We start from the raw sequence: 57,671 nt of genomic DNA, 5'->3' as shown, positions 1-57,671 counted from the left end.
CTTACCGCCAACAAAAGCTTCGTCCTTGCCCTTCATATAGGCTTTCATAATCTTACTTGCACAGACTTCGGGAGGCATGCCTTCTTTCTGTGCACGATCCATTGTGTTCTGCTCCGTACCATCTCCCAAAAGTGCTTTATATGTGAGGTTCGTATGTATGAACCCTGGATAGATGGTTGTGAACTGTAAGCCTGTGTCATGTAACTCAGCACGCAGACTATCCATATAAGCAGTAATCGCATGCTTTGATGCAGCATAGGCCGAACGTAATGGCGTAGTAAATTTGCCGACTAGAGAGCTAACTGTAATAACACCACCCGCTCCCCGTTCTAACATCAGTGGAAGTATGGCTTGTGTTAATGCCACCGTACCAAAATAATTTATCTCCATAATTGTCCTATGTACATCCAGAGAGGTATCCATCACTAGCGCCCGCTGACTCAAGCCGGCATTATTAATTAATAAATCAACACCATTTGTCTGCTGCCAGACTTTGTCAGCTAAATCAGTAAAGCCGTTACTATCAGCTAAGTCCATGCCAACAATAATATGCTTGTCTCTACCTTCACAATGGGCTACCACTCGCTCTAACTCATCCTTTCGACGAGCGGACAAAACGAGCCTAGCACCATGACGCGCGCACTCATATGCAAGAGCCTCACCAATACCGGAAGAGGCTCCCGTTATCCAAATTGTTTTATTCTTAAGAGTACTCATAAATGGTCAATTTAGTTTACTAATGCCTACTGTTATATCGAAAATTATAAACTCCGACCAGCTCTAAATTCAGACTCCATATTTTGATTTCTTAAAGGCACATGTTATAACCATCGCCTATATTTCATAGATCTCTTAAAAACTAGGGAGAGATTATGTCCGAAAAAATTTATCAGGACGCTTTATCACGAGTTCGCGAAATTGGCGAAAACGCCGGAGTTAACCCTGAGGTTATTGACAGCCTGATGCAGCCAATGCGCACACTGACGGCCTCACTTCCCGTCCGCATGGATGATGGCTCAACTCAATATTTTACGGCCTATCGCTGCCGCTACAATAACGCACTAGGACCAACAAAGGGCGGTATCCGTTATCACCCTGATGTTAATCAGCCCGAAGTACAGGCCTTAGCCCTTTGGATGACAATTAAATGTGCTATTGTCGGTTTACCCTATGGTGGTGGTAAAGGCGGTGTCACGGTTGATCCTAAACAGTTATCGCGCATGGAATTAGAACGACTATCCCGTTCATACGTCCGCCAAATGGCTGATATTATCAGTCCTGACCGCGATATTCCGGCACCAGACGTTTACACCAATGAACGTATCATGGGCTGGATGATGGATGAATATGAACACATTACTCGCCAAAAAGCTCCTGGTGTTATCACCGGTAAGCCTATCAGTTTAGGCGGAAGTCTAGGGCGTGATGATGCCACTGGCCGAGGTGCTTACCTATGCATTCTTGAATTAGAAAAGAAACACAACTGGAAACCAGAAAACATTACCGTTGCGGTTCAGGGCTTCGGTAATGGGGGTTACCATGCAGCTCGATTGCTACATGAGAGAGGTTACAAAATTGTTGCTATAAGTGACTCTCGTGGTGGTATCCACTCAGATAAAGGCTTTGATGTCCCAAGTATCTATAAGGAAAAGCAGCGCACTCGTCAGGTTAAGGCGGTCTATTGCACACACTCCGTTTGTGAGCAGGTCGAGCATTCCCCAATCAGTAATGAGGAATTATTGGAGCTGGATGTGGATATACTGATCCCTGCGGCTCTGGATGGTGTTATCGGAAAACATAACGTCGATAACATCAAAGCTAACTACATTGTTGAAGTTGCCAACGGCCCTGTATTAAGTGACGTCGATCATATACTTCATGAAAGAGAAATACATGTGGTACCTGATGTTCTCGCCAATGCTGGGGGTGTTACAGTATCTTATTTTGAATGGGTACAAAATCGCTCCGGCTACGCTTGGGATCTTGATACTGTCCACGAAAGACTGGGCAAAATCATGGGTAAAAGCTTTAATGAAGTCTGGGATTTGGCAAAATCAGAAAACCGTAGTATGAGAAATGCAGCCTATACTCTAGCTTTCCGAAGAATTGGGGAAGCCGTGGAGGCTCACGGTACTCGTGACTACTTCAATTCCAGCGAGGCCTAATCAAGTCGGTATAAAAAAAGGCGCTAACCAGCGCCTTTTTTTTGATCAATATAAAACTTCGTCATCAACGTCTTCGTTAACTTTCGATAGTAACCACTCACGGAAAGCTACAATTTTAGGACGATCGTGCGAGTTTTCCGGACAGACCAAGTCATAAGAGTAACCACTGTCGACCACAATATCGAATGGTGCAACCAGACGAGCTGAATCCAAATCCATCTGGGACAAGACACTATGCCCCATGGCAACGCCCTGACCATGTCGAGCTGCCTGAAGTACCATCCCGGAATGACTGAAAACAGGGCCCTGATCTGGATTTACCCCCTTAACGTCGGCATGTTTAATCCAGGTCCGCCATTCTTCTGTAGTCGCATCATGTAGCAATGTATGATTAGCCAGATCCTGCGGGGTGTTAAGCGTGCCTGACTCAGCCAGTCCGGGTGAGCAAACAGGTGTAAGGTGCTCCTGGAATAGTTGATCACAATGTAAGCCCTGGTACTCACCCTTGCCATAATATACCGCGATGTCCACGTCTTCGCGTACAAAATCAACTTCTGTATCTGACGCTTTGATTCGAACATCAATTTCAGGATAAAGCTGGCTAAACTCCGCAAGGCGGGGAACCAACCATAAAGTCGCAAAGGTTGGAATAACACTTACCGTTAGAGAGCCGGTAGCACCCTGTGCTTTAACCTGCTCAGTGGCATTAACTAATTTTTCAAAAATATCACGGATCTTTGGCCAATAAAGCTGGCCTTCATCTGTCAACAATAACTTCCGGTTCCTTCGGATGAATAACTCAACGCCAAGATAGTCTTCTAATGCTTTGATTTGATGGCTGATTGCAGCCTGTGTAACAAATAGTTCTTCAGCCGCTTTAGTAAAACTCAAGTGGCGCGCAGCAGCCTCAAAAGCTCTCAGGCTATTTAGTGGGGGCAACCTTCTAGGCATTACCGCTCCTTACATTAATTTTTTTAATCTGAATCATGAAAAAATATCGTTTGAATCTGGTCATACAACTGTATATTATTTGACCTGCCTTGAGGGGCAACGCCAAACCAGCTCTTAAGCAGGACTTGGCTTAGACAAATATTTGCCAGACGCTTCTATTTTGTCAAATACCCTTATGAAAAGGCAAACACTTTGTTAATTTTTTTAATGATTAAAAAAATTAACACTGTTGGTTTAAGCGAATGAGCTTTGCTTATTCCGACCAGAAGGATACTTCTGGTAAGTTGGTAATTTAAGTTTCATAGACTGACTCCTTTGGTTAGCGAGCGGGCATGTTTTATATACCTACCCCCATTTGGTCCTTATGACCCGCAGATTGCTAATATACGGCTTGCACATTGCAAGCCTTTTTTTTATCTTACGAAAATGACTCTTTAATTCTCCTACCTATGTCGCATACCACTCATTCAATTATCATGGTTCCGCCAACCGATTTTCATTTTAATGAAGAAACGGCGCAGGATAATGAATTTCAAAATAAAGTAGAGCAGCCTCACTACCTGGTTAAAGAAAGCGCTCTCGAAGAATTTAATGTCATGGTCAATCAGCTACGCGACCACCATTTAGAAGTATTATTATTGAATAAAAGGCAGGGCGATCCCGAAATGCCTGATGCCGTCTTTCCAAATAATTGGTTTTGCACCAGAGCGGATGGAAGTATTGATATCTTTCCTATGAAGGCAGCCAATCGCAAGCAAGAGGCCCGTCTGGATGCACTAACACGCCTGCTGGAGTACAATGGCTATAATCCTAGAGTGACTCATGACCTGAGACAAGGTAACCAGGTCCTCGAAGGAACTGGCGCCATGGTTTTTGACCATCTTAAGGGTAAAGCCTATGCCACCCTATCTGAGCGATGCGAACAGGATCTTTTCGAGCAATACTGTAGAGATAGAGGCTACCACCCAATATCCTTTCATAGTACGAGTAGCAAGGGCACTCCCTTCTATCATACCAACGTCATGATGAGTGTGGGTGAACAGTTCGCGGTGATATGCCTGGAATCCATTGCCGATGCGGAAGAGCGAGAATCTCTTCTCAGCAGCTTACACGATGACAATAAGCAAATTATTAATATCGACCACCAGCAGGCAGAACAGGCTTTTTGCGCCAATATACTGCAGCTCCGTAATCAGCAGAATGAGCCCGTCATTGTCATGTCACAGACAGCTTTTCAGGGCTTTGACAAAAAGCAGAAACAACAGCTTGAAGCCCACGGTAGACTTATTTGCTGCGACATAAAAACCATTGAAACAATAGGTGGTGGCAGTGCCCGCTGCATGGTCGCTGAAAACTTCTTACCAAAAAGCTAAGTGCCAAAAAAAGCGGCTTTAAAGCCGCTTTTTTTATAAGGTCTAGAATTAACCCGTGACAATCATGCGCATCATTTCTGCGGTTAGATAAGCACCAAAAGTACCTACTGCATAACCCAGAATAGCCAGCAGTACACCGACTGGTGCAAGTGACGGGTGGAAAGCAGCCGCTACTACCGGAGCGGAAGCAGCACCACCGACGTTAGCCTTACTACCGACCGCAATAAAGAATGCCGGTGCTTTAATCGCTTTAGCAACGATAAATAGCAATATGATGTGTATCATCATCCAAACTGCGCCTACCAAGAATAACTGCCACTCTTCAAAGATCTTAAACAGATCCATTTTCATACCAATGCTTGCAACAAGGACATAAATAAATACTGAGCCAATCTTAGAGGCTCCAGCATGTTCGTACTCACGGGTACGGGTAAAGGATAAACCGATGCCTGCAAAGGTAGCGGTTAAAATTAACCATAAAAAGTTACTGTCCAAGCTGTATTCTTTCGCCCACTCAAACTGTCCAAAGAAAGGACTCAACCATCCACCAATTGCATGACCAAGTGCAACAACACCAAAAGCAACACCCAAGATGATCATATAATCATTTAGGTGAGATACACGCTCATTTTCACGAGTGTACTTTTCAACCGTATGCTTCAGATCTTCGATACTGGAGTTATCAGCGCCCAGCTTTTTATCCAGGGAGTCTGACTTTTTAGCCATAATAAGTAGACCAATCATCCAAATTTCAGCGACCAGCACATCAACTACAGCCATAGTACCGAATAGAGTATCGTTCACATTGTACAGTGCCTGCATGGATGCCTGGTTTGCACCACCGCCAATCCAGCTACCGGCTACCGTAGACATACCTTTCCATATATCGCCCGCAACCCATTCCGGAGATATAACGTGGAATAACCAGATAGCCAGAGGACCACCTATAATAATACCCACCGTGGCAGTAAAGAACATGGCCAAAGCGCGCCAGCCTAAACCAAAAATCTTCTTAAGATCGATGCTTAAAGTCAGAAGGAATAAGCTCGCAGGCAACAAGTAACGGGAGGCAATGTGGTAAATATTCTTAGCCGACTCTACCTCAAAAATACCAAAAGTATTTAAGGCCCCGGGGACAAAGTAGCACAACAACAAAGCCGGAATATGTTTATAGAATTTATGCCAGAAGCCATGCTGACGACTGGAGGTATAAAAAATAAGTCCTAACACCGCCATAATCACGCCAAAGGCCACGGCATCAGACTGAATCAGTGCTACATTCTCTGTAGTATCAGGATTCTGCATCAGTTATCCCCAATGTTAAAAACTGGATTTAAAGTATGAAATATTATGAAATTACACGGATCTTACGCAAGAAATAATTCATTTCCCACGCAGGCCCCACAAGCAAAAACAATAAGTCTTTGAAAAAAGAAGGCTTTTTACCTTCAATATGATGCCCAACAAACTGCCCTATCCAGGCGAGAATGAACACCACCAAAGCGATTTGCCATAAAGCAAAGGGCGCTGCCTGCTCAAGCCAGGCGGTAAATAATAGCATGCCTACACTGACCAGCAACATCCCAATAAATATGGCTGCGCCAAAGCTGAGGTAAAATAACTGAGCCAATAGTACGAAAACTGTGGCCCAATTAAGCCATGGGTGAAATTGTAGCGCTTCAGGAACCGGTATTGACCATAAAAAAGCTAACACAGTCCACATAATCGGCGGCACACAAATCCAATGTAATAGCTTATTTTTCGGGTTTCGATGGCTTTCGCTATACTCCGCAATCCATTCTTGACCTGTTTTCATAAGGTACCTCGCTTTTGACGAGAAAATATCATATCACAACTTCTTCGGCAATTTGCCACAATTGGTGTGCTGTTATCTCCCCCTTTTTTATGTAAACTAGCCTCAAAAAACTGGATGTGGACTTGTATGGATTATTTAGAAGAAAAAAATTATCTATGGGAACACTTCAAATTCAACGCAGAGCAGCGCTTAAAAGCATTCCATTTCTTTATCACTCTAACCATGTTTGTCAATGGCGGGGCTTTTGCTGCCTTTGAAAAAGAAGCGCACCCTTTGGTTATACTACTGATAGGAGGTTTAATTTGTATTCTGGCCTTAGCATTTACTGTTCTGGATATGAGAAGTCAGGTCCTGCTTAAACTCACTATCCCCGGCCTGATACGCTGCGAAGAAACCTTTTCAGAGAGTTCACGTTTATTTGCTTTGGACGAAGCCAACTTGAGCAGATACTTGCGTTATACCTTCATATTTAGGGCACTGTTTACCCTGCAAGGGCTCTTCGGACTTGCTGTGATTGGTTACTCTATTTATCAGTGGGTGTAACACGTTCACCCTGTAGTCCCCCCGTATGAATAACCAGCACTTTGTTGCTCTTAGTTATATAGCCTTCTTCTATCCAACTATTTAAGGCCAGAAATGTTTTTGTGTTATAGACAGTATCAAGTCGAAACTCGTTCTTACTCTCCAGTTCTGACTGAAGTTTTAAAAGCAGTTCTGAGCTTTTGGCAAAGCCACCGCAGTGATGCTTAGTATCCAGAAACCAGTTTGTCAGCTTTCCCAGATAGGCTTGAATCTCGCTCTTTAGGTACTCCGCACCAGAAAATGCAGCGACACCTACGATCCTAGTTTCAGGAAAAGCTCTGGCTAATCCACACAGCGTTGCTCCAGAACCACAACCAGTAAATATATAATCGTAAGCTTCCTGTACTTCTCTAGACATATCACTCACACCCTGTATCGCCAGCTCACTAAAGCCACCCTCGCCTATCCAGTAACTGTCTGGAAACCTGTTTTGCCACCTCGCCCAATGGCTGTCTTTGCGCAATAATTCATAATCACTTCGAGTACAAAATTGAAGGGTCATTCCCCATCGTTGGCAATCTCTCAGCGTAGGCGTTAAGGCCTGATTTTGATGGGCTCGCACAAAAGCTCGTGTTTTGATACCCAGGGAGTTTCCCGCAAAGGCTAAAGCATGTAGATGATTAGACCAATTACCACCCATGCTGACAATTTGTCGGCACTTTTTATTCTGAGCATCCATTAGCAGATATTTAAGTTTTCTCCACTTATTACCAGTAACGATCGGGTGAATTAAGTCATCTCGCTTAATATCTATGGTAACTCCATACTTTTCTGCCTGACTCCAGGTAACCGGCTGAATAGGGCTGTCTGATAACCTGACCATAGACTCTCTTGAACCTTTTTATATGCCTCTCTAAGGCGATAAATATAGCAAAAAACCACTATTAACCGACGATTATTTAAAATTTCACTTCAAAATTACGTCGCAAATGGCTAAGTTATAACCAGATACAAAATACAAGGAGTTAAGTATCATCTATATATTAGCAACGGATCTTAGTGTGAAAGTAGCTTTACACGCTGAAAATCACACATGGCTTAATATGAGCCAGATTACTTAGGAGCAAGGGGATGAGACAGTTTCCATTACTTAGCTCTATGTCGATCCGTGACAAGATTGTATTAGGTACAATTCTTGTTGCCTTTGTATTTGCTGCATTTATTATCACTTACAGTCAGAGCATTTCAAACGTTTTACTAAACGAAACGGCTAAAAGGATTTTTGAGTCTTCCAGCAATGAAATCAACCTAGAGTTGCAGAGAAGTTATGCTCCCGTAGACCGTGCGACTACCCTCCTGGCCTCCAGCCAGTTTAATGAGATGGATAACATTGATGATCCATTATTATTAGTGCCTAGTTTCTCTCAAATGCTTGAAAAGCTCCCCTCAGCAACAGGAATTCAGGTTGGGTCTCACCAAGGTGATTATTTTATATTAAGGTACATTCCTGAAAAGTTTTTAAGAGATAAATTTAATGCGCCCGATGATGCGTACTTTGTTGCCGACTATCTTCAAAAGGAAATGAAAAAGCATATCCGTTATTTCTTCAATAATAATGTTGAAATTATTGGTACAGAAGCGTTAGAAGATACCGGTTATGATCCAAGAATTAGGCCTTGGTATCTGGATGCTATGGCGAGTGATGACTCCATAACCACATCTCCCTATGTTTTTTATTTTATGAAAGAAATAGGCATCACTATTGCAAAAGCCAATCAGAATAAAACCTTAGTCATTGCTACTGACATCACTTTAAGCAACATCGCTAAAAAGTTAAAAGAGAATCCAATCACTCACTCTTCAGCATCTTTGATTCACAATAACCAAGAGATCCTTGCATGGAGTGGAGATATATCCCCTTTAGTTCAAACGCCAGACAAAGGGCTCAGGCAACGCACAATTTCTGAGCTAGAGCACCCCATCTTCAGTCATATTGGCCGTTCAGAAGATAAGGATGGGTGGTTAGTACACCGTTCAAGGCTAGATTTCTCAGGTACGATTACACCTGAATTAATCGTTGCCATCCCCAAGGACGATCTGCTGGCTAATTACCTGAGTCTTAAAAATCAAATGTATATCATTTCAGTGATGCTATTGATTATGCTTATCGCTGTTACCTGGTATCTTGCCAAACGCATTTCCGATCCTCTGAGTCAACTTCACAAATCCATTGAGGATGTCAGTAACGGTAACTTCAATTTCACATTACCCGATATTAACAGTAACGATGAGGTAGGAGATCTGGTCGTTGCTTTACACACAATGAAGAACTCCATCAAGCAACACATTAATGATCTTGCCAATGCAAAGGTGGCAAAAAAGAAGCTCGAAAGCGAATTAGAAATTGCGCGGAAGATTCAGATGAGTATGGTACCAGGAGCTGGGAATTTAAACTTAGCACTTCCTGAATACAATATTGATGCAAGGTTATTGCCTGCCAAAGCCGTGGGGGGTGATTTATATATTGCGATAGCACTACCAAATGGCAAATACTTTATTGCAGTCGGGGATGTTTCTGATAAGGGTGTTCCAGCCGCCTTATTTATGTCCAGAGCTGTTAGCCTTGCAAAACTTCTGGTCCCTAAATCGATATCACTCAGTGACATCGTTTCAGAGCTCAATGATGAACTGGCAGAAGACAACGACGAATGTATGTTTATTACATTCTTCTGTGCCGTACTCGACCCCAGTGATAGTCGTTTAACTGTGGCCTGTGCAGGACATAACCCCCCAGTACTCATAAAATCTTCTGGCGATGTTTCTTTCATTGAAGTTGAAGCTGGGTCACCTTTGGGCCTGTTTGAAAATGGAGAGTACAAAGAAACTCAGGTAGACTTTTATGTAGGAGATAAACTGGTTATATACACTGACGGAATCACAGAAGCCTTCAATGAGGAACATGAAGAATTCTCAGACGAGAAATTATTGGAAACTTTGGAAGAGTCTAAATCCGTTCAACCCATTAACTTAATTTCCGAGCATGTTCTGGAACAGGTTTCTAAATTTGCAGGAAACGAGCCTCAATCCGATGATATAACACTCTTCATTCTAGAAAAGATACAAAATGGATAAATATAGTTTCTTATCAAAATCAAATTCACTAATCAGCTCAGTCTCAGAGTGTATAGAGCGATTTTGTCAATCTCACAATATCGATTCAGACATTTTGAATAATGCGTTACTAGTAGCAGATGAAGTTGTAAGCAATATAAAAAAGTACTCAGAGGGACATTCGGATGCAATTAAAATTACTTGCTCTATGCAAAGCAACTCACCTAAGGAATTAGTGATTGAGATTGCAGATGATGGGAATCAGTTTAACCCCTTAGCCGAGGAGAACCCGGACTTAGAATCTCCAGTTGAGAATAGAGATATAGGCGGGCTTGGGATCTATTTAATTAAATCTCTAACTGCGGAACAACATTATAAATGGTTAGAGGGTAGTAATTATTTATTGTTAACGTTTAAGTCTTAATAGGTTTATATAAAAGGAGCATCATATGCCATTAGATATTGAAGTTGGTGAGAACGGTGAAGAAGCAGCAAGGTTATCTCTTGACGGTTCGCTTGATAGTGATACAGCACCTAAACTAGAACAATATATCGGTAATCTGAATGATTCAGTAAAAGCGATAGTCTTCGATATGAAGGAACTTAAGTTCATCAGTTCAGCTGGATTGCGCGTAATATTTTCTACTCTAAAAAAACAAAAAGCTAAAGGCGGAAAAGTTGCCGTTAGTAATATGAGCCCTGGCGTCAAGAAAGTCTTCGAAATCGTTAAGGCACTACCTGACTTTACTGTTTTTGCTAATACTGAAGAAATGGATAATTATTTAGCTCAATTCCAAAAGTAAAAAAACCGGCTAGTGAGACACTAGCCGGTAAAGCCTTACTATGAGTTAGAAAGATATTACTTAGTTAACTTTTTTAACTGCATTTCAGCAATTTTTGCTGGAAGTGGGATATAACCGTCTTTCACAACAACTTCCTGACCTACTTTAGAAAGAACCATTTTCAAGAACTCAAGCTCGATTGGAGAAAGAGGCTTGTTAGGGTGCTTGTTTACGTATACGAACAGTTGGCGACCTAGCGGGTAATCACCAGAGATTGCATTCTCAGGCGTAGCTTCAACATAGTTCGTGTCGTTCTTTTTAGTTAGTGGTAAAGCTCTAACACCCGATGTTTTGTAACCAATACCAGAGTAACCAATACCGTTCTTAGATAGGCTTACTGATTGAACAACAGAAGCAGAACCTGGCTGCTCGTTTACAGTGTTCTTGTAGTCACCTTTACAAAGTGCTTTCTTTTTGAAGTAACCGTAAGTACCAGATACTGAGTTACGACCATATAGCTGGATATCACCCAAGTCTTTAAGACCTAGCGCACTCCAGTCAGCGATGTCAGCTTCGCCATCACATTTGCGAGTTGAAGAAAAGATAGAGTCAACCTGTGAAATAGTTAAGCCTTCGATTGGGTTATCTTTATGCACATAAACGGCCAATGCATCAATTGCTACAGCGATTGGCGTTGGCTTGTAACCGTGCTTTTTCTCAAAGGCTTCAAGCTCTTTATCTTTCATCATGCGGCTCATAGGACCGAAGTTTGAAGTACCCTCAGTTAGTGCTGGAGGCGCAGTAGAAGAACCCGCTGCTTGAATCTGAATGTTTACGTTAGGATATTGACGCTTGAACTCTTCAGCCCAAAGTGTCATTAAGTTAGCCAAAGTATCAGAACCAACGCTTGAAAGGTTGCCAGAGATACCGCTTGTTTTCTTATAAGTAGGTAATTTTTCATCAACTTTAGCTTCAGCCAATGCGCCTAATGACAAAGTTGAAACTGCTGCCGCTAGAGCGACTTTTTTGAATAAGTTCATTATAACTCTCCAACTGAGTATGTATGATTAACAGACGCTGTCATTATGGGTAAGTTATGTTAAGGCCTTGTGACTGCAATATGACGCTTTTATTACAAGTCAGATTTGAATTTTACAGAAAGAACAGCCTGGCTTAGATGACACTAATACTGTTTTTTACAATGGATTATATTGGGCTGAATCAATCAGAAACTGTTAAACACAATCTTGCGCTTTATTGAATAGTAACAACAGATGAAACAGTGTTAACGTTTAAGGCTATTTACTCAAGATTGATGACAGGATTAACTCTTTGGTAGATAACAGCTAAACTCACTACCCTTGCCAACAGTACTTTGAATGTTCAGATAACCACCATGCATCTCCAGAACGTGTTTTACAATAGCTAAACCCAGCCCTGTACCACCCTGAGAACGGTTCCTGCCAGTATCAACGCGGTAAAACCTTTCAGTCAATCGAGGTATATGCTCCTCTTCAATCCCCGGACCATTATCACAGACACTCATAACCAGATTTTCATCGGTTTCTTTCCAGTAGATATCTATCTTCCCGCCCTTTTGGGTGTACCGGACGGCATTGAATACCAGGTTGGAAAATGCACTCCGTAATTGTTTTTCAGAGCCACAAAAAGTTTTGTTCGAGTACGAATGGAATAAAATTGTTTGATTCTTTTCTCCGCTTAACACCCTCGCTTCAGCGCAAATACTGTCCAGCATGATATTGATATCTATGTCTTTTTTGTTGCCGTTATGGGCAGGATCTTTGGCGTCCAATCTGGAGAGGAGCAATAGATCATCTACTAAGTGCCCCATATTCAATGCCTGCTGCCGCATCATCTGTAGTGGCTTTTCCACTTTCGACAACTCCGGGTATACCTCTGGGTCCAGCATTTCAAGATAACCGTGTATCACCGTTAAAGGCGTCCTCAACTCGTGAGATACATTAGCCACAAAATCCTGCCGTACCCTTTCCAGATGATGTTTTTCTGTGACATCACGTATCATGACTAATCGTTGATCGTTGTTGTAGGGCGTAATATGTATATTAAGCATGAGCTTTTCATCCGCTGGGGACGGGATAGTCAAAGGCTTCTCATAGTCACGCACTTGCTCATACTCTATAAAGCTAGGGTGTCGCAACAGGTTAAATAAGCGCTGACCGATATCGGTGCTGGCTTTTAAGCCCAGTAACTTCTCAGATGCTTTATTAAACCAGCGGATTTCGCCTTGATTACTGATAATCAGAGCCCCTTCCTTCAATGCCGAAGTTGAGGCCCTAAACTCAGAAATAATCCCTTTAAGCTTTTTTAACTCTTTCCGGTTCTTCCGCTGTAGAACATAAAGGTGATTAAAAATATCACCCCAGAGGCCTGGAGCTGACGGAGGGTATAACGACTTTGATTTAACCAACCATTTATAAAGCCTGGATAGCTGGATCAAATTCCATAGTAGATATCCAAAAATGATAACCGCAATACTGGCAGCAGCTCTATCAAAAAGTGAACCGATTAGCCCTACTACAAAAATGATAAAAGCTAAAGTCCAGAACTCTGCCTGCCAGAAACGGTTAGTCCACATGGCTTCCTGCCTTATTTACTGGAGAAACGATAACCTGAACCACGCACCGTCTGAACATAATTTTCAACATTATATTCAGCCAATACTTTACGTAAGCGACGAATATGAACGTCAACGGTTCTTTCTTCAACAACAACCTGTTGTCCCCATACTGAATCCAGTAGCTGGCCTCGGGAATAGACCCTCTCTGGATTACTCATAAAGAAATGCAGAATTTTATACTCTGTCGGGCCAAGGTGCACTTCTTTGCCGTTAATGATAATTCGGTGACTGGCAGTATCAATCTGGATAGCACCATGAGTTAACTGTTCGCTTGCCTGCGCAGCCAGACCACTGCGACGAAGGACAGCCTGTACTCTTGCTAATAGTTCACGAGGCGAAAAGGGTTTCACTACATAATCGTCAGCACCAACCTCCAATCCCTGTACGCGATCGTCTTCTTCACCTCTGGCAGTCAACATAATGACAGGTATGGACTGCATATCAGGATCTTTTTTCAACTTTTTGGTCAGCTCAATCCCAGAGGCACCCGGTAACATCCAGTCGACTAAAAACAGATCCGGTTTGTAGCCATCCTTAATTAACCCAAAGACACGTTCAGCGGTCGCTGCCTGCTCTACTTCGTATCCAGCCTGCGTCATACAAAACGCTAGCATTTCTCGGATATCACGTTCATCTTCTAAGATGAGAATGTTGGCACTCATTGAATTATTCAACTCCTTTTTACCCGAATAATAGCCTTAGTTACGGTTCTTTACCAGCCTATGGATCTCATCCCAGGACAAGTGACGAACGTCTTGGCCTCTCACTAAATAAACAATATATTCACAAATATTATGGGCATGATCTCCAATGCGCTCTAATGAACGTGCCGCCCACATAAAGTCTAGAACCTGAGAAATGTTACGTGGTTCTTCCATCATATAGGTCATGAGTTCACGTGAAATGGCATCATACTCTTTATCTGCGTCCTTATCCTTCTTAGCAACTTTGACAGCAGACTCAGTGTCCATTCTTGCGAATGAATCCAGAGCATCATGCAACATGCTTTTGACTAATCCACCCAAATGTTGCAGTGACCCAAAATGCAATTTACCAGATAGTGGCGACTCCTCTTTTGCTTCAGCAATTTCAACTGCCATCCGAGCAATTTTCTCTGCTTCGTCACCAACACGCTCCAAGTCTGTAATGGTTTTTAACACCGTAGAAACCAGTCGCAAGTCACTGGCAGCAGGTTGACGTTTAGCAAGAATTTTTACGCAAGCTTCATCAATATTAATTTCAAAGTCATTTACGCGATCATCGGTTTCGATTACTTCCTTGGCTAATTTAATATCCTGCGAACTTAGCGCTTCTAAAGCCTTGGTCAACTGCTCTTCAACCAAACCGCCCATCGCTAAAACTTCTTCACGAACATTTTCCAAGTCCTGGTTAAACTGCTTAGAAATATGTTGGCTCAAATTTTCATTATCCATTTCAAATACCTCTTTCAGTAGCGTCTATTATCCGTAACGACCAGTAATATAGTCTTCTGTTTTCTTTTGTGACGGGTTAGTAAAGATTGTATCGGTCTGATCAAACTCCACCATATCGCCCATATACATAAACGCAGTATAATCAGATACACGAGCGGCCTGTTGCATGTTATGAGTAACAATAACGATCGTGTAGTCATTTTTAAGTTCGTGGATCAGCTCTTCGATTTTCAGTGTTGAAATCGGGTCCAGTGCCGATGCAGGCTCATCCAACAGTAGAACTTCAGGCTGAACGGCAATAGCTCGGGCAATACACAGACGCTGCTGCTGACCACCCGACAGACCAAGTGCATTTTCATGCAAACGATCTTTAACTTCGTCCCATAAAGCCGCGCCTTTTAGTGCCCACTCTACTACTTCATCCAAAACGCGTCTTTTGTTAATGCCCTGTAATCGCAGTCCATAAGCAATATTCTCATAAATTGACTTAGGAAAAGGGTTTGGCTTCTGGAATACCATACCAACGTTACGACGAAGCTCAGCAACGTCAACACCCGGTTTATTGATATTGTCACCATGAATATTAATATCACCCTGAACTCGAGCGATATCAACCAAATCATTCATGCGATTAAAGCAACGCAATAATGTCGATTTACCACAACCTGAAGGACCGATAAAAGCAGTTACCTTCTTCTCAGGTATTTTCATGTCGATGTCATAAAGCGCTTGGTTTTGACCATAGAACAAGTTTAACTTTTCAACTTCTATAGCAATCTTTTCATCCGCCAAGTGCTGCTCAATTGTCTTCTCTTCCAATACTTGTGTCATTTCAATTACCTCGATGGAATTCTTTACTGCTCAAGCGATTTATATTTTTCGCGCAGGTTATTACGGATCTTAATAGCCGCAATATTTAATAAGATGATGATTAATACCAACAATAGAGCTGTGGCATAAACTAAAGGACGCGCAGCTTCAACGTTAGGACTTTGGAAACCGACATCGTAAATGTGGAAACCCAGGTGCATGAACTTACGCTCCAGGTGTAAAAAAGGTGCGTTTCCGTCCAGCGGTAATGTCGGGGCCAGTTTAACTACACCAACCAGCATCAATGGCGCTACCTCACCCGCTGCTCGTGCTACCGCTAGAATTAAGCCTGTCATCATTGCAGGGCTAGCCATTGGTAGTACGGTTTTACGTAGGGTTTCAAACTTTGTTGCGCCTAAAGCCAAACTACCTTCACGAATTGATTTCGGAATTCGTGCCAAGCCTTCTTCTGTTGAAACAATGACTACTGGCAAGGTTAGTAACGCCAAAGTCAAAGATGCCCACATTAATCCTGGAGTACCGAACATCGGAGAAGGACTGACTTCTGGATAAAACAGCTCATCAATTGAGCCTCCCAGAAAGTACACAAAGAAACCGAGGCCAAACACACCGTATACGATAGAAGGTACACCAGCCAGGTTATTTACAGCGATGCGAATAGTGCGAGTTAACGGGCCCTGCTTGGCATATTCACGCATATAAACTGCAGCGATTACACCCAGAGGCGTTACAATTACCGACATCAACAGTACCATCATTACGGTACCGAATATTGCCGGGAAAACCCCACCTTCGGTATTAGCTTCCCTCGGCTCATCTAATATAAACTCACCGATCTTGGAGAAGTAATGGCCCAGTTTTTCGAAGAAGCCCATATTGTTTGGCTGGAATGCACGAACAATATTACCTGCCGTTAATGAGATCGTTTCTCCACCAACTAATTTAAACTCTGCAGTGTCTCGCTTAATATCGGCATACAGTTTGTTCAACTCTTCCTGATAACTTAAAAACTGCTGCTGAAGCTCGGCTTCACGGTTTTCGATGTCGGACCTGGCTTCTGCAGTGAACTCACCCTCTAGTTCAAGTCGTCGCTTCTCAAGACGTAACTGCTCGATTTCATAGTTAATACTTCCAATATCGTCTTTTTCGATACTTCTGATTTCTTCGTGTAAATCATTCGCTCGATCAACGATATCTTCTAGTGCAGTCACATCATTTTTGATAACAGAGCCATCTTTGGTAACGCTATCCAGGAAACCATAGAGATTGCCCCATTCACGACGCTCGACCACGATAACGTCTTCATCGATAGTGGTTTCTTCAATGTTTTTGACATTAATCCATTTAAAATCAAGCCCATAAACATCGCGGTTACCCATCTTTAAAAGGTACTGTTCACGGTCAAGGCCATCTTGAACATCATGTTCAATATTATGAACTTCGCCCATCAGTGTTGTTTTTTGGTCGCCTTCGGCCATTTCAAAAGTTTTTACTTCCGCAGGCCAGAAGTGCCCCAGCCCTCGAACAGCTATCAACAACAGCAGTCCGACAACCATAACCAACGAAATACTGATCGCTCCAGCATTTAGCCAAACCCAGTGTTGCCCACTGTTAAAGAATTTTTTACTCATCAGTTATCCTCCTACAGTGAACCGTACTTATTACGTAGACGTTGACGCACCACCTCTGCAATCGTATTGAATGCGAAGGTGAATAAGAATAAAACAAATGCCGCCAGGAACAGTACTCGATAGTGAGAACTACCCACTTCAGACTCTGGCATCTCAACCGCAATATTGGCCGAAAGCGTACGCATACCCTCAAAAATATTCATGTCCATAATCGGCGTATTACCCGTTGCCATCAGTACAATCATGGTTTCACCCACGGCTCTTCCGAGGCCAATCATAAGAGCCGAGAAAATACCCGGGCTCGCTGTAGGTAAAACCACTCGAGTTAAGGTTTGCCATTGGCTGGCGCCAAGTGCCAGTGAGCCGTTTGTCAGGTGTTTAGGTACGCTGAAAATAGCATCTTCTGTAATTGAGAAAATAGTTGGAATTACCGCAAACCCCATAGCCAGACCAACAACTAACGAGTTACGTTGATCATAGTTGAGGCCATGATCGTCCAGCCAGCCTGGCATATTGCCATCAAACAACCACTGTTCTACCGGCTCGCCCAACCAGAAAGCAAACATAGTACCTACTATCACCACCGGTAATAACAAAGCTGCCTGCCAACCATCAGGAATCTTATGCCTGATAACTTCAGGTGATCTTGACCATAAAAAGCCAAACAGAACCGTAAATATCGGCAGTAGAATAATGGTCAACAGGAAGCCAACCAGTGTTTCCTCGATCAGGGGAGCTAACCATAAACCAGCAAGGAAACCTAGAATAACCGTCGGCAACGCCTCCATGATTTCAACAGTAGGTTTTACCATTGAACGCATTTTTGGAGCCATGAAGTAAGCTGTAAATATCGCGCCAAAGATTGCTAGAGGTACGGCGAAAAGCATGGCATAAAATGCTGCTTTCAAGGTGCCAAAGCTTAGCGGAACCAAGGAAAACTTTGACTCATAATCATTAGAAGACGAAGAAGACTGCCAGGTAAAGGTAGGTTCTGTGTAACCTTCGTAAAAGACCTGGTTCCAGATAGCAGACCATGAAATCTCAGGATGTTCGTTTTCCACCATAAAAGTTGTCGCTTGTGCATCTTCGCCAATAACCAACAACTTGTTACTACGGGAGTTGATAGATAAAGCCTGAATCGGCTGACCAAACTCAAACTGTTCCAGTAAACGCTCTGATGTGGTGTAGAAAACACCAACCTTTCCCTCTGTATCTGTTGCAATAAAGCCTTTTCGACGTGCTTCAGGCTTTATAGTCACGATAGGCTGATTACCTAACTTAAAGTCTCGAATCTTTGTTAACGAAGAAACGTTATTCTCGTTCTTTACCTGGAACCATTGACTGATGGTACCGTTCGAGTCGCCAATCATAAGAGAGACATTGCCTAATAAAAAGCTGGCATTAGAGACGTTTATGCCACTTTCTGTTAGCTGTTTCGTTTCTCTGAGCTGCCACTCACCGCCCTCATATTGGTAAGAACTCATCTCACCATGTTCACCGATAGCGTAGATCCAGTCTGGACCTGGAGTCGCAAGCACAAATTTCGGTTCAAATCCTAATTGGATGATGGATGATGTATTTTCATCAAGCTCCAGACCTTCACCTAGAAATGATTGCTCAACATAAAAATGCTTGGTTAACAGTTCGTTATCTTCATTCGTACCCACCAGAATCATGCCATCGTCCCATAACTTACCGTTCAGCAGCCTAACAGGCTTATCGCTGAACTCTATAGACTCTTCGCCGAAAGGGTGTTGAATTGATGGGGTTAACTTACGCTTATTATCCGGGTAACTGATAGCGTAATCTTGCTGTAATAATTGTATCGAACCATTATCCAGAGCTACGGCCATCATCCCCTTTAGATCCAGCTGAGCAAATGCTGAAACTGTATGCTCTTCAGACACTTTATAATTAGCTAGCGCCTTGTTAGCCTCAATATCGGTAAACTGCATATGTCCCGATGGCTCCAGACCAAATGCAATTTCCCCGTATTCTTCGACTTCAAGGTGCAATAATTGCTTTTGTGACCAGGGAAAATCCTTTTCCATTTCTACTGCTGCTGGCTTAAATATTGGTAATACAACCCATAACAGGTAGAAACAGATAAGAACAACGGCCACAATAACGGACATACCGCCCACAGCAATGCCATAGCGTGCAAGCATGTCATTCAGCTTTCGTCTTTTATGCTTTCCACTTTGCGTCTGCTGGTCTAATAGCTTTCGCGTGGTATCTTTAATCGAAGTGTTCATGTCAGACCAATTCTAGAATCATGCTTGGATTATAGGTCTGGAATATGACAGTAATGTTAAAGTCTTGTAATATTCAGGTTGTTTTATGACATCCCGGTAACATGGACGGATAGAGTAAGTAATCAGCTTAAAGTTTCTGTAACAAGTGCTGTTTCACAAAGCCTTAGCGTTTCTGTCATGTAACTGTCATATAATAGCCGTAAAATCCACACCGACTTTTAATGAAATACTCTTTTTTGGAGATGACAATGAAATTAAAATTATTAGCAGTAGCTATAGCAGCTGTAATTTCTACACCGGCTTTCGCAGAAACAGAAGCAAAATCAAAAGCTGGCGGTGGTATGAGCATTAAAACTGACGAAGTTAACATCAAAGTTGGCGGCCGTTTAATGTATGACATCGATATGTGGGATGGTGATGCTTTTTCTGACACAGATACCTCTGGTTCAGATTCAGAACTTCGTCGCGCACGTATCTACGTTAGCGGTGAGTTTGGTGAATGGGAAGCTAAAGTACAGGGCGACTTCGATGACGAAGGTGATACGGGTCTGAGCGATGCTTTCATCCAATACAATGGCTGGGATAACTTAGAGCTTGTTCTTGGTAAACACAAAGAGCCATTTGGCCTTGAAGAGAATACTTCATCGAAAGATATCACTGCGATCGAACGTACTATGGTTACTAACGCTTTGGCTCCAGGTAAAAACTATGGCGCGTCTTTAGGTTCTTATAACAATGACTACACCTGGATGGTCGGCCTTTATGATCAAGGTGAAGAAGGCAACAATATCGCTACGGGTGTTACGGGTCGCATGACGTTTGCACCAGTGAATACTGATAACCAGACTTTCCATTTAGGTTTTGGTTTCCGTCAAAGTCGATTGGCTGGTAATGAGTACGGCGCTGATCAGCGTGTAGAAATCCACACAGCTGATTATAAAGTTGGTGGTGACATTAATGGTGAAAGCATTTCTGCTTATAACCTTGAATTTGCATACGCTGCAGGTCCTTTCCACGCTCAAGCTGAATACTTCGACGCTGAGGTAGACGGCGGTAACTTCGCTGATACTGACATTGAAGGCTACTACGCTCAGTTCGGCTATGTATTGACTGGCGAAGCACGTCCATACAGCAAAGGTAAATTCAAGCGTGTATCTCCGAAAGGTAAAGATGGCGCCTGGGAAGTATTTGGTCGCTTCAGTAACTATGAGCCAGGTACAGAAGAAGCCGAAGCCTTCACTTTAGGCTTGAACTATTACGCAAGCAAAGCAGTACGTGTTGGCCTTAACTACGTCAACGGTGACATTACTGAAGCTGCTGGTAACACTAGAGATGGCGATGCTATAGCGGTTCGTTTCCAGTACGTATTCTAAGCAAGACTTCTTGTTAACATACTAAAATATAATTCTAGATTTAGGGGCGCCAATGGCGCCCTTTTTTGTGCCGTCCTTGCCTAAGAGAAAATTAAAATATTCTCTTCCTCAGTCTCTTAAGCCTGATTATTGAATATCTTGCATAAGAGTTATAAACAATTATGATAAGAATAAATAACAAGGAGCACACGTTATGTCAGACTTTTTCGGTTTTGATTTAACCAGCCTTTTCTGGCCGGTTGCGACTCTGGTTATCGGCTTCTTCGCCTATCAGCTTCTGCAAAAATTCTTTACTCTCAGTAAAAACAAAAACACTAATGTAGTGCTTCAGAGACAGCTTACGAATATTGTTTTTATGTTATTGCTGATCATTGTATTCGTACTGGTGCTACCTATAAAAGATAGTTTAAAGAACCAAATTATCGGTCTTATTGGTATCGTTTTATCAGCTTCGATAGCTTTAAGCTCAGCTACATTCTTAGGTAATATCATGGCTGGGATTTGGCTTCGTTCAGTTCGTAACTTCCGTCTAGGAGACTTTATTGAAGTCAAGGATATGTTTGGTCGAGTATCGGGGCGTGGTTTACTCCATACCGAATTACAGGACCGCGAAAGGGATTTAATTACCCTGCCTAACCTGTTTTTGGCAACCAACCCGGTTACAGTAATGCACAGTGATGGAACAATTATATCCACCGAAGTATCTTTGGGCTATGACAATGAACATCAAACCATTGAGCCTTTACTTCTTGAAGCCGCAAAGAATGCCGAGCTAGAGAAACCTTTTGTATACATCGAAAAATTGCTGGATCATGCCATCGTCTATAAGATTCACGGGCTGGCTACAGATATCAATACTCTCCTATCAAGTCGCTCAAAACTAAACGCCTGTGTTCTAGACAGTCTACATCAGGCTGGAATAGAAATAGTTTCTCCCATTTTTAGAAATCAACGGATGGTTGACGAGAAGACTTTTATTCCAGAAGCAGGAAAATCTAAAAAATCCCGGTCAAAAAAGGCTAAAAAGGAAGAACCAGAGTCCGTAATTTTTGATAAGGCCAACAAAGCTGAACAGGTTGATCAAACCCGTCAACAGGTCGAAAAGCTTGAGGAAGCCGTCGAGGAGATGGCAGAGCAAATAAAAGAAACATCCGATAGCGAGCAAAAGGATAAACTTAAAGTGAAGCAAGACAAGGCTAAAGAAAAAATCGAGCTATTAAAAGAGAAGCTGGTCATTGAAGAGTCGGAGCTTAATAAGGAAGGCAAGGGCGAAGACTAGTTTAGCTCGTTAATTGCGCATAAAAAAAGCGGCTAAACGCCGCTTTTTTTTCGGATATCCGATTAATCTTCACTCGCCATAAAGAGACGAAGAACATACCAGAACATCATGGCGACACTGGCAAATAACTGCAGTGCAGCACCAACATAACGATCTTCTGGGTAATGGTGAAGAACGTTTGAAGTATCATACAAAATTGCTGCGCCAGCCAAACCAATCATGCCGACACTGAACCAGGTCCCAAGCTGGAAGCCAAAAATGAATGCAGCACCAATGGCCAATAGCGCTAGACCACCCGCCCACATAAGAATACCGCGTAAGAACGAGAAGTCCTTGCGAGTGTAGAAAACAATTGCGGTTAATATTGCGAAGCCCACCAAGGTTACCGTAGCCGCACTCTTAATGACTCCATTGGCATAATTCGCTGCAATCAACAGCATAGGAGCAAAGATGATAGCTTCAGCAATAATAAAGCCTATCAGGCTCGAGTACTGAGTAACCTTTGACTGAGAAGTATGAGCTAAATGAGTAGCAGCCCAACTTGCGGCAATAAAGCCCCCTAGAAGAACCATCCAGCCAGCACCAAATGAGAACACCCACTCGGCAATCGCCATTGAGATTCCTGACTGGTAGAAGTAAACACTGATCAATACAAAAGCAAAAATCGCGCCAAGCAAATGATTGTAGGTTTTCGTAATAAATTTTGCGCGGTCACCTAAACCACCACGGCTAACGGCAACATCTTGTTGCTCAATATCTTGATAGCTCATTATTGTCTCCTTGGTTAAGCTAATTTATTGTATTTAATAATTATATAAGGCGTTTATGACATTAGAACGGAATGTCATCATCAAAGTCGTCATCCATTGCTGGTGCTGGTTGTGGCGACTGTTGATTCTGTGGCTTCTGTTGCTGACCACCAAATGAACTGTTATCACCAAACGATGTATCACCACCACCGCCACTACGACCGCCAAGCATCTGCATTTGCCCGTTAATATCGACCACGACCTCTGTTGTGTAGCGGTCTTGACCTGACTGGTCCTGCCATTTACGCGTTTGCAGCTTACCTTCGAAGTAAACCTGAGAACCTTTACGTAAGTACTCTCCAGCAATTTCAGCCAATTTACCGAAAATTACCACTCGGTGCCATTCGGTTTTTTCTTGCTGCTGCCCTGAACTCTTATCTCTCCATGACTCGGAGGTCGCTACCGTGATATTCGCAATAGCACGACCATCCGCTGTGTAGCGGATCTCAGGATCTTTACCAAGATTACCAACTAATATAACTTTATTAACGCCACGACTGGCCATGTAGTACTCCTATTCTTTATAAATTCTGTCTTGTGTCTAGCCTTCAATTTGGCCTAGAGCCATCAAGTCCTTTTGATTTATACGTGATTTATCAACTTGTAAATATACCTTGCCCTCTGTGCCACTAGCAACCGCTTCCATCACTCCGGGCATTTTTAATGCAGAAATCTGTGCTTTTTGCCCAGACTTTTCATCAGTATCGCTTAGCTGAATCACAATTTTTTCAATTTCAGGCAGTTTGCCCAGTGCCGATAAAGCCAATCCAGCAATAACAGCCAAACCTATATTGAGGTACAAGATACCATCAACACCCAGTTTTGGCAGTAAATAACCCGTTAAGCTACCTCCGAGAAAAGCCCCGAGAAACTGGCTTGTACTAAAAACACCAAGAGCAGTACCCCGATATTGAGACCCAAACAAGTTTGAAACGGTAGATGGCAGTTTAGCCTCTAGCAGGTTAAATCCTGCGAAGAATAACGTCAGCACCACCAGCCAGAATACAATATGGGTAAACCCGGTAAATAAACTGGCCAAAGCTAATACAATAACAAAGAAAGCCAGCTGCATGATTTGACGGTGCTTTTTCTTTCTTTCGGCTCTCAGCATCATCGGAACCATTAAGGCTATCGATAAGACTAATACAGTTAAATAAATCCATGAGTGCTGGCTTAGCTCGAAGCCGCTAATCTCTAGTTTTTCAGGAACTATCATAAAGACAGCGACTAATGACCAGTGAATAACAAACACAGCAAGCGCCAACACAAATATACGCCCCTTGGCCGTAACATGTTGCCAACGCTCAGCAAAACTCAAGTTTAAACTGACTTTGCTGGCTTGCTCCCCGTTTGGAACCAGGGTCATGGCAACGACCAGGGCCACAAAGGCCAGTGTTGCGATAACAAAGAACAGTCCTTGTAGTGACAGCCAGTTAGCCAGCAAAGGGCCTAAAATCAGTGAGATAGCAAATGCCAATCCGATACTGGCACCAATCATAGCCATCATTTTTGAGCGCTGCTGTGGTCGGCTTAGATCCGCCGCTAAGGCCATTACGGCACTGGCAATTGCACCTGCACCTTGAAGTGCACGCCCGGCAATCAGCCCCCAGATCGACTCAGAAAACCCTGCGACTAAACTACCTGCAATGAATATCAGCAAACCACCATAAATCACTGGCTTACGGCCAATCTTGTCGGATAACACACCCAACGGAAGCTGCAGAATAGCCTGAGACAGACCATAAATACCCAAGGCTAATCCTAATAGCGGTAACGTTGCTCCTTCCAGATCCTCGCCTAATATCCGAATGACAGGCAATAGCATAAAGAGCCCTAGCATGCGCAAAGCAAAAATACTGGCGAGAGAAACCGCAGATCGACGTTCTGTACTAGTCAAGGAAGAGGACTTCATAAATGAATACGCTAATAATCAGTAAAAGGCTTTTCGGAACGCCTCATTTCACGCTATAGTTAACGGTTTGTGATTCTCGCATTTTATCGCGCAAAGACCAAATTTATTTTCTAAATCACTATATTAACGGCAGCCAATGACAGGCTGACGCCTAATTCACATTTAATTGGTCATAATTGGCGCAATTGATACAACATACAGTGGCAGGAGCTAGATGGATAATATCGACATCCGCGGTGCTAAGACCCATAACTTAAAGAACGTAGACCTCGTATTACCTCGAGATAAATTAATTGTAATTACTGGCTTATCAGGCTCTGGTAAGTCCTCACTCGCCTTTGATACTTTATATGCCGAAGGCCAACGTCGTTATGTTGAGTCTTTGTCTGCTTATGCTCGTCAGTTTTTGTCGTTAATGGAAAAGCCCGATGTGGAGCACATCGAAGGGTTATCTCCAGCAATATCAATAGAGCAGAAGTCGACCTCACATAACCCTCGATCAACGGTAGGTACCATAACAGAAATTTATGACTATCTGCGCCTGTTGTTTGCCCGTGTCGGTACACCACACTGTCCCGAGCACCAGTTACCACTGGAAGCACAGACCATCAGTCAGATGGTGGATGCCGTCCTGGAAAGAGAAGCTGGCGAGAAATTGATGCTATTGGCACCTGTCGTGAAAAACCGTAAAGGTGAGCACATCCAGCTGATGCAGGAGCTACAGGCCAAAGGTTTCGTCCGTGCCCGAATTAATGGTGAGGTGCATGAGCTAGCCAACCCTCCAGAATTGGAGTTACGCAAAAAGCACACCATTGAAGTCATCGTGGATCGCTTTAAGGTTAAGCCTGATCTACAGCAACGCCTGGCAGAATCTTTTGAGACAGCGCTTGAACTGGCTGACGGTATTGCTCGCGTGGCGGCAATGGATGATCCAAAGGCACCCGAAATGGTGTTCTCAGCAAAATACGCCTGTCCTACCTGCGGTCACTCGATTCAGGAGCTGGAACCTCGTATTTTCTCCTTCAACAATCCAGCAGGGGCCTGCCCTACCTGTGATGGTTTGGGTGTCGATCAGTTCTTTGATCCTGAGAAGATCATAACCAATGAAGATATTTCGTTGGCTGGCGGTGCGATTCGTGGCTGGGATCGCCGTAACGTCTACTACTTCCATATGCTGAAATCGCTATCAAAACATTATGAATTCGATATCGAAGCACCCTGGAGCAGCCTGCCGAAGAAAATCCAGGATGTCATCTTACATGGCAGTGGCTCGACGCAGGTTAACTTCGAATACAGCAATGACAGGGGTGACAGCTATCATCGCAAACACCGTTTTGAGGGGATAATTCCCAACATGCAGCGTCGCTATCATGAGACCGAGTCTGGCGCTGTTCGTGAAGAACTTCAGAAGTACATGACAACCCAGAGTTGCTCCAGCTGTGATGGCACTCGCCTCAATGAAAACTCGCGTAATGTGTTTATTGAAGGGACAGCGCTTCCAGAAATCACACGTTGGTCGATTGAAGACAGCCACTCCTACTTCAATAAACTAGACCTTCCGGGACAAAAGGGTGAAATTGCAGCCAAAGTTCTGAAAGAGATTTGCGAACGATTAGGCTTCCTGGTTAATGTTGGTCTCGACTACCTTACTCTGGAGCGTAGCGCCGATACATTATCGGGCGGTGAAGCTCAGCGTATTCGCCTCGCCAGCCAGATCGGTGCAGGACTGGTAGGCGTGATGTACATTCTGGATGAACCATCCATTGGCTTGCATCAGCGAGATAATGACCGCTTGTTGAAAACACTGGAACATCTTCGCGATCTGGGTAACACCGTTATCGTGGTTGAGCATGATGAGGATGCTATTCGCGCTGCTGATTACGTCGTGGATATTGGCCCAGGTGCCGGTGTTCATGGCGGTGAAGTCGTCGCTGCGGGTGAGCTGAAAGATATTCTAAAAAAGAAAGATTCTCTTACCGCTAAGTACTTAACTGGCGAGTTAAAAATTGAAGTGCCTGTCGAGCGCACTAAAGCCGATAACAAAAAGTTTATTTCCGTTAAAGGTGCTACCGGCAACAACCTGAATCAAGTGAATCTGGATTTACCGGTTGGATTACTAACCTGTATCACAGGTGTTTCCGGCTCAGGTAAATCGACCTTAATTAACGATACGCTGTATCCGATCGTTGCACGTAAGATCAATAAATCGAGTCTACAGCCAAAGGCTTACGACTCTATCGATGGCTTAGAACACATCGATAAAGTGGTCGATATCGACCAGAGCCCCATAGGTAGAACGCCGCGTTCAAACCCAGCGACTTACACCGGTATCTTTACGCCGATTCGTGAGCTGTTCTCCGGTACGCAGGAGTCGCGAGCACGGGGTTACAAACCGGGACGTTTCAGTTTTAACGTTAAGGGCGGACGCTGCGAAGCCTGCCAGGGTGATGGTGTAATCAAAGTAGAAATGCACTTCCTGCCTGACGTCTATGTTGCCTGTGATGTGTGTAAAGGCAAACGCTATAACCGCGAAACATTAGAAGTCCTATACAAAGGCAAAAACATTCACCAAGTGTTAGAGCTAACGGTTGAAGACGCGCGTGAGTTCTTTGACGCGATTCCAGCGGTTGCTCGAAAACTTCAAACCCTGATGGATGTTGGACTGTCGTATATTAAACTCGGTCAGGCCGCTACTACGTTATCAGGCGGTGAGGCACAACGGGTTAAACTATCACGTGAATTATCGAAACGTGATACAGGGCAGACGCTATATATCCTGGATGAGCCAACGACGGGTCTACACTTCCACGACGTCAATCAGCTTCTGAAAGTGCTGCATCGTCTACGCGATCACGGTAATACAGTGGTGGTCATCGAACACAACCTTGATGTAATTAAAACCGCAGACTGGATCGTCGATCTTGGCCCAGAGGGTGGTAGCAAAGGTGGTAAGATTATCGCAACAGGAACGCCAGAAGATGTCGCAAAAGAAAAAGGCAGTTATACCGGGAAATATTTAAAGCCGATGCTTTAAACTCCATATCCCTCTAAATATAAAAGCCCGCCAGTTGGCGGGCTTTTTTCTCTCAAAGAATTTCTTCCTGAGCCTCCTGCTCTAACTTGGCTCGGGCAGCAGCTTCTTTCTTCTTCATCAGAATCTTCTGATACTTCGACTGTACAATATCACTCAATACCATCACCGCGATAACGAAATAGAAAGTTGCCTTGTTCATAGGCTCGATTGGATAGCCGAAGAAGTGTAACTCAGACTTATGTCCGCCATCGGCCAGCAGCATGATGCCAACCACCAACAAAATAAATAAACCCAACACTTCGAACATGCGATTCTTTTGCAGGAATGCTGAGACCGTATCAGCTAACCAGATCATCGCAATACCACTTAAAATGATAGCGATGGCCATAATCCAGAAATTATCGGTCAGGGCCATGGCACTTAGAATCGAATCAAACGAGAAAACCAGGTTCATTAATACAATCAGGAATATAATTTTCCCAGCTGACTGCGGCTTTCGATCTTTGCCATCTCCTACCTCCAGCGCCATCATGTGCCAAATCTCTTTTACCGCGGTGTACATGATAAAAATACCACCAAACAGGACAATGATGCTTTCTAAATTAAAAGTCCCCGTTATGACGCCTTCCCATTGAATAGTAAATAGCGTGTCTTTGACATAACCAATCAATTTAACGATGAGGAACAATAAAATAATTCTGAGTACTACCGCCAGACCAATGCCTAACCAGCGTACTTTCTTTTGTTTTTCCAGCGGTGCTCGCTTAGACTCTAATGAGATATAAAGCAAGTTATCAAAACCCAGAACGGCCTGTAAGACGATCAACATACCGAGGGTAAATAAGTTTTCTATCGTGAATAGTTCCATCTGTTGTTCTCTTTATTTATTGGTTAAACTGAAGCCATTCTAGCACAGCATCTTGTCATTTCGAGTTTCAAGTCTATGAGCAAAAATAAAATCTCAATCGAGCGTTTCAGTCCTGAGCTGGCAGAAGACTTTAAAGTCATAAACCAGGCCTGGATCGAGAAGTATTTTGTCATCGAAGATGAAGATAAACGAGTTCTTAACGATCCCAAACGTTACCTCATCGATACTGGGGGAGAAATACTTTTCGCCCGTGACAATGACTCTGGGGAGATCATTGCAGCCTGTGCTCTAAAAAAATGGACGGAAGATGAATACGAACTATCCAAGATGGGCGTGCTCGAAGGCTATCAAGGCTCTGGTGTCGGCAAGTTCCTAGCCAAAGCCATTATTGAAGAAGCAAAAAAGCGCGGCTGCAAACGACTGTTTCTTGAGTCTAACCGCAAGCTTAAACCTGCGATGAAACTGTATCAGCAGCTCGGCTTTAAAGAGTTCACCAACCATGAATCACGGGTTGACTACAGTCGATGCGATATTGTGATGGAGATGTTTTTGTAATTTACCTCTAAATCTTTAACGTTCATTTTTTGTACGAGCAAAAAAATGAACCAAAAAACTCGCCCCAAACATTAGGCCTGAAGGCTTCCCTTACGATTAAAAATTATTAAGCGCCATCAAACGAAACATCCTGTTTCGTCTTGATTAAATTGAGCTATCCCTGCCCAATTTACGCTATAATTTTGAACCGTTGCGGCTAATGTTTACGGGATTATTGGTGCTAAATTTTAGAGTGTATTCGATACAGTAAGAAATAGACTATCATTTATACTCGTGTAGCGGCAGTAATGTTTTTTGCACTGAAGTACAGTCCAGCACTGTTATCCCCTTAATATTGAGCTGTGAAGCTCTCAAATATAGCAATCAAAATCGTGGATGATTTTGATAAGAGTTTTCAGTACATGGAAGTGCTGTAAACTCTGGTGCGTTTAATATTTTTGAGCGACACAGGGAGTCATTCTTTTAAATGACCTCAATATTGGGGTGTGCTTCTCTTTGGTTCCTTTCTCTTACACACTTAAGAGAAAGGAACTCGACGAGGGGCGAAAAACTAAAACAAAACTTTAATCATCAACCACTTCAGCAGAAACCACCTTATCATTCTGCTCCAGTTTCATGGCGTTCTCCATGCCGTCTATGACTTCACCAAAAATGGTGTAATTACTATCGAGGTGTAAGTTTGCCCCTGTGTTGATAAAGAATTGGCCTCCCCCGGTATCTTTACCTAAGGTCGCCATCCCTACTGTTCCTGGAAGGTGAGATCGATAGGATAGCTCTTCTCGAATGCTATAGCCGACAGAACCCGAGCCGTCACCACTTTTGCTGCCACCCTGAGCTACAAAATCAGGGATCACTCGGTGGAAGTAAGTGTTGTCATAGTACCCATCATTAACCAGTCGCATGAAGTTAGCAGAAGTGTATGGCGTATCGGCGAATAATTTTATAGTTACCGGGCCTTGTGTAGTCTGCAATAACACCACTGCATCCAGCTCCGGAAGTTCATCAGGTGTTCGGCTTGGCTTACCCGGAGTTTCCTGTTCAGGGCTTAGTGCCTGCTGGGCACCGCGAGCAATAATTGCTTTATCACTCTCTGCCAGCTCCTGTAAGATTTTTTTGTCTTTCATTTTACTGAAGTAGGCAATAGCCGCGCGTTGCAAGTTTGGATCAGAACTACTAACCCACTTTTGAGCTGTTTTACCATCCGCTTTGTCAGCTCTAATCAACACCATCAGAGCTTCAGACTGGACCCAACTGTTATCGCTGGACAACTTTTGTTTTACTGTCTGATAGATGTTGTCACTTTCCAGCCAGTCATTATGTAATGTCTGTAAAGCAGTTACCTGACTAGCAACATCTTTTTGTTGCAGAGCAATTAAGGCCCCAGCCCTCGCTGCAGGATTTTTTGGGAAGTTTGCCAGTCCACGAATGGCATTAACGCGGACACCTATATTTTCGTGTTGCACATGAGTCAGCAACATAGGAAGCACTTTTTCCAGCTCAGTATTAGCCAAAGCACGTACCATTTTTGCCTGCGCCTTTGGCTCAAGGGCATCCAGCTGCTTTAGAGCAAGATCCACCTGCGTCATTTCCATCAGGTTTCGACGCGCCATTAAGTAACTTGCTTCGAGCTGGGTTGCCGGTTGCCAAAGTGCTTTATATAACTGACTGGAACTCAGATTTTCAAACGAACCTAACCTGGAGCTATGGAATGAAGAGAGGTTAACCAAACCTTGTAGCGCACCACGGATCTCCTGCGAATCCTCAGACTGATTAATAATAGTTGTAAGCACTTGCTGTGCTTCAGTGTGCCCCAGGTTTCCAATGGCTACAGCTATACGGTATTTAACCGCTGATTGCTTTTCCTGTTTCAGCGCTTTAACCAGTTGTTCACTCATACTGGGAACCGCAGTAATACCCAATGCAAATGCTGCCGCTTCGCGTATCTGCGCATTTTCATGGTTCAAATAAGGCAGTATTCGAGTAGCTGCTTTTTCGCCACCAATACGACCTAGAGCGATAAGCACGACCTCTAAATTATCTGTAGAAATCGTCTGACAGCTCAGGGCCTTGTTAAAAGCATCATGCTCAGGATCTCTCTGATCTGAAGCAGCGTATAACTCTTGAGGAGTAACACATGCCAGTGTAGCGCTTCCCAGCAAACTCAAAACCAGCCCTAATCCCCATAAACTCAAGTGTTTCATGCTCTCTCCTGTAGCTTCAACCGTGCAAGCAATGTAAAATGCCGGCAACATTGTTACTAATTAAGTATTCTTTTAATGGCTCAATACATTTATACCATGAATCGGGTGAGCAAAGTGGTTCCCCCGAACAAAACTATTTTAAAAGATATCTCTCTATCCTTCTTCCCGGGCGCAAAAATTGGTGTGCTGGGTCTTAATGGTGCCGGTAAATCGACGCTATTACGCATTATGGCTGGTGTCGACCAGGATCATGATGGTGAAGCTCGCCCACAACCGGGTACCAAAATCGGTTATTTGCCGCAGGAACCTCAGCTAGACGAAAGTAAAACCGTTCGTGAAATCGTTGAAGAGTCAGTTGCTCACGTTAAAGAAGCATTGGCCGAACTGGATCAGGTCTATGCCGCCTATGCTGACGAAAACGCCGACTTTGACGCACTATCGAAGCGCCAGGGTGAGCTTGAAGCGATTATTCAAGCGACTGATGGTCACAATCTTGAAAATACCCTTGAGCGCGCAGCTGACGCCCTACGCCTTCCAGCATGGGATGCCAAGGTGGAGAACCTCTCTGGTGGTGAACGTCGCCGTGTAGCGATTTGCCGCTTATTGCTTGAACATCCTGATATGTTGCTTCTGGATGAGCCGACCAACCACCTGGATGCAGAGTCAGTGGCATGGCTGGAACGCTTCCTGGTTGATTATAACGGTACTGTGGTTGCGATTACCCACGACCGTTATTTCCTGGATAATGCTGCAGGCTGGATTCTGGAGCTGGATCGCGGTGAAGGTATTCCATGGGAAGGTAACTACTCTTCATGGTTGGAGCAAAAGGCTAAGCGTCTTGAAATCGAAGAAAAGCAGGAAGCCTCTCGCCAGAAAACCATGAAAGAAGAGCTGGAATGGGTTCGTGCCAATTCCAAAGGTCGTCAGGCCAAATCGAAAGCGCGTATGTCACGCTTTGAAGAACTATCGAGCAAAGAGTTCCAGCAACGCAACGAAACTCGCGAACTGTATATCCCACCGGGTCCGCGCCTGGGTACTCAGGTTATTACCGCCAAAGGCTTAACCAAAACATTTGGCGATAAGCTGCTATATAACGACTTGAACTTTAACTTGCCACAAGGTGGTATCGTCGGTGTTATCGGTCCGAATGGTGCGGGTAAGTCGACCATGTTCAAAATGATTACCGGCCAGGAGCAACCGGATTCTGGTGAGCTTCAAATCGGTGAGACCGTTGATTTAGCATACGTCGATCAGAGTCGTGACTCGCTGGACGACAATAAAACGGTCTGGGAAGAAATTTCAGACGGCCTGGATATTATTACCGTTGGCACCTATGAAACGCCATCTCGCGCCTACGTTGGCCGCTTTAATTTCAAAGGGTCGGATCAACAGAAACGCATCGGCGACCTGTCGGGAGGTGAGCGTAACCGTGTTCATCTGGCTAAGCTGCTTAAGAGTGGCGGCAACGTATTGCTACTGGATGAGCCAACCAACGACTTGGATGTTGAGACCTTACGTGCACTGGAAGATGCGCTATTGGCCTTCCCGGGCTGTGCTGTAGTTATCTCGCACGACCGTTGGTTCCTTGACCGTATTGCTACTCATATTCTGGCATTTGAAGGTGACAGTGAAACCGTCTGGTTCGAAGGTAACTATCAAGAATATGAAGCCGATCGTAAACGGCGCCTAGGTGCCGATGCCGATCAGCCACACCGCATCAAGTACCGCAAAATCTCAAAATCGTAAATGATTAACTACACTGGCTCACGAGAAAATCGTGAGTCAGTGAACCAAAATCATAATTAATTTCGACAATCTCAAGCCTCTTTGCTAATCTCATTAGCTAGGGAGTAACTTCGGGGTAAAAGCCATTAAAACTAATCGCAGACATTTTGCTCGAATCCATATTTCGGCTAAAGCCCTTATCGAACAAAATAATCAAAAATATATGGCTACAGTTGTGGACATTTCACTTAATGGCGCCCACCTTAAAACTGATGCCAATCTAGACAAGACTAAACCACTGACCTTACAAGTGATATTTGACGAACTGTCGCCACCCGTTTTTATGGAGGCGAAGATTGTCTACCATAAAGGTGAGGACTATGGTGTCGAATGTCAGGAAATAGACATCGATAGCATGCTCCACCTCCGCTCAACTTTAACTCTATACAACAGTGATCCAGATGCTATACAGCAAGAGTCACAGGCACTGTGGGAAAAAAGGCAATCAGAGACTGACGAGTAATACTGAAATAATTAACCTAATCAGCGGTTAGTTAATAGTCAAACCGAGTCTGATATCCCTCAGGCTTAGTTATCACCAGCTCCTGACACAACTCACCTCGTTGCAGGTACTTCACTTCAAAGTGGGTCCGCGAACTGGTTTTAGGAATGACCTTGCGTTCAACCGGTAACTGCCACAACTCTCTGGCCTGTTGCTCGGCTTCGTCAATATAGCTTTCTATATTAGAGGCCAATACTACCGAAGCGCCATCTTTCATCCGCGACAGCAGAAACTCAAAGAAAGGCATATTGAGCCAACGTTGAGCCGCGCTTTTGGGCTCCGGATTTGGATACAGTAAAAATACACCATCTAAACTTTTCGCGGGGAACGCATGTACGACATAAGGCAGTGCATCAGCATGGACAGGCGTTAGATTATCGAGCTTTAATTCTTTCGCACGCTGCGCGAAAACGTCAAACTTATTCTTGGTTCGCTCAACGGCAATAAGCTCTTTGTCAGGATTCGCCTCAGCAAACTGCATAGCATGCATCCCTTTTCCTGCGCCGATCTCGAGGTATTGCTTCTGACTTAAAGCTGGCTTAATAAAATTACGGGGTTTAAAGAGCTTTTCTGGACGAAAAGCCCGTATGTCTGGTGTTTTATTCATGAGTTTTAAGAGTGTTCTTTTTGTTCCCCTTCCGGGACTTTATCTTTAACCTTTGTAACCAGCTGTAAAGTAACAAAGGTTACTATGGCTAATAGAACTGCTATTTCCAGGCGATGAGCACCGACAGCGATACCTATTGCTGCCGTTCCCCAGAGGCTTGCTGCTGTTGCGAGACCTGTAACCTTATCCCCATTCTTCAAAATGGCACCTCCACCAATAAATCCGATGCCCGTAATAATACCACCAATAACACGAGCCTGAGAGGCTCCATCAGGGAACATATCGATTCCAACTAAAACGAAACTACAAGCTGCTATACTAACCAAGGGGAAGGTTCTTATACCCGCACTACGGGCATTACTCTCGCGGTTCCAGGCAATAGGAAAAGCTAACAAATAGGCAACCATCATGGTAATCAGATGATTCCAGATAACGCTCCAGTCGATATCAAACATAACGCTCTCCCTATCTTAGTATTACAGTAAGTTTATCATTTCCTGCAGACGGCTAACGCCATGAATTTCAAGGCCATCTAAAGTTTTTGAAGGTAGGTTGCCTTTTGGCACAATGGCTTTCTTAAACCCATGCTTCACGGCTTCTTTTAATCGCTCCTGCCCATTTGGAACTGGGCGCACTTCTCCAGCAAGCCCCACTTCTCCAAACACGACTAAATGTTCTTCCAAAGGACGATTGCGTAAACTGGAAATTATTGCTGCTATCAATGCCAGATCAGAGCTGGTTTCCATCACTCGGACGCCGCCCACGACGTTAGCAAAAACATCCTGATCAAAGGTAGCGACCCCGCCATGGCGGTTCAGTACCGCTAACAACATGGCAATCCGCTGATGATCTAGGCCCACCGCTACCCGCTTGGGCTGCGGCGCATGAGAAGTATCAACAAGGGCCTGTATTTCTACTAGCATGGGACGGGTGCCTTCCCAGGTAGAGACGATAGCACTACCGGCTACTGGGTCAGTGTATTTCGATAAAAATATTGCCGAAGGGTTCTTTACCTGTTTTAAACCCTCATCGGTCATGGCGAAAACACCCAGCTCATTAACCGCACCAAAGCGGTTTTTTACCGCTCGTAATAGCCTAAGGCGACCATCTCGCTCGCCTTCAAAATATAGCACAGCATCAACCATATGCTCTAGAACTCGTGGTCCAGCTAAAGCACCATCCTTAGTGACGTGCCCAACAACGAATAGCGTAGTCCCAGTCTGTTTGGCAAACCGAACAAGCTGTGCAGCACTCTCACGAACCTGTGCCACACCACCAGGGGCAGATTGAAGCATTTCGGTATAGATGGTCTGAATTGAGTCAACCACCATGACTTTTGGCTTTTGCATCAGCGCCTGAGTGGTTATTTGCTCAACTTGAGTCTCAGTCAGAAGTGAAAAGTCACCCGTTTCCAGTCCAAGGCGCTGCGCTCGCATGGTTACCTGCTGCATCGATTCCTCACCAGTTACATAAAGCACTGGCATTTCCTGACTAATCTTGCATAAACTTTGGAGTAAGATGGTGGACTTGCCGATTCCAGGGTCGCCACCCATCAAGACTACAGAACCAGGGACCAAGCCACCGCCCAATACCCGATCCAGCTCAGAAAGACCTGAGCCCATTCTGGGCACTTCGGACAGATCCACTTTATCCATTTTCACGACTTTACTCTGCTCACCTGCATAGCCTGTAAAGCGCGAACTTTTTTCCGCTTTGCTTTGCTTAATGTTGGCCTGCTCAATCAATGAGTTCCAAGCTTTACATTGACCGCATTGCCCCGCCCACTGAGGCGTTTCTGAACCGCACTCCTGGCAGACATAGATTGTTTTTACTTTCGCCATATAAATATGTTCCCGAAAAGCTGAACTCTCCGCTACCCTTTGTTAAAACTCGCCTCAACCTACTCACTTATATACTCATAAGCTCCTCAGTTTCGCCGAGCTTTGCCTCGATTAGCGTTATTTCAACTTTTCTAACAGATTCAAAAATTATTCAGCCTAAACTTAGCCTGTTTTCTCTAATTACAGTCTTTTTTGCCCGTGTCTATCTTATGGGATAGAATGCCTTTATTGAAGTAAATTTGTAAATTCGAATGGTTAAATCTGGCGCTGACAACTGGACTCCCGATAGCTGGAAGTCAAAGCCTGTCAGTCAACAAATTAAATATGGTGATCCAACTGCATTAGCGCAGGTTACTGAGAAGTTATGCCAACTTCCACCACTGGTATCATCATCTGAAGTAGACACACTGAAAAATCGAATCGCTGAAGCTCAGCGAGGCGAGCGCTTTATATTGCAAGGTGGAGATTGCGCTGAGTCATTCAAAGACTGTAATGCAGAAGCTATTTCACAGAAAGTCAGAAGCCTGCTAAGTCTCAGCCTCCTAGTTAGCCAGAAACTACGCATGCCAGTCTCACGAATTGGACGAATTGCAGGTCAATACGCCAAGCCGCGTTCTGCATTGACCGAAACCCAGGGTGACACAACCTTGACCAGCTATAGAGGAGATCTGGTTAACCACGTCCACTTCAGCGAGTCTGCTCGCACCCCCGATCCTGCCCGTATGCTGGAAGGCTACAGTTACGCATCTCTAACTTTAAACTACATCCGCTCTCTGCTAGAAGGTGAGCTTGAAGAGCTTTTTAATCTTGAGCCTGAAGTTGCGTCACTTAAAGACCTAGCTAAAACCAAAGAGTTGCATCAGAGCCTGCGCAACTTTAGAGATGCCCTTCAGTTATTTCATCAATTCAATGGTCGACAAGCCGCCCACAAAAATCTGACTGAGTTTTACACCAGTCATGAGGCCTTACACCTGCACTATGAGCAGGCTTTAACTCGTCTTGGCTCCAATGGTCGCTGGTATAATTTATCCACACATTTCCCATGGGTCGGAATGCGAACCGTACAGAGTGAGAGTGCTCACCTGGAGTACCTACGAGGTATTGCTAACCCAATTGCCATAAAAGTAGGGCCTACAGTTGAGGCAAAAGAACTGGTTAAACTGTGTCGATGGCTAAACCCCGAAAACGAAGAGGGACGGCTAACATTAATCCAACGTTTTGGGCATGACAAAATTTCTCATAAACTTCCAGAGCTTATTCGCGCTGTTAAGGATGCAGATCTAAAGGTACTTTGGAGTTGTGATCCAATGCATGGCAATACACAGGTAAGTTCAAATAACTACAAAACCAGAGACTTTCAACATATCCAATCGGAATTGCAACAAGCTTTCAGTATTCACGCTGATCTGGGGTCGCACCTAGGCGCGGCGCACCTTGAAATGACTGGCGAAGCTGTTATGGAGTGCATAGGCAGCAGCTACGCTGTTCATCACCAGGAATTGGGTGAAGCTTATACTAGCTTAGTTGACCCCCGACTTAATTTAAGCCAAGCCTTTGAATTAATTGATAGTTTGAGCCTAAAAAAAGCTCAGCCAGCAGCCAGAAAAAAGCAAAGCTCCTGAAGAAATCCTTGATCTTTTAGCTAAAATTAGCGTATATTCAGAAGATACCTCTTGTGTGGGGTAATTTGCGTGTAGGTAAAATATGGTAAGGAGCGAACCATGTTGTCTATTAAGAGTTTGAAAAAAGTATTGTTAGCTGGTGGCGTTGCCCTGAGCATCGTTGGTGGTTCTAATGTCTTAGCAAAAGCGCAAATCTGTTCTGAAGGTAATTACGTTGACTATAACAGCGACGAGTTACATATCATTACTTCGCTCGAGCCCGAACTACTTGAGCCTGCTTCAGCCTCTCTAGGTAACAACGTCCCAGAGAAGAAATCTGCAAGCTGGTATTCCTGGCTTACTGAATCTCACAATATGCCAAGCCTGCACTTCATCCAATTTCTGGAACTATTCGAAAAGTCTTAAATTTTTCTACTTACTGCGGTATATTAGTTAACTCTAAAACATAGTGGTAAGAGACATTAGGTAATGACTCAAGAAGATTCAAAAGCCAATGAATCCTCATTGGAAAAAGAGACTCAACCTCATAAAGATCCATCAAAAGAAAAATCAATAAACCAAGGCACTGGCTTCTGGTCAACTGTACAGAGTGTGCTCGGGGCAATGTTTGGTGTTCAATCAGAGGAGCAGAGAGAGAAAGACTTCGATCAGGGTAATGCCGTTCAGTTCATTGTTGGCGGTATCATTTTCGTTGTGGTCTTTATCCTAACCATCCTTTACTTCGTAAACTCTGCCCTTGAAAATGCTGGCTCATAATTTGAGTCAGCCATAAATCGCTAAGAGCTCTTTTGCTTTTGTACGATTATTACCGTCACAGGAAATAAAGCGCTGCACATCAAAATAAGTTACTTTATCGGCTTTTTCATAGATATCACGAGCTACGATGGTATCGTGATTTGAAATAGTTGTTATGACTCCTTTTTTACGTGCCCTTTCAGCTAAGTACCCCAGCTCAACCTGTTGGTCGTAACTAAAGCCCTGCTTAGTATAATCCGTAAAGTTAGCGGTTAGGCTTTGTGGTAAATAAGGTGGATCACAATAAATTACATCGCCTTGACGTGAACCATTGAAAGAAGCGCGAAAGCTTTGGCAACGGAACTCAGCACGCTGGGATTTTTTCGCAAAAAACTCCAGCTCACTTTCAGGGAAGTATGGCCTCTTATAACGACCGAAAGGTACGTTGAAGCCCCCGGAACGATTATATCGACAAAGACCATTATATCCGTGACGATTAAAGTATAAAAATAATGCCGAGCGTTCCTCCCCCGGTTTTAATTTATTGAAATGCTCTCGAAGTTCATAAAACTTTTTTTCGGTATTATTAGCTTCCGTAAAGAAAGTAGAGCAGTAATCAATAAAGCGCCCCTTTCCACGCTTTAGATCTTTAAATAAATTAATCAGATCGGGATTTATATCGGCCAGGAGATAGCGATCATAATCAGCATTGAGAAAAACTACACCCGAGCCGACAAAGGGCTCTATCAGCTTTTTACCCTGGGGTAAATGATGAAGAATCTTAGGTAATAGTCTAAACTTGCCTCCAGCCCACTTAAGGAAAGGACGTTGATACTTCAAGGGCTGTATGATCGACATATTTTTTAACGCAAGCAAAGCTTTATGATGAATAAACTGGCTTTAGTGTATCAAAACCGATCTCTAATGACAGCGAAATTAAAAATTAATTAAAAGGTATCGAATGAAACAACGACAAGCGACCTTGATAATGGCTCATGGTGCAGGGGCTGATTCACAGTCAAAATTCATGCAATTTATGCAGCAGACGATTGATGACAACAATATTGAAGTTATAACATTTGATTTCCCATACATGTTACGACGCCAACAGACGGGAAAAAAGTCACCACCTGACCGTATGCCCAGACTAATCGAAAGCTTTAAAAAAGAAATTGCAAAAATACCCAATAAAAACTTTTTCATTGGCGGGAAATCTATGGGTGGACGAGTTGCCAGCATGATTGCCGATGAAGTTGAAACTAAAGGGGTTATATGCATGGGATATCCCTTTCATCCACCCGGTAAGCCAGAGAAAACACGGACAGAACATTTACATTCTATAGAGACCCCAACCCTGATTTTACAGGGCACTCGAGATACCTTTGGAAAACCGCAAGAAGTTTCAAAGTATCAATTAAGCGAAAACATTAAGATAGAATGGCTGGAAGACGGAAACCACAGCTTTGAAACATTAAAGCGTTCGGATATTTCGACCGAACAAGCCTGGACCTTGGCGGCTAATAAGGCTAAAGCTTTTATACAGTCACAGCTGGAGAGGATATAACACGAATTTGCTAATAAACTATGTTTAGTTAATTAGATCTTTTAGACTATTTAAAAGTATCGTTACAACTGCTAAAGAAGGATCGATTATGTTTAAAAACCGAATATTTATATCAGGCTTATTATTTGTAGTGGCTAGCTTATTACAATCCTGTTCTCAAGCCAGCAACAATAAGCCCGATACAGAAGCCGTTGCCCAAGATTTATACGCTCAAATACAACAGACATTGCAAACAGAAGGCTGTGTCAGAAATAGTGACTGTGATTTACTGCCGGTTGGTAGCAAGCCCTGCGGTGGCCCAGAAAGCTATCAGCCATACTCCAAAACCAGCAGCGATGTTGCCAAACTACAAGAGCTTGGCAACCGCTACCAAAAGCTACGTGACCAATATAATAAAGAGAACCAAATTATGGGCATTTGTGTAATCACTCCTAAGCCCAATGTCAGTTGCGTGCGCAACCAGTGCGTTACTTCAGAGAAGGCTACTCACGTCCAGTAGCTGACTGACACTATCAGCGTCCTGTGAAGCGTCTTGTTGCGGCACTATTCCCAGACAAGGCGCTTCAATATTACTCTTAAGCCACTGCACATTATCTTCCGCCATATTCATTTTTCCTACTGGGAAATTAGCCACCCAACCAGCAAGCTTTAAGCCCCGACGCTCAATATCACGAACAGACAACATAGCGTGATTTAAGCATCCCAGCTTCATACCAACCACTAAAATCACTTCAAAACCACTCTGCTCGACCCAGTCAGCATAGGTTTCTTGATTATTAAGCGGTGTAAGCCACCCTCCGGCACCTTCTATCAGAACCGTTTCTGCATCATCAGGGATAATTACACTATTTTGCAATCGTTCTACACTGAGGGAGGTTCCTGCTAAATCTGCAGCTATATGTGGCGCAATAGCCGGCTCAAAGCAAAAAGGATTGATCTCACTATAACTCAGGGACATGCTAGCCGCCTTCTGGAGTTCTAGCGCGTCTTCATTTTTCATAATCCCCTGTACTGGCTGAGCATCGGAGGCTATGGGCTTCAATCCCGCCGCTTTCTTTCCTTTATGGGCTAATGCTCGGAGTAGTGCCGCACTGATAAAAGTCTTACCAATTTCGGTATCAGTTCCCGTTACAAAAAATTTTCTTTGGCCTTTATTCAATCTGTTATACCTCGCACAATTAGACCGGCGTGATTTCTATATACTATGGCCTAACTAGAGCATTTCAATCCATTAATTTAAGAGTATTTATGGAGAATTTGACAAGCGACAACACTATCACATTAGTTCTTGGCGTCATAGCACTGGTACTGCTGCTGGCCGCAGTAGTCATGGCTACGTTAAAACACGCGCTGGTACGTCAGCTTGAGTCCAAAAATGATGAATTGAAAAACATCATCAAAGAGAACACTCAGAATATCGCAAAAAAGAAAGGTAAAATTGAAGAACTGGAGTCAGATTACAGAAAACTTCAGGATTCACTTACCAGCCTGTCAGATAGGAATACTTCCCTCGTTCGTGAACACCGTGAGCTAAATTCAAAGTATCAAGAGACACTGGATAGTTACGAAGAAGCTCATAAAAACTATATGGACGCTCTACAAACGATTACTAACTTAAAGCAGGAGTATGAGTCGGAAATTTATGAGCTCAAAGAACAGCAACGAGAAAAAATCAAATATGTTCGTCAAGAAGCTAAAGATGAAATTGAAGAGTTCAAGGAGAACTACTTATCTGACTATGAGCATATTAAAAAGAGCCATAAACGGTTGATATCGGCAAACCAGACTTTGAGTAAAAATACTGACAACTTACGTGATGAGCGTGACTTCTACAGAACCGAATTTGAAACGCTACGAGATTTTCTGCACGACTCACAAATGAAGAATGTTAAAGATATTCTTAAAGCTAAAGAAAAAGAGCTGGAAGATAAAGTAGTGAAGTTTGAAAATAAAACTCGATAATTTATAGACTAAGGCTCTCGTTTACCTTCAGCCAGCTCCACAATATACTCGTGATAATCTGTAACTTTTTTCATTTCAGTGCCAAAGGCATGTCCATAAATGAGTTCATAGGTGGCGGGTAATTTCCCGTCACTCATTGCAAACTGCCGGTATGCCTTTTCAACTGCCTTTAATTTATTAGGCCCCATCAACCCGCTGTTGCGTCGACTATCAATATTGTGGGCCCCAATATCTTTTAAGTCCCGCATAAGCTCCAAAGCTTTGTCATAGCTAATGACAACTGCTTCAGCATCCACTACAGGATCACTTAATTGAGAATTTAGCATGGCATCACCAACGTGGTGCATATCAATAAAATCATTAACATGCTGATAGTGGTCCACCTCAGCAAAACTTTGCTTCAACTCTTTTAGACTATCCGGGCCCAGTGTGGTGAATAGAAGCAAGCCATCCGGTCGCAGAACTCTATTCAGCTCTTGAAAAAGAGCAGATAAATCGTTGACCCATTGAATCGCCAAGTTTGAGAAAATCAGATCAACAGAGTTATCAGGGAATGGTAAAGTCATGGCATCAGCACAGAGGTACCGCTCAGCAGAAGACTGTTGCTGGCACCACTGAATCATACCCTCTGCAATATCGACACCAGTAACCTGTGCCTGTGTAAAGCGCTGGGAAAGCTCTCTGGTAAAAACCCCCGTCCCGCAGCCTAAATCCACAATTGACTTTGGCTCTAGCTTAAAATAATCCAGTCTCTCATACAGCCGCTCACCAGCGATTCGCTGAAAGAATGCAGCTGCATCATACGTTTTTGCAGCTTTACTGAATGAACGGGCAACTTCACCGGGAGTTATTTGGTTCATGCTTTTAAAAACTCACTCACTTTTTCAATAAAACTGTCCGTGTGGGAGAGAAATGGAGCGTGGCTTGCTTTTGGGAAAACATGCTGCTCACTCTGGGGAACAAGCTGTTTAATAGTTTCCGCTGCCTTAACAGGTACCAACGAGTCAAGTCGACCATACAGTCTGAGGAATGGCACCTGAATATGCTTTATATCTTGACGTAGATCCACATCGTTAAGTAGTGCCAACCCTTCTCGTAGTGCTTTTGTTGCCGGTAACCCATGTAAGAAAACCGTGTCTCGCAGCCTCTTAATATCTGCTTTCTGAGTTTCACTGCCAATAGCCTGAATCGCCAAAAAGCGGATGATTGTACCTTGATAATCCTCTTCCAGATAACGGCAGAAACTGTCCATAATGTTAGGCTTCATAGCATGCTCCCAGTCTTCGCTTTGAACGAAACGCGGGGAGCTGGAAACAGTAATCAAAGACTCCACTCTGCCAGGGTTTTGTATTGCAATTTGAGTAGCAACCAATCCGCCAAGCGACCAGCCAAGATAGTTTGCTTTCTCAGGTGCTACTTTTAATACTTGCTCCGTTAATAAATCAAGATCATATTGACCACCCGGTAGTGGCGAACGGCCAAAACCCGGTAAGTCGATCATGTGCAAGGTAAAGTCCTTTGCAAGCTGCTCAGTAACCAGTTCCCAGATACCCGAGTGAAGTCCCCAGCCGTGTAACAAGACGAGATCTGGACCCTTTCCTAAAGTTTCAACATATGGCTTCAATTTACTCATGGTATAACCTGAATATTATCTTTAATTGCTTCGATCAGTTGTTCAATGTGAGCTTTGGTATGATTCGCCGTAAGCGTGATACGCAGCCTGGCTGTATTTTCTGGAACTGTCGGCGGCCTGATAGCCACAACCAACAACCCTCTATCTCTTAGAGACTGACTGATGCGGATTGCAGCATCACTTTTCTTTACCATTAATGGCTGAATTGCTGTATCGGATGGCATCAGTGGTAGCCTTGCTTCCTCAGCCAACTGTTTGAAATATTGGATATTATCCTGAAGGTTTTGCCTTAGTTCCGGCTCACTCTGTACCAGTCTCAAACCCTCACGATTTACTGCCGCAACTACCGGCGGTATGGCAGTGGTATAAATATAACTACGTGCGAACTGGATTAAGGCTTCAATAAGAGTGCTTTTACCAGCGACAAAAGCTCCATAACCTCCAATCGCTTTACCCAATGTTGCCATGTAAATATCTACCCGTCCCTGCTCCAGCTCAAAATACTCCAGGGAGCCTTTTCCAGACTCACCTAAAACGCCAAAGCCATGGGCATCATCAACCATCAACTGTGACTGACTGCTCTCGGCCAAGGAAAGAATTTCTGGTAATGGAGCCAGGTCACCATCCATACTGAAGACACCATCGGTCACAATAATTTTAGTATCGACCTGATGTTTTAGCTGTCTCTGTAATGAGTTCAAATCATTATGGGCATAGCGCAACATTTTGGCTTCACTGGCACGCCCGCCATCAATCAATGATGCGTGATTAAGCTTATCCTGAACCAGCAGGTCCTTCCTATCAAACAGGCTGGTCAATACGCCATAATTAGCCATAAAGCCAGAAGAAAATAAAACCGCTCTCTCAGTTCCAACGAACTCAGCCAGCTCCTCTTCAAGTAAATTATGTTCTTTGCTGTGACCCACCACAAGATGTGAAGCACCGCTACCAGGACCGTAACGTTTTACCGCTGAAATCATAGTCTCAGCCATCTTGGGATGGCTGGCTAGGCCAAGGTAGTCGTTGCTGCTGAAGTTGACGTAATGGGTGGCATTAACACTGACTTCAGTATCTTGTCCGCTTTCCAGGGTTAGACGCTGACGGATTAAATCCTGCGCCTGTCTCTGCTTTAAACGGCTTTCAAGCTTATTCCACATAGTGAAAACCCAGTGGCTGGTGACTTGTGATGGCTAAACAGCTTAACAACTGGTTATTTAACTTGTGTTGCGTCGTAGAACTGCGCCTTGCCCTTTGCTGTAGCTTTTTCAGCTGCCTGCGCCGCAAACTCTGCTGCTTCAGCTGCTATTTCATCTTCTGAATGGTGACGTTTCTCAGGGTTAATTCCTAAACGTTCAAACAATATAGCATCAGCTTCCGCTTCTGGATTTGCTGTTGTTAATAGTTTTTCGCCATAGAAAATAGAATTAGCTCCAGCCAGGAAACATAGCGACTGTGTCTGCTCATTCATATCTTCGCGCCCTGCCGATAAACGGACATATGACTGTGGCATGATAATTCGGGCTGTTGCAATCATGCGGATAAAGTCGAATTCATCTAGTTTTTCAACTTCGCCTAAAGGTGTACCCGGTACAGCGACCAACATATTAATTGGAACACTTTGCGGATGCTCTGGCATGTTCGCTAGCTCTTTTAATAGCCCATAACGATCTTTGGTATTTTCACCCATACCAATGATACCGCCACTACAGACATTAATACCTGCATCACGAACATTTTGAAGCGTATCTAAGCGGTTATCATAGCTACGGGTGGTAATAATCTGCTCGTAGTATTCAGGCGAAGTATCTAGGTTATGGTTGTAGTAGTCCAGACCAGCTTCAGCCAATTTTCCTGCCTGCTCATCAGTCAACATGCCTAACGTCACGCAGGTTTCCAGACCCAGATCCTTAACCTGTCGAACCATTTCCAACACCACATCCAGATCTTTATCACGCGGCGAACGCCATGCAGCACCCATACAGAAACGTGTTGCTCCCGTTTTCTTTGCCTGCTTTGCTTTTTCAACAACTTCCTGTACCGCCATAAGCTTTTCTTTCGATAACCCCGTATTGTAATGACCTGACTGAGGGCAGTAGGCACAATCTTCAGGGCAAGCGCCCGTTTTGATGCTCAACAGGGTGCTGGTTTGAACTTCATTAGGGTTAAAGTGTTGGCGGTGAACCGATTGAGCAGCGAACATTAAGTCATTGAAAGGCTGGTTATATACCGCCTCAATTTCTGCCACAGTCCAATCATTACGGACCTTTCCACTATTTAGCTTTTCTAGATTGCTCATTCTTTCTTTAACCCTTATAGTAACTGTTTTGCACGCAATGTCAGGAATAGCGTGCAGTTTACTTTCTAAGAATACACTGTCAACCAAGAAAAAGGAATTTAGGTTTACAATGAGCTTCTTTCATAAACTCTCAAAACCGCTAAAAGCGGTGCTAGCTCTCAGCCATTGCTCTTTTTGCGGCTCGCCCCATACCTCCACGGGTATCTGTGATCCCTGCCAGGATGCTGTTTCGCTTAAGGATAGCAGCTGCCACCGATGCGCGAGTCCGATAAACACACAAAGCGACCTTGATTCATATTGTGGACGGTGTCAAAAAAAACCACCTCCCTTTGACCGTGTTATCACCGCTTCGCGCTACCAATTTCCAGTTGATAAGGCACTGGGCGAGCTGAAGTTTAATAATCAGCTACATTATGCCCGGAGCCTCGCCCATCTGTTGCAGAAGCAGATCAAGTCGAGTTACACGACTTCCTCACTGCCGGAAGCCATTGTCGCTATTCCATTACATACTAAAAGACTGAATTCGAGGGGATTCAACCAATCCGAGCTTATCGCTCAACATCTGGAGAAAGCCCTACAAATTCCCCGTCAAAAAGCACTGGTAAGAGTTAAGGACACACCTCACCAGGTAGGATTAAGCGAAAAGCAGCGTAGAAAAAACTTAACAAATGCTTTCAAATTACAACAACCTTTACCCAGGAAGATAGCGCTGATTGATGACGTTGTTACCACAGGCTCTACTGTTAGTGAAGCCGCCAGACTATGCCTTAAGCATGGTGTCCAATCAGTTGATGTATGGTGTTTGGCTAAAACCTGAGCTTGCTTTAATGTCGCTATGGCCTAGTATGAGTCAGAGGTTCATCATCCAACGAGCCCAGCCGTAAAGAATGATTAATACGCAAAACAATTAAAGGCATAAGATGAGTGAGTGGTTACTGATAGTCATATTAACCTTAGTTGCTGGGCTAACCATGCCCCTGGGTGCTTTTATTGCCAATATAGAAAGCATCCGCCCCCATTGGCTGGAAAAAGAGTTTCGCCATAGCGTCATTGCCTTCGGCGGAGGAGCCCTACTGTCAGCTATCGCTCTGGTTCTGGTTCCGGAGGGAAGTGCCAGGCTCAGTAATCTGGAAACGGTGGTTTACTTTGCATTAGGAGGGATCGCATTTATGGCTCTGGATCGCTTGCTGGCCTACCTGAATAGTCCAGCGGGACAGCTAGCCGCCATGTTGTCAGACTTTATCCCAGAAGCTCTGGCATTAGGAGCCGCGTTTGCTCAAGGTGGAACTGCCGGAATGCTTCTCGCGGGATTGATAGCCCTTCAAAATTTACCCGAGGGGTTTAATTCCTTCAGAGAACTAAAAGAAAGAGCACACTATAAGCCCATAACGATCATTCTTGCCTTTTTATTCATGGCTTTTCTAGGACCTGTTTCCGGATTGATCGGTTATTACTGGCTTGCCGACCTGTCCACAGCGGTTGGTGCAATCATGATATTTGCTGCTGGCGGTATTTTGTATTTAACCTTTCAGGACATAGCACCACAGGCAAAACTGGAAAACCATTGGGCTCCACCATTAGGCGCGGTAGCTGGCTTTTTGCTAGGTCTGGTGGGCCAATTAATTATCGGCCATTAAGATTGTTAAATTACTGCAATAACAATGCTAGACTAGCTGCCAAACATTCCACGAGAAACTGTTGTGACTACTTGGAGCGACGTCCTGGGTTCAGAAAAAGAGCAACCATACTTTCTGGACATTATTAACTTTCTGGCTCAAGAGCGAGCCAGTGGTAAACAGATCTACCCCCCCAAAGATAAGGTTTTTAATGCGTTCAAGGCAACTGAATTCGATCAGGTTAAAGTCGTCATTTTAGGACAGGATCCTTACCATGGTCCAAACCAGGCTCATGGGCTCTGCTTTTCAGTTCAACCCGGTATCAAAACACCACCCTCACTGGCTAATATTTATAAAGAATTAGCCAACTCAATTGATGGGTTTCAAATACCTCAACATGGTTACCTACAACACTGGGCCGATCAGGGTGTGTTACTTCTCAATACGGTCTTAACCGTGGAACAGGGTAAAGCCCACTCGCATGCTAAAATCGGTTGGGAGCAGTTCACTGATAAAGTGGTTGAAATATTGAATCAGCATAGAGAGAACCTGGTCTTTTTATTGTGGGGAAGTCATGCCAAGAAAAAAGGCGAGTCCGTTGATCGTAACCGACACCTAGTTTTAACAGCTCCGCACCCTTCACCACTTTCTGCCCACCGCGGCTTTTTTGGTTGCAACCACTTTGTCGAGACCAATGACTACCTTAAACAGCAGCAGATCCCCCCCATCGACTGGCGATTACCGACAACTGTTTAATGCCCTGGGAAGAAGTAATTCTCGGTAAAAAACTACACCCGCACACAATAACTGATACAATGCGGGCAATTCTTGTAATACATCCCACAGGCGCTCAGTTTGCTGAATAAAGATCGCTCTCGTCAGGTTTTAGAAATATCCTTGCCCATAGTAGGCGGCATGATATCCCAGAATATTTTGAATCTGGTGGATGCGGCTATGGTTGGGACACAGGGTAGTGCAGCGATCGCAGCAATAGGAATTTCTGGCTTCATTAACTTTATGGCTGTAGCCTTCTTTACAGGCTTTGCAGCTGGTGTTCAGGCCATGGTTTCTCGCCGTATCGGAGAGGGACGGAGCACAGAAGCAGCCTATCCGATGAACGCGGCGCTGGCAATTATTACGCTACTTGCCTTGCCAACCAGTATCATTCTTTTTTTCCTGGCCCCACAGATTCTTAGCCTGTTGAACGATGACCCTGAGCTGTTACAGGAGGGAATACCTTACCTGCAGGCACGGTTCGCGGGTATTTTGGCCATTGGCCTTAATTTCAGTTTCCGTAGCTACTGGAGTGCTATTAATCAAACCCAGTATTATCTACGCACATTACTGGTCATGCATACCATCAATATCTTTCTGAACTATACTCTCATCTTCGGACACTTTGGTATGCCTGAATTAGGCACTACGGGTGCTGGGATTGGTACCACAATATCTGTAGCGCTTGGCACAGTCTACTACCACCTCTTAGCAACCAAGCACACAAAGCACTTCGGCTATCTTTCTCACATTGCTAGTTGCCCAACAGTACGCTCTATACTCAGGATATCTATCCCCTCAGCACTACAACAATTATTTTTTGCTGGTGGCTTTACTGCACTATTCTGGATTATTGGTCAGGTGGGAACGCATCAACTAGCTGCCGCCAACGCTATAACTAATGTCATGCTGGTGGCAATATTACCCTGCATTGCTCTGGGAATAGGTGCTGCAACTTTGGTTGGTCGGTCATTAGGACAGCAAGATCCTCACAATGCCTACCGCTGGGGTTGGGATGTAGTCAAGATGGGAATCATTTTCTCGTTAGCTTTAGGCGCTTTATTCTTTATCTTTACCGATGAAATTATGGGGATCTTCCTCAAGGAACCTGAAGCTCTGGCTGCAGCACATTGGCCATTTAAACTATCTGCGCTAATTATTGTTATCGATGCCATTGGCCTGATTTTCCTCAACGCCCTAAATGGCGCAGGCTCTACAAAGCCTACACTGTACGTATCCATAATTTCACAGTGGGTCCTATTCCTCCCTGTGGCCTGGTATCTAGGCCCGTATCTGGATAAGAACTTGACCATTATATGGATTGCATACGCAGTCTATCGAGTCCTGCAGACAGGAGCCTTTATCTGGCTCTGGCAAAGACGTGGCTGGAGTCGAATTCTGTTCGATTAATTTGTACGGTCTTTGCCTTTAATGGTCCCAACCAGCGTGATAAACAGCAGTATCGGCAAATACCAGGCGTATACTCCAGGCGCCAATGGAGAAATCGAAAAGCTCGTTCCCAGCAGCAGACACTGCGCACCGTATGGTAATACACCCTGAATACTACAGGCGCCAATATCAACGAGGCTCGCACTTTGTTTTGGCTTTACTTTATTTTTGTGAGCCAGCTCATGTGTAACATCCCCCGCCAAAATTATACTGACTGTATTGTTTGCCACAGCAAGATTGGTGATTGCGGTCGTGCTCAGTATTGCAAGCTTTGCTCTGAGCTTGGAGCGAGCCACACTGAATAAGTCACTGACATGATGCACCAGCCAATCAAGACCACCCTGAGCCTTAATCAAGCCACCCAATCCTCCTATAAGCATCGATAGAAGGAATATATCTTGCATGCTTGTGAACCCCTGGTACATGGTTGAAGCAACACCAGTTTCTGCGGAAAAACTTTGCCCAAGTAATCCAATAGCTATAGCGCTCAATATTCCAATGGTCAAAATCACAAACACGTTCCAGCCTAACAAAGCCAAACCAAGAATAAATGCGTAAGGAATCAGGTTATACCAATCATAGGGTTTAATAGTAACGGCTTCACCCTGCCCCGCAAAAATACTGTATAAAATGACAGTAATTACTGCTGCGGGGATCGCCCAACGTGCATTTTGCTTTAATTTGTCCGTGGCGGTTGTACCCTGAGTGCGGATTGCAGCAATCGAAGTATCAGAAATCACTGATAAGTTATCACCAAACATTGCTCCACTCAGCAATATACCGGCCACTAAAGCTGGGGAGATCTGAAGACTTTCAGTTAAGCCTACACCGATAGGAGCCAACGCTGCCAGCGTGCCCATAGATGTGCCCATAGAGAATGAAACCAAAGCAGCTATCAGGAACAGTCCCGGCAAAATAAATGAGGCAGGAATAATATCCAGACATAGATTAACTACCGCAGCTACGGCCCCAATTTGTGTGGTCAAGGCCCCAAATGCTCCAGCCAATAGGTATATCAGGCACATTGCAATAATATTGCTGTCGCCCATACCTTTCAGCAGATAGCCAATACTTTTTTCGATAGAATCTTTAGCCAGTAAAACAGACAAGGCAATAGCCGGTAACACCGCGATTGGGGCAGGTAATTGATAAAATGCCATATCAACCCCCTGCAAGCTGTAATAAATCCCGGTGCCAAGGAATAGAACAAAAAATACCAGCAGAGGTATGAGAGGAAGAAAGCTAGGCTTAGCACCCGTTGCATTTAAGCTTAAATCCCGGTCTCGAATGGCAGGGTTAGCTTTGGTCTTATCTTCGGATGTTATGGTCTTTTCTGTCATGTCATTACCTAGTTTAACCAAGCTCGCGGACAGAAAGTGCTTTTTGAAAAGCTCTCTTTAGCAGTACTTATAAAGCGCCCGCAAGCGGAACAAATCAGCGCAAAGGGCAACTATATCGGAACTGCCCTTGAAAAACAACATTCGGATGTTTAGAAGTCTATTTCAGCATGTTTGATGCTGGAATATCCTTCGATAAACGCAAAAAATAGTAATCGTACTTATAATCTTTTTCAAAACCGTAGTCTCGATAGATCTTATGTAACCGGTGATTTTCCTTGCGCGTCGTGACTTCAAGCCTAATGGCCTTACTCGCATCGCACAGCATTTTTGCCGCGTCCAGCAAACCTTTAGCAATAGTACGCCTATCAGAGCCACCAAAAATGAAAAAATCATTTAAAATCCAGATGGGCGCTAAACCGATACTAGAAAAAGAGGGATATAATTGAATAAAACCTGTCAGCTCATCATTTTCATAGGATAAAAATATCTTTGATTTTTCTTGTTCAATCAGAGACTTGAGAAACTCTCTTATCTGCTCAGGTTGTGACTCCTGACGGTAAAACTGACGGTATTTATCAAAAGCTGGTACTAAGCTTTCTAAATCATCAATCGTACAGGTTCGTATATCCAATGTTAGGTCCTTAAGCGATTTTTAATATGTTCAGTAAGAATTCAGTTTACTCACTGTATATTTACTGGTAACGATGAGTAAAGACGCCAATAGTAACAAGCAAGCCCCTTACTCGTCACTGTATTATAGTGTTTTTCGAGGAGTTAGCCATGAATAAAGTTTTAATTTCAGCCTTAGCCGCGGCTCTGGTGCTGGGACTAAGCCCAGTGGTCGATGCTAAAGAGCATAAAGGCCCGGGAGCTGATAGAGGCTCCAGCTATAACTCGCACAGTGCTCGAGACCGAGGTGATAAACGTGGTCATAATCGCCGTTCAGAAGCGCGTCATGATAACAAACTAAAATACCGTGATCACGATGATCGTAACAAACATAGCTATCGCGATCGTGATCGTCGCCGACACGACTCACATGCACGTTATCGCGACCGTGATCGTCACCACTACCGTGACCGTTACCGCGACCATCACCGTCCACGGTATAAACATCGCTATTACAAGCATTATCACCCAAGAACCTACCCAACATCGGTATATTATCTTGGTCAGGACTGGTACTACTATGGAGGTTATTACCACCCATACCCCAGATACCATGTACATACCAGATACTGCCACCACCGTTATTGGGAGCCGCTGGCTGTGGGCATCATTCTAGGATCTGTACTAGGGTGGTAATCAAAAAAACGATTTCCTGATCTTAAGAGTTTCGGCTATATCTACAACCCCGAGACTCCCCTTAGTCCGAAACCCCTCTCTTAAGATCAGCTTTTTCTCTCCAAAAAAAAGCCGCTGAAAAGCGGCTTTTTATTTAGTTTCCAATGGGTGAACCTGGAGGAATTTCCAGAGGCTTCACATAGTCGACTTTGAAATCACCAGCCTGATATTTGTCAACCAGTGCTTTAAGCCATAGGAAGCGAACCGGGTTACGTTTTGCCTGAGTTGTCAGCCAACCACCCAGCTTGCCTATTTCACTGTGCAGATGGGCACGTACTTCAGCTGATGCTTCCGGATCAGATGCTGCAATTAATATATGCTTCACGGTAAGGTAGTCGACCCTCTGCTGAATAAGACCTCCCAAACCATCGCTTTCAGTCGCTCTGAGGGTAGCAGAAAGCAATTCTGACAGCATATCTTCTAGGCCAAGGAGCTCAGGATCGCGTGCTTTTTGCTGTAACAAACGAGCCAATCGCTCTGGGTGCAACATTAACTTCAATGTATGCTGTGCAGAAACATCAGCCATAGCAATCGGATCAAGAGTTGAGCCTGTCTGACTAGGGAAACTCTCACGAGTTTTAGAATATCCATAGGCTTTAGGCGGAATCATTTTCAGTATACTCTCTGGCGGCAACAAGGTTTCCACAGACAATGTTCTGAGTAGCACTTCCAGAGCTTCCAGTTGCTGCTCCGTATCTACGCTGCGAACAGGGTAATAACTATCTCCCTTCACGCTATACTCGAAATGTGTCCCTCCAAGCCATTTAACAGCCGCTTCCACCTGATAGCGATGGAATAAATAAAGCGGAACCAGCGTTTCCGCCAACTCCGAAAAAGGTTGACCATCACTTAAGTTAGCCATACCAAAATTTTGAAGAGCATGCTGTCTTATCTCAAGAACACGATTCAGTTCGTGAGCTGGGTTAGTCCCGTTATCCCACAGGTGACCTTCAGACTGAGAGCCACCTTGTGGTCTTGCATCCGGATCGGAAATAAAGAATAAACCTTTGGCCGTCGTATTCCGTACAATATCGCGTAGTGCCTGAGCTTCCTCCTCAGGTTGGAACTCAGCATAGCCGTAACGAACTGCTTCAATATCCCAGCGACCAATTCCTTCGGCGTAAGCCTGTTCTAGTGATATTTTGCCATCCTGCAAGGTTACAAAGGGATGAGGATAGTCCATGACTGAAGCACGATTATTCACGCTGGCAGCAAAATTATGAGCTAAACCCAGTGTATGGCCTACTTCATGGGCAGATAATTGGCGAATTCGTGCTAAAGCCATTTCCAGTGCTTTCTGCTGCTTATTCTCATTGGTTGCTGAACCGGTCAGGGCATTGGCGATTAGTAGATCCTGACGAACTCTAAGCGAGCCGAGCGTTACATGCCCTTTTATAATTTCACCTGTTCTGGGGTCGGCTAAAGCCATACCGTATGACCAACCACGAGTTGCGCGGTGTACCCACTGAATCACGTTATAGCGAACATCCAGAGGATCTACATCTTCCGGCAATACTTTTACTTCATAAGCTCCCTCTAGACCTACTGCATCAAACGCCTGTGCCCACCAGCGAGCTCCTTCCAACAAAGCAGTCTTGACTGGTTCAGGAGCTCCCGGATCGAGATAATAAACTATCGGCTTGATATTGCCTTCTTCATCCCTGGTAATTCGATGACGGTATATCAGTTTTTGTTCAATACTCTCTGTTAAAGGCGTTGCGTAATCGGCAAAGGTTAATGCGAAGAAACCACTTTTAGGGTGGAACTGGCGAGGCTCGTACCCACCATCAGGTAATGCTACAAACTGAACCTGCTGCTGTATAGTAATCAGTCCCGGCGAGGGTACAACCTGCTTTACATAGTCACCAGGATTGTTACCAGTAAATGTTAATAATGATTCAAAGGCCGTATTCTTTGGAAAGTTCTTAGCATTATCTGTCAATACAGCAGAACGAGAACTGTCTACATTGAAGGAGCCCTGATTTGTTACTTCCAGCCTCTCGCTTATACCGTGCAGGTCCTGCATAAGAAAAGGGGTGATATCAATTAAGTGTCGCTTGCCTGAACGTGCTTCAATTTTAAAGCCATACAGAACTGAACTGGCGAAGGCCTCTTTCACGGAAGACTTCTCAGCCATATTATCACTATCAGCACGATAACGTGTATTGAGCTGTTTTAATAATATCTTGTTACCGTACTTCTCAAATTGTACTAAACGGCTTTCACCCAACTGCCCGCGGTCTAGCCCTATATCATTCGACCCCACACCATACGGCAAGCCCGTATACATGATGAAGGGCTGATTAAACTCATTAACCTCCAGCCAAATTTTTCCCTGACTCTTACTGACCTGATATGGCATAAAGCCATTTACCCGGCTGGACTGGTTGCGAATTTCTGACCAGCTAGCTGCATTGGCGCTCACACAAACCAAGCAGACTAGCGTGATAACAGTGGACTGAATTACACGTAGCATGAGCGATTCCCTACTGATGACTAATTATTAACGTTCTAAAAAGCGGTGCTAAAAAATAAACTATTGACCATTAAACGGGCTGAACCCAGCCAATATCCCCGAAAAACAGGATTGTCATTAAACAATATGATACTGCCACGTTCCAGGCGCTGAGCCAAGACAGCTGGGGTATTTTTTATGCGCTCAATGTTCTCTTTTGAGGAATAGCCCGCGACCAAAGGCTTCTTCGAGTAACTTGCGACCGTGACAAAGTCCATCTCTGCAGGCTTAAGTACCTGAGTTCCGGACTTTGTAAAGTGAACCTGGGGCAACCTTAAGCCGTAAGCCAGAGGGTGACTGTTATCAAGCTCGGCCTGATAAATTGCACCACCGATAATTCCTTCGGCAATGACATCGTCGCGCTGACTGAAATCATGATTTTCTGGCTCATCCTCTTCAGGTATAACAACTTCAAACTGAACCAGCCGGTTTCTTGTCGCCCATTCAACTGCCGCTCTAGTTACAATCAGAGTTCCGCCCTCCATAATCCATTCGGTTAAAGCCTGAAACTCTTGAGGTTTCAGGTCCGCATACATGCCATCAACCAAGATTAGGTGAGTATAGTCATCGATTTGATTGAAATTCACGGAGGTCGTGTTCTGCATGGATAGAGGTAGCTCCATGCGGGTATCCATTAAATGCCACATTTCACCTGCTTCGTAGGACATAACCTCGCCTCCGATCAGCATTAATGGACGTGGCATTTTTATCGCGTCAATACTTGGGCTCCCCAGATCAATACCATCCAGAGCTAAACCCGTATCAACACCGTAGATATCAACGCCTGCAGGTAAAAATGCTTCTTTGACTAACGACATAGTCTCTACTTTTTCCTGAGCGCCTCCAGGTAATTGGATAACAATTGCACCGGGCTTAAATTCCACTGGGCCCTGTTTCACTGAAATTGTAAACGGCTCTGTACTGACTTTCGCATTAATATCCTGCTTCAATACTCGAGTTAATCCTTTTGCCGCATTAAAGTTATCCCAGGAAATGACTACAGCCGTTGGATTTTGGCTACCAATCCAGCGCCCTTCTTCTGGCAAGCTCAAAGCCCCTGCTTCAACATCCTCCAGCTCTCCCCGTCTTAGATGCTGGTACTCGACATTAAAAGCCAGTGGCAAGGTCCAGGCAGAAACATCATAAAAGGTATTGTCCTTAAACTTGGTTCGCGTCTCGAACATTGATTTCAATAAACCATATTGTTGTTGATCAAAACTGACTACGTAGGACATGCCCGAAGGATATTCCACACCATCAATCTCAATAGTACTTTTAACACTGTTAACTTCAATATGATGCCCTTTTAATATTCGTAAGAACTCCTGTAAACGGCCTTTATCAGTTGAGGTAAATATGACCCCTTTTTGGGAATCATTATCTGCCTTGTCAGCCTGCTGAACAAAAAAGTCTTTCTGATACTGTTGTAGTTTGTCTTTAAGTCTCAGGGATGCCTCCAGTGTAGAAAACGATGTAGCGACCTGGTTTCTAATGGCAAAAGGAAAGCTTAAAGGCCCATTGACAGAGTCTTGCAGATGACCTCGGGAACTGGCTTGCTCAAATAAAATTCCCACACCACCATTAATATCAGGAAAAGTCGAACCTTTGCCATAATAAAAATCATCAAAGCTTTCTTTGCTGTAGTAAGCGGAGCCCAACTTATCCAGCGCCTTTGCATGAAACTCAGAAATTTCAGCAGTAAGCTCGAAGTTTTCCTCTGAGGTTAAAGGGTTTTGTCTACTTGGAACGCCCGGCTGAAAGAAATAGGTCGAGTTAGTCCCCATTTCATGAAAATCACCGACAATATGGGGGCGCCACTGATAAAAATGCTCGATTCGTGCCTGACTTTCTGGGTGCTGTAACAATAACCAGTCTCTATTCAGATCAAACCAATAATGATTTGTTCGCCCACTCGGCCAGGCTTCATTATGCTCTATGGAGGCGGGGTCGCTATTTAGTTGCTTCCCTTTATAGCGATTAACCCAGTTTGCAAAACGATCCAGACCATCTGGATTCAGCATCGGGTCAATCATAATAATAGTGTTTTCCAGAAGCTGTTGAATCCAGGGCTCTTCTGAAGCAGCTAAACGATAGGCAACTAGCATCGCTGCATTTGCACCACTGGCTTCATTGCCGTGAACAGAGTAGCCAAGCCACACCAGGTTAGGGCCTTCATAGCCGTTAATATCCTGACGTTTTTCTTTAATTGACTCCAGTTGAGCAATATTCTCAGGAGTTGAGATATAAGCAGTAATTAACGGTCGGTTTTCGTGAGTTCGACCAATCTCTTTCAGAGCAACTTTATCCGAGCTCTCCGATAGCGCTTTGAAATAAGCCAAAGACTGATCAGGACGCACATGCCAGGTACCTACCTGATGTCCTAATACCGATTTTGGAGTAGTTGCATCATTGGAAAATTTAATCGATTGATTAAAGTAATACTCCAATGATGGCTCCTGGGCCTTATTTGTTTGAGAATATGTTACGCAACCTATTAATAGTATTAAAAAATATAGTTTTCTGCTC

The 57,671-nt window shown here is 44.0% G+C and carries 53 protein-coding genes (1 of these 53 cut by a window edge); 23 read left to right on the top strand and 30 right to left on the bottom strand.

Annotated elements, in window-relative coordinates; genetic code table 11:
* Positions 1–717, bottom strand: the 5' portion of a protein-coding gene (locus KS2013_RS02490; protein ID WP_068989247.1) for an SDR family oxidoreductase. It extends 78 nt beyond the left edge of the window; only the first 717 of its 795 coding nucleotides appear in the window; it begins with the start codon at positions 715–717; its stop codon lies beyond the left edge, outside the window.
* Positions 718–872: 155 nt separating this feature from the next.
* Here KS2013_RS02490 and KS2013_RS02485 point away from each other — a divergent pair, with 155 nt between their 5' ends.
* Positions 873–2,165, top strand: coding sequence for a Glu/Leu/Phe/Val family dehydrogenase (locus tag KS2013_RS02485; protein ID WP_068989242.1), 1,293 nt, complete (start codon positions 873–875; stop codon positions 2,163–2,165).
* A gap of 45 nt (positions 2,166–2,210) precedes the next feature.
* On the opposite strand, the gene KS2013_RS02480 is transcribed toward KS2013_RS02485, so the two are convergent.
* A complete protein-coding gene (locus KS2013_RS02480) occupies positions 2,211–3,116 on the bottom strand; it encodes a transcriptional regulator GcvA (protein WP_068989239.1) in 906 nt (301 codons plus the stop codon).
* A 449-nt stretch (positions 3,117–3,565) separates the two neighbouring features.
* Here KS2013_RS02480 and ctlX point away from each other — a divergent pair, with 449 nt between their 5' ends.
* Complete coding sequence (gene ctlX, locus KS2013_RS02475; protein WP_068989237.1) at positions 3,566–4,489, top strand: citrulline utilization hydrolase CtlX; 924 nt, start codon at positions 3,566–3,568, stop codon at positions 4,487–4,489.
* A 48-nt stretch (positions 4,490–4,537) separates the two neighbouring features.
* Here the strand turns inward: ctlX and KS2013_RS02470 are convergent, their stop codons facing one another.
* Positions 4,538–5,794, bottom strand: coding sequence for a DUF819 family protein (locus KS2013_RS02470; protein ID WP_068989234.1), 1,257 nt, complete (start codon positions 5,792–5,794; stop codon positions 4,538–4,540).
* 43 nt (positions 5,795–5,837) lie between these two features.
* Positions 5,838–6,305, bottom strand: a complete 468-nt coding sequence (locus KS2013_RS02465; RefSeq protein WP_068989231.1) for an Mpo1 family 2-hydroxy fatty acid dioxygenase — start codon at positions 6,303–6,305, stop codon at positions 5,838–5,840.
* A gap of 126 nt (positions 6,306–6,431) precedes the next feature.
* On the opposite strand from KS2013_RS02465, the gene KS2013_RS02460 reads away from it, so the two are divergent.
* Positions 6,432–6,848, top strand: a complete 417-nt coding sequence (locus tag KS2013_RS02460; RefSeq protein WP_068989230.1) for a hypothetical protein — start codon at positions 6,432–6,434, stop codon at positions 6,846–6,848.
* On the opposite strand, the gene KS2013_RS02455 is transcribed toward KS2013_RS02460, so the two are convergent.
* The gene (locus tag KS2013_RS02455) at positions 6,829–7,710 is read right to left on the bottom strand and encodes a 1-aminocyclopropane-1-carboxylate deaminase/D-cysteine desulfhydrase (protein WP_068989225.1); all 882 of its coding nucleotides are present in this window, start codon (positions 7,708–7,710) and stop codon (positions 6,829–6,831) included. The two genes, KS2013_RS02460 and KS2013_RS02455, sit on opposite strands and share 20 nt — an antisense overlap.
* Positions 7,711–7,958: 248 nt before the next feature.
* On the opposite strand from KS2013_RS02455, the gene KS2013_RS02450 reads away from it, so the two are divergent.
* Genes KS2013_RS02450 through KS2013_RS02440 form a run of 3 tightly spaced genes read left to right on the top strand, consistent with a single transcriptional unit; the run spans position 7,959 to position 10,741 of the window.
* Complete coding sequence (locus KS2013_RS02450) at positions 7,959–9,959, top strand: SpoIIE family protein phosphatase (protein ID WP_068989222.1); 2,001 nt, start codon at positions 7,959–7,961, stop codon at positions 9,957–9,959.
* On the top strand, positions 9,952–10,362 hold the full coding sequence (locus KS2013_RS02445) for an ATP-binding protein (protein ID WP_068989219.1): 411 nt from the start codon (positions 9,952–9,954) through the stop codon (positions 10,360–10,362). The genes KS2013_RS02450 and KS2013_RS02445 overlap by 8 nt, the downstream gene beginning before the upstream one ends.
* A 25-nt stretch (positions 10,363–10,387) precedes the next feature.
* Entirely contained in the window at positions 10,388–10,741 is a 354-nt protein-coding gene (locus KS2013_RS02440) for an STAS domain-containing protein (protein ID WP_068989216.1), read from the top strand.
* 56 nt (positions 10,742–10,797) lie between these two features.
* On the opposite strand, the gene KS2013_RS02435 is transcribed toward KS2013_RS02440, so the two are convergent.
* From KS2013_RS02435 to KS2013_RS02405, 7 genes are all read right to left on the bottom strand, one after another.
* The gene (locus KS2013_RS02435) at positions 10,798–11,760 is read right to left on the bottom strand and encodes a PstS family phosphate ABC transporter substrate-binding protein (RefSeq protein WP_068989213.1); all 963 of its coding nucleotides are present in this window, start codon (positions 11,758–11,760) and stop codon (positions 10,798–10,800) included.
* 284 nt (positions 11,761–12,044) lie between these two features.
* Positions 12,045–13,337: a phosphate regulon sensor histidine kinase PhoR gene (gene phoR / locus KS2013_RS02430; protein WP_068989210.1), complete on the bottom strand. Its 1,293-nt coding sequence runs from the start codon at positions 13,335–13,337 to the stop codon at positions 12,045–12,047.
* Positions 13,338–13,348: 11 nt separating this feature from the next.
* Positions 13,349–14,041 (bottom strand): phosphate regulon transcriptional regulator PhoB, encoded by a 693-nt coding sequence (gene phoB / locus KS2013_RS02425; RefSeq protein WP_068989206.1) that lies wholly within the window; start codon positions 14,039–14,041, stop codon positions 13,349–13,351.
* 36 nt (positions 14,042–14,077) lie between these two features.
* Positions 14,078–14,812 (bottom strand): phosphate signaling complex protein PhoU, encoded by a 735-nt coding sequence (gene phoU, locus KS2013_RS02420; RefSeq protein WP_068989204.1) that lies wholly within the window; start codon positions 14,810–14,812, stop codon positions 14,078–14,080.
* A 27-nt stretch (positions 14,813–14,839) separates the two neighbouring features.
* Positions 14,840–15,643: a phosphate ABC transporter ATP-binding protein PstB gene (gene pstB, locus KS2013_RS02415; RefSeq protein WP_068989202.1), complete on the bottom strand. Its 804-nt coding sequence runs from the start codon at positions 15,641–15,643 to the stop codon at positions 14,840–14,842.
* 23 nt (positions 15,644–15,666) lie between these two features.
* A complete protein-coding gene (pstA, locus tag KS2013_RS02410; RefSeq protein ID WP_068989200.1) occupies positions 15,667–17,274 on the bottom strand; it encodes a phosphate ABC transporter permease PstA in 1,608 nt (535 codons plus the stop codon).
* 11 nt (positions 17,275–17,285) lie between these two features.
* A complete protein-coding gene (locus KS2013_RS02405) occupies positions 17,286–19,529 on the bottom strand; it encodes an ABC transporter permease subunit (RefSeq protein ID WP_068989197.1) in 2,244 nt (747 codons plus the stop codon).
* A 248-nt stretch (positions 19,530–19,777) separates the two neighbouring features.
* On the opposite strand from KS2013_RS02405, the gene KS2013_RS02400 reads away from it, so the two are divergent.
* Entirely contained in the window at positions 19,778–20,902 is a 1,125-nt protein-coding gene (locus KS2013_RS02400; protein WP_068989196.1) for an OprO/OprP family phosphate-selective porin, read from the top strand.
* Positions 20,903–21,095: 193 nt separating this feature from the next.
* Positions 21,096–22,181 (top strand): mechanosensitive ion channel family protein, encoded by a 1,086-nt coding sequence (locus tag KS2013_RS02395; RefSeq protein ID WP_068989193.1) that lies wholly within the window; start codon positions 21,096–21,098, stop codon positions 22,179–22,181.
* 62 nt (positions 22,182–22,243) lie between these two features.
* Here the strand turns inward: KS2013_RS02395 and KS2013_RS02390 are convergent, their stop codons facing one another.
* From KS2013_RS02390 to KS2013_RS02380, 3 genes are all read right to left on the bottom strand, one after another.
* Entirely contained in the window at positions 22,244–22,951 is a 708-nt protein-coding gene (locus tag KS2013_RS02390) for a Bax inhibitor-1/YccA family protein (protein ID WP_068989188.1), read from the bottom strand.
* A 61-nt stretch (positions 22,952–23,012) separates the two neighbouring features.
* Complete coding sequence (ssb, locus tag KS2013_RS02385; RefSeq protein ID WP_068989180.1) at positions 23,013–23,495, bottom strand: single-stranded DNA-binding protein; 483 nt, start codon at positions 23,493–23,495, stop codon at positions 23,013–23,015.
* A gap of 36 nt (positions 23,496–23,531) precedes the next feature.
* Positions 23,532–24,902 (bottom strand): MFS transporter, encoded by a 1,371-nt coding sequence (locus tag KS2013_RS02380; RefSeq protein ID WP_068989176.1) that lies wholly within the window; start codon positions 24,900–24,902, stop codon positions 23,532–23,534.
* A 214-nt stretch (positions 24,903–25,116) separates the two neighbouring features.
* Between KS2013_RS02380 and uvrA the strand changes: the two genes are divergently transcribed.
* Positions 25,117–27,936 carry an excinuclease ABC subunit UvrA gene (gene uvrA, locus KS2013_RS02375; RefSeq protein WP_068989173.1) on the top strand — a complete coding sequence of 940 codons (2,820 nt, stop codon included), beginning with the start codon at positions 25,117–25,119 and terminating at the stop codon, positions 27,934–27,936.
* A 52-nt stretch (positions 27,937–27,988) separates the two neighbouring features.
* On the opposite strand, the gene KS2013_RS02370 is transcribed toward uvrA, so the two are convergent.
* A complete protein-coding gene (locus tag KS2013_RS02370) occupies positions 27,989–28,804 on the bottom strand; it encodes a TerC family protein (RefSeq protein WP_068989172.1) in 816 nt (271 codons plus the stop codon).
* 75 nt (positions 28,805–28,879) lie between these two features.
* On the opposite strand from KS2013_RS02370, the gene KS2013_RS02365 reads away from it, so the two are divergent.
* On the top strand, positions 28,880–29,359 hold the full coding sequence (locus tag KS2013_RS02365) for a GNAT family N-acetyltransferase (protein ID WP_068989170.1): 480 nt from the start codon (positions 28,880–28,882) through the stop codon (positions 29,357–29,359).
* A gap of 563 nt (positions 29,360–29,922) precedes the next feature.
* Here the strand turns inward: KS2013_RS02365 and KS2013_RS11815 are convergent.
* Positions 29,923–31,560 (bottom strand): peptidylprolyl isomerase, encoded by a 1,638-nt coding sequence (locus KS2013_RS11815; protein ID WP_169816852.1) that lies wholly within the window; start codon positions 31,558–31,560, stop codon positions 29,923–29,925.
* Positions 31,561–31,635: 75 nt separating this feature from the next.
* Between KS2013_RS11815 and ettA the strand changes: the two genes are divergently transcribed.
* Complete coding sequence (gene ettA, locus KS2013_RS02355; protein WP_068989169.1) at positions 31,636–33,306, top strand: energy-dependent translational throttle protein EttA; 1,671 nt, start codon at positions 31,636–31,638, stop codon at positions 33,304–33,306.
* Positions 33,307–33,430: 124 nt separating this feature from the next.
* Positions 33,431–33,808: a PilZ domain-containing protein gene (locus KS2013_RS02350; RefSeq protein ID WP_068989166.1), complete on the top strand. Its 378-nt coding sequence runs from the start codon at positions 33,431–33,433 to the stop codon at positions 33,806–33,808.
* 31 nt (positions 33,809–33,839) lie between these two features.
* Here the strand turns inward: KS2013_RS02350 and KS2013_RS02345 are convergent, their stop codons facing one another.
* Genes KS2013_RS02345 through radA form a run of 3 tightly spaced genes read right to left on the bottom strand, consistent with a single transcriptional unit; the run spans position 33,840 to position 36,295 of the window.
* Positions 33,840–34,454, bottom strand: coding sequence for a methyltransferase domain-containing protein (locus KS2013_RS02345; RefSeq protein WP_068989163.1), 615 nt, complete (start codon positions 34,452–34,454; stop codon positions 33,840–33,842).
* 5 nt (positions 34,455–34,459) lie between these two features.
* On the bottom strand, positions 34,460–34,909 hold the full coding sequence (locus KS2013_RS02340; RefSeq protein ID WP_068989161.1) for an MgtC/SapB family protein: 450 nt from the start codon (positions 34,907–34,909) through the stop codon (positions 34,460–34,462).
* Positions 34,910–34,930: 21 nt separating this feature from the next.
* On the bottom strand, positions 34,931–36,295 hold the full coding sequence (gene radA / locus KS2013_RS02335; protein WP_068989160.1) for a DNA repair protein RadA: 1,365 nt from the start codon (positions 36,293–36,295) through the stop codon (positions 34,931–34,933).
* Between the two features lie 251 nt (positions 36,296–36,546).
* Here radA and KS2013_RS02330 point away from each other — a divergent pair, with 251 nt between their 5' ends.
* The 3 genes from KS2013_RS02330 (at position 36,547) to KS2013_RS02320 (ending at position 38,673) form a co-directional block, all read left to right on the top strand.
* Complete coding sequence (locus KS2013_RS02330; RefSeq protein WP_068989157.1) at positions 36,547–37,917, top strand: 3-deoxy-7-phosphoheptulonate synthase; 1,371 nt, start codon at positions 36,547–36,549, stop codon at positions 37,915–37,917.
* 99 nt (positions 37,918–38,016) lie between these two features.
* A complete protein-coding gene (locus KS2013_RS02325; protein ID WP_068989155.1) occupies positions 38,017–38,322 on the top strand; it encodes a hypothetical protein in 306 nt (101 codons plus the stop codon).
* A 63-nt stretch (positions 38,323–38,385) separates the two neighbouring features.
* On the top strand, positions 38,386–38,673 hold the full coding sequence (locus KS2013_RS02320; protein WP_083217762.1) for a DUF2970 domain-containing protein: 288 nt from the start codon (positions 38,386–38,388) through the stop codon (positions 38,671–38,673).
* A gap of 6 nt (positions 38,674–38,679) precedes the next feature.
* Here the strand turns inward: KS2013_RS02320 and KS2013_RS02315 are convergent, their stop codons facing one another.
* Positions 38,680–39,510, bottom strand: coding sequence for a Dam family site-specific DNA-(adenine-N6)-methyltransferase (locus tag KS2013_RS02315; protein WP_068989150.1), 831 nt, complete (start codon positions 39,508–39,510; stop codon positions 38,680–38,682).
* A gap of 103 nt (positions 39,511–39,613) precedes the next feature.
* Between KS2013_RS02315 and KS2013_RS02310 the strand changes: the two genes are divergently transcribed.
* Entirely contained in the window at positions 39,614–40,216 is a 603-nt protein-coding gene (locus KS2013_RS02310; protein WP_068989147.1) for an alpha/beta family hydrolase, read from the top strand.
* 88 nt (positions 40,217–40,304) lie between these two features.
* On the top strand, positions 40,305–40,715 hold the full coding sequence (locus tag KS2013_RS02305) for a hypothetical protein (RefSeq protein ID WP_228703706.1): 411 nt from the start codon (positions 40,305–40,307) through the stop codon (positions 40,713–40,715).
* On the opposite strand, the gene bioD is transcribed toward KS2013_RS02305, so the two are convergent.
* Positions 40,689–41,375, bottom strand: a complete 687-nt coding sequence (bioD, locus tag KS2013_RS02300; RefSeq protein ID WP_068989144.1) for a dethiobiotin synthase — start codon at positions 41,373–41,375, stop codon at positions 40,689–40,691. The genes KS2013_RS02305 and bioD overlap by 27 nt on opposite strands.
* Positions 41,376–41,464: 89 nt before the next feature.
* Between bioD and KS2013_RS02295 the strand changes: the two genes are divergently transcribed.
* Positions 41,465–42,178 carry a hypothetical protein gene (locus KS2013_RS02295; protein ID WP_068989134.1) on the top strand — a complete coding sequence of 238 codons (714 nt, stop codon included), beginning with the start codon at positions 41,465–41,467 and terminating at the stop codon, positions 42,176–42,178.
* 8 nt (positions 42,179–42,186) lie between these two features.
* Here the strand turns inward: KS2013_RS02295 and bioC are convergent, their stop codons facing one another.
* Genes bioC through bioB form a run of 4 tightly spaced genes read right to left on the bottom strand, consistent with a single transcriptional unit; the run spans position 42,187 to position 46,107 of the window.
* Positions 42,187–43,038 carry a malonyl-ACP O-methyltransferase BioC gene (gene bioC / locus KS2013_RS02290; protein WP_068989132.1) on the bottom strand — a complete coding sequence of 284 codons (852 nt, stop codon included), beginning with the start codon at positions 43,036–43,038 and terminating at the stop codon, positions 42,187–42,189.
* Positions 43,035–43,811: a pimeloyl-ACP methyl ester esterase BioH gene (bioH, locus tag KS2013_RS02285; RefSeq protein ID WP_068989130.1), complete on the bottom strand. Its 777-nt coding sequence runs from the start codon at positions 43,809–43,811 to the stop codon at positions 43,035–43,037. Before bioH ends, bioC begins: the two co-directional genes overlap by 4 nt.
* Positions 43,808–44,968 carry an 8-amino-7-oxononanoate synthase gene (bioF, locus tag KS2013_RS02280; RefSeq protein ID WP_068989127.1) on the bottom strand — a complete coding sequence of 387 codons (1,161 nt, stop codon included), beginning with the start codon at positions 44,966–44,968 and terminating at the stop codon, positions 43,808–43,810. Before bioF ends, bioH begins: the two co-directional genes overlap by 4 nt.
* Before the next feature lie 53 nt (positions 44,969–45,021).
* Positions 45,022–46,107: a biotin synthase BioB gene (gene bioB, locus KS2013_RS02275; RefSeq protein ID WP_068989124.1), complete on the bottom strand. Its 1,086-nt coding sequence runs from the start codon at positions 46,105–46,107 to the stop codon at positions 45,022–45,024.
* A 109-nt stretch (positions 46,108–46,216) separates the two neighbouring features.
* Between bioB and KS2013_RS02270 the strand changes: the two genes are divergently transcribed.
* The 4 genes from KS2013_RS02270 to KS2013_RS02255 all read left to right on the top strand — a co-directional run bounded on the left by KS2013_RS02270 (position 46,217) and on the right by KS2013_RS02255 (position 49,907).
* The gene (locus KS2013_RS02270) at positions 46,217–46,924 is read left to right on the top strand and encodes a ComF family protein (RefSeq protein WP_068989122.1); all 708 of its coding nucleotides are present in this window, start codon (positions 46,217–46,219) and stop codon (positions 46,922–46,924) included.
* Positions 46,925–47,027: 103 nt separating this feature from the next.
* Positions 47,028–47,744, top strand: a complete 717-nt coding sequence (locus KS2013_RS02265; protein ID WP_068989119.1) for a ZIP family metal transporter — start codon at positions 47,028–47,030, stop codon at positions 47,742–47,744.
* Positions 47,745–47,807: 63 nt separating this feature from the next.
* Complete coding sequence (gene ung / locus KS2013_RS02260; RefSeq protein WP_068989117.1) at positions 47,808–48,479, top strand: uracil-DNA glycosylase; 672 nt, start codon at positions 47,808–47,810, stop codon at positions 48,477–48,479.
* Between the two features lie 99 nt (positions 48,480–48,578).
* The gene (locus KS2013_RS02255) at positions 48,579–49,907 is read left to right on the top strand and encodes an MATE family efflux transporter (RefSeq protein ID WP_068989113.1); all 1,329 of its coding nucleotides are present in this window, start codon (positions 48,579–48,581) and stop codon (positions 49,905–49,907) included.
* Here the strand turns inward: KS2013_RS02255 and KS2013_RS02250 are convergent.
* Positions 49,904–51,286, bottom strand: a complete 1,383-nt coding sequence (locus KS2013_RS02250; RefSeq protein WP_083217761.1) for a Na+/H+ antiporter NhaC family protein — start codon at positions 51,284–51,286, stop codon at positions 49,904–49,906. The two genes, KS2013_RS02255 and KS2013_RS02250, sit on opposite strands and share 4 nt — an antisense overlap.
* A 157-nt stretch (positions 51,287–51,443) precedes the next feature.
* On the bottom strand, positions 51,444–51,917 hold the full coding sequence (locus KS2013_RS02245) for a GNAT family N-acetyltransferase (RefSeq protein ID WP_068989111.1): 474 nt from the start codon (positions 51,915–51,917) through the stop codon (positions 51,444–51,446).
* A 149-nt stretch (positions 51,918–52,066) separates the two neighbouring features.
* Between KS2013_RS02245 and KS2013_RS02240 the strand changes: the two genes are divergently transcribed.
* A complete protein-coding gene (locus KS2013_RS02240; protein WP_068989108.1) occupies positions 52,067–52,591 on the top strand; it encodes a hypothetical protein in 525 nt (174 codons plus the stop codon).
* 133 nt (positions 52,592–52,724) lie between these two features.
* Here the strand turns inward: KS2013_RS02240 and KS2013_RS02235 are convergent, their stop codons facing one another.
* On the bottom strand, positions 52,725–55,106 hold the full coding sequence (locus KS2013_RS02235) for a zinc-dependent metalloprotease (RefSeq protein WP_068989104.1): 2,382 nt from the start codon (positions 55,104–55,106) through the stop codon (positions 52,725–52,727).
* 35 nt (positions 55,107–55,141) lie between these two features.
* The gene (locus KS2013_RS02230; RefSeq protein ID WP_228703705.1) at positions 55,142–57,592 is read right to left on the bottom strand and encodes a M14 family metallopeptidase; all 2,451 of its coding nucleotides are present in this window, start codon (positions 57,590–57,592) and stop codon (positions 55,142–55,144) included.
* Positions 57,593–57,671: the final 79 nt, after the last annotated feature.

The organism is Kangiella sediminilitoris, from assembly GCF_001708405.1.
Lineage (GTDB): Bacteria > Pseudomonadota > Gammaproteobacteria > Enterobacterales > Kangiellaceae > Kangiella > Kangiella sediminilitoris.
Note: the sequence above shows the minus strand (reverse complement) of the source record. Positions and strands in the feature narration are given on the sequence as shown.

Bases quoted from the DNA above. Each gene is read 5' to 3' on its own strand.
- KS2013_RS02325 (WP_068989155.1), top strand. From the start codon at position 38,017: ATGTTGTCTATTAAGAGTTTGAAAAAAGTATTGTTAGCTGGTGGCGTT.
- KS2013_RS02395 (WP_068989193.1), top strand. From the start codon at position 21,096: ATGTCAGACTTTTTCGGTTTTGATTTAACCAGCCTTTTCTGGCCGGTT.
- KS2013_RS02380 (WP_068989176.1), bottom strand. From the start codon at position 24,902: ATGAAGTCCTCTTCCTTGACTAGTACAGAACGTCGATCTGCGGTTTCT.
- KS2013_RS02460 (WP_068989230.1), top strand. From the start codon at position 6,432: ATGGATTATTTAGAAGAAAAAAATTATCTATGGGAACACTTCAAATTC.
- phoB (WP_068989206.1), bottom strand. From the start codon at position 14,041: ATGAGTGCCAACATTCTCATCTTAGAAGATGAACGTGATATCCGAGAA.
- KS2013_RS02480 (WP_068989239.1), bottom strand. From the start codon at position 3,116: ATGCCTAGAAGGTTGCCCCCACTAAATAGCCTGAGAGCTTTTGAGGCT.
- KS2013_RS02445 (WP_068989219.1), top strand. From the start codon at position 9,952: ATGGATAAATATAGTTTCTTATCAAAATCAAATTCACTAATCAGCTCA.
- KS2013_RS11815 (WP_169816852.1), bottom strand. From the start codon at position 31,560: ATGAAACACTTGAGTTTATGGGGATTAGGGCTGGTTTTGAGTTTGCTG.
- KS2013_RS02310 (WP_068989147.1), top strand. From the start codon at position 39,614: ATGAAACAACGACAAGCGACCTTGATAATGGCTCATGGTGCAGGGGCT.
- ctlX (WP_068989237.1), top strand. From the start codon at position 3,566: ATGTCGCATACCACTCATTCAATTATCATGGTTCCGCCAACCGATTTT.
- bioF (WP_068989127.1), bottom strand. From the start codon at position 44,968: ATGTGGAATAAGCTTGAAAGCCGTTTAAAGCAGAGACAGGCGCAGGAT.
- KS2013_RS02390 (WP_068989188.1), bottom strand. From the start codon at position 22,951: ATGAGCTATCAAGATATTGAGCAACAAGATGTTGCCGTTAGCCGTGGT.
- uvrA (WP_068989173.1), top strand. From the start codon at position 25,117: ATGGATAATATCGACATCCGCGGTGCTAAGACCCATAACTTAAAGAAC.
- KS2013_RS02265 (WP_068989119.1), top strand. From the start codon at position 47,028: ATGAGTGAGTGGTTACTGATAGTCATATTAACCTTAGTTGCTGGGCTA.
- KS2013_RS02240 (WP_068989108.1), top strand. From the start codon at position 52,067: ATGAATAAAGTTTTAATTTCAGCCTTAGCCGCGGCTCTGGTGCTGGGA.
- bioH (WP_068989130.1), bottom strand. From the start codon at position 43,811: ATGAGTAAATTGAAGCCATATGTTGAAACTTTAGGAAAGGGTCCAGAT.
- KS2013_RS02440 (WP_068989216.1), top strand. From the start codon at position 10,388: ATGCCATTAGATATTGAAGTTGGTGAGAACGGTGAAGAAGCAGCAAGG.
- KS2013_RS02270 (WP_068989122.1), top strand. From the start codon at position 46,217: ATGAGCTTCTTTCATAAACTCTCAAAACCGCTAAAAGCGGTGCTAGCT.
- phoU (WP_068989204.1), bottom strand. From the start codon at position 14,812: ATGGATAATGAAAATTTGAGCCAACATATTTCTAAGCAGTTTAACCAG.
- radA (WP_068989160.1), bottom strand. From the start codon at position 36,295: ATGGCGAAAGTAAAAACAATCTATGTCTGCCAGGAGTGCGGTTCAGAA.
- KS2013_RS02235 (WP_068989104.1), bottom strand. From the start codon at position 55,106: ATGCTACGTGTAATTCAGTCCACTGTTATCACGCTAGTCTGCTTGGTT.
- KS2013_RS02435 (WP_068989213.1), bottom strand. From the start codon at position 11,760: ATGAACTTATTCAAAAAAGTCGCTCTAGCGGCAGCAGTTTCAACTTTG.
- bioC (WP_068989132.1), bottom strand. From the start codon at position 43,038: ATGAACCAAATAACTCCCGGTGAAGTTGCCCGTTCATTCAGTAAAGCT.
- phoR (WP_068989210.1), bottom strand. From the start codon at position 13,337: ATGTGGACTAACCGTTTCTGGCAGGCAGAGTTCTGGACTTTAGCTTTT.
- KS2013_RS02450 (WP_068989222.1), top strand. From the start codon at position 7,959: ATGAGACAGTTTCCATTACTTAGCTCTATGTCGATCCGTGACAAGATT.
- KS2013_RS02345 (WP_068989163.1), bottom strand. From the start codon at position 34,454: ATGAATAAAACACCAGACATACGGGCTTTTCGTCCAGAAAAGCTCTTT.
- bioB (WP_068989124.1), bottom strand. From the start codon at position 46,107: ATGAGCAATCTAGAAAAGCTAAATAGTGGAAAGGTCCGTAATGATTGG.
- pstB (WP_068989202.1), bottom strand. From the start codon at position 15,643: ATGACACAAGTATTGGAAGAGAAGACAATTGAGCAGCACTTGGCGGAT.
- KS2013_RS02455 (WP_068989225.1), bottom strand. From the start codon at position 7,710: ATGGTCAGGTTATCAGACAGCCCTATTCAGCCGGTTACCTGGAGTCAG.
- KS2013_RS02340 (WP_068989161.1), bottom strand. From the start codon at position 34,909: ATGTTTGATATCGACTGGAGCGTTATCTGGAATCATCTGATTACCATG.
- KS2013_RS02330 (WP_068989157.1), top strand. From the start codon at position 36,547: ATGGTTAAATCTGGCGCTGACAACTGGACTCCCGATAGCTGGAAGTCA.
- KS2013_RS02305 (WP_228703706.1), top strand. From the start codon at position 40,305: ATGTTTAAAAACCGAATATTTATATCAGGCTTATTATTTGTAGTGGCT.
- KS2013_RS02295 (WP_068989134.1), top strand. From the start codon at position 41,465: ATGGAGAATTTGACAAGCGACAACACTATCACATTAGTTCTTGGCGTC.
- KS2013_RS02465 (WP_068989231.1), bottom strand. From the start codon at position 6,305: ATGAAAACAGGTCAAGAATGGATTGCGGAGTATAGCGAAAGCCATCGA.
- KS2013_RS02400 (WP_068989196.1), top strand. From the start codon at position 19,778: ATGAAATTAAAATTATTAGCAGTAGCTATAGCAGCTGTAATTTCTACA.
- KS2013_RS02320 (WP_083217762.1), top strand. From the start codon at position 38,386: ATGACTCAAGAAGATTCAAAAGCCAATGAATCCTCATTGGAAAAAGAG.
- ssb (WP_068989180.1), bottom strand. From the start codon at position 23,495: ATGGCCAGTCGTGGCGTTAATAAAGTTATATTAGTTGGTAATCTTGGT.
- KS2013_RS02485 (WP_068989242.1), top strand. From the start codon at position 873: ATGTCCGAAAAAATTTATCAGGACGCTTTATCACGAGTTCGCGAAATT.
- KS2013_RS02365 (WP_068989170.1), top strand. From the start codon at position 28,880: ATGAGCAAAAATAAAATCTCAATCGAGCGTTTCAGTCCTGAGCTGGCA.
- KS2013_RS02315 (WP_068989150.1), bottom strand. From the start codon at position 39,510: ATGTCGATCATACAGCCCTTGAAGTATCAACGTCCTTTCCTTAAGTGG.
- pstA (WP_068989200.1), bottom strand. From the start codon at position 17,274: ATGAGTAAAAAATTCTTTAACAGTGGGCAACACTGGGTTTGGCTAAAT.
- KS2013_RS02370 (WP_068989172.1), bottom strand. From the start codon at position 28,804: ATGGAACTATTCACGATAGAAAACTTATTTACCCTCGGTATGTTGATC.
- KS2013_RS02250 (WP_083217761.1), bottom strand. From the start codon at position 51,286: ATGACAGAAAAGACCATAACATCCGAAGATAAGACCAAAGCTAACCCT.
- KS2013_RS02405 (WP_068989197.1), bottom strand. From the start codon at position 19,529: ATGAACACTTCGATTAAAGATACCACGCGAAAGCTATTAGACCAGCAG.
- KS2013_RS02470 (WP_068989234.1), bottom strand. From the start codon at position 5,794: ATGCAGAATCCTGATACTACAGAGAATGTAGCACTGATTCAGTCTGAT.
- ettA (WP_068989169.1), top strand. From the start codon at position 31,636: ATGGCTCAATACATTTATACCATGAATCGGGTGAGCAAAGTGGTTCCC.